Source organism: Pseudomonas sp. S37 (genome assembly GCF_016658545.1).
Taxonomy (GTDB): Bacteria; Pseudomonadota; Gammaproteobacteria; order Pseudomonadales; family Pseudomonadaceae; genus Aquipseudomonas.
Genome location: NZ_JACVZC010000022.1, coordinates 1 through 57,671, shown reverse-complemented (window position 1 = coordinate 57,671; position 57,671 = coordinate 1). Strand labels below are relative to the sequence as shown.

46 protein-coding genes (1 of these 46 running past the window's edge) are annotated in these 57,671 nt (G+C 62.8%); 33 read left to right on the top strand and 13 right to left on the bottom strand.

Features of this window, described 5'->3' with window-relative positions:
- Window positions 1-1,407, bottom strand: the 5' portion of a protein-coding gene (locus IAE39_RS10360) for a penicillin-binding protein 1A (protein ID WP_442968434.1). It extends 1,044 nt beyond the left edge of the window; only the first 1,407 of its 2,451 coding nucleotides appear in the window; it begins with the start codon at window positions 1,405-1,407; its stop codon lies off the left edge, out of view.
- Between the two features lie 181 nt (window positions 1,408-1,588).
- Between IAE39_RS10360 and pilM the strand changes: the two genes are divergently transcribed.
- The 24 genes from pilM to IAE39_RS10240 all read left to right on the top strand — a co-directional run bounded on the left by pilM (window position 1,589) and on the right by IAE39_RS10240 (window position 28,107).
- Complete coding sequence (pilM, locus tag IAE39_RS10355) at window positions 1,589-2,470, top strand: type IV pilus biogenesis protein PilM (protein WP_201201964.1); 882 nt, start codon at window positions 1,589-1,591, stop codon at window positions 2,468-2,470.
- Window positions 2,467-3,003, top strand: coding sequence for a PilN domain-containing protein (locus tag IAE39_RS10350; protein ID WP_201201963.1), 537 nt, complete (start codon window positions 2,467-2,469; stop codon window positions 3,001-3,003). The genes pilM and IAE39_RS10350 overlap by 4 nt, the downstream gene beginning before the upstream one ends.
- 11 nt (window positions 3,004-3,014) lie before the next feature.
- Window positions 3,015-4,016: a pilus assembly protein PilP gene (locus tag IAE39_RS10345; protein WP_201201980.1), complete on the top strand. Its 1,002-nt coding sequence runs from the start codon at window positions 3,015-3,017 to the stop codon at window positions 4,014-4,016.
- Entirely contained in the window at window positions 3,940-5,202 is a 1,263-nt protein-coding gene (locus tag IAE39_RS10340) for a type IV pilus secretin PilQ (RefSeq protein ID WP_201201962.1), read from the top strand. The genes IAE39_RS10345 and IAE39_RS10340 overlap by 77 nt, the downstream gene beginning before the upstream one ends.
- Window positions 5,203-5,206: 4 nt before the next feature.
- On the top strand, window positions 5,207-5,725 hold the full coding sequence (gene aroK / locus IAE39_RS10335; RefSeq protein ID WP_201201961.1) for a shikimate kinase AroK: 519 nt from the start codon (window positions 5,207-5,209) through the stop codon (window positions 5,723-5,725).
- A gap of 97 nt (window positions 5,726-5,822) precedes the next feature.
- Complete coding sequence (gene aroB / locus IAE39_RS10330) at window positions 5,823-6,920, top strand: 3-dehydroquinate synthase (RefSeq protein WP_201201955.1); 1,098 nt, start codon at window positions 5,823-5,825, stop codon at window positions 6,918-6,920.
- A gap of 15 nt (window positions 6,921-6,935) precedes the next feature.
- Window positions 6,936-8,540, top strand: a complete 1,605-nt coding sequence (locus IAE39_RS10325; RefSeq protein WP_201201954.1) for an SPOR domain-containing protein — start codon at window positions 6,936-6,938, stop codon at window positions 8,538-8,540.
- A 375-nt stretch (window positions 8,541-8,915) separates the two neighbouring features.
- Complete coding sequence (gene gltB / locus IAE39_RS10320; protein WP_201201953.1) at window positions 8,916-13,361, top strand: glutamate synthase large subunit; 4,446 nt, start codon at window positions 8,916-8,918, stop codon at window positions 13,359-13,361.
- Window positions 13,362-13,484: 123 nt separating this feature from the next.
- Complete coding sequence (locus tag IAE39_RS10315) at window positions 13,485-14,903, top strand: FAD-dependent oxidoreductase (RefSeq protein ID WP_003249156.1); 1,419 nt, start codon at window positions 13,485-13,487, stop codon at window positions 14,901-14,903.
- Between the two features lie 239 nt (window positions 14,904-15,142).
- Window positions 15,143-16,207, top strand: coding sequence for a uroporphyrinogen decarboxylase (gene hemE, locus IAE39_RS10310; protein WP_201201951.1), 1,065 nt, complete (start codon window positions 15,143-15,145; stop codon window positions 16,205-16,207).
- Window positions 16,208-16,379: 172 nt separating this feature from the next.
- On the top strand, window positions 16,380-17,843 hold the full coding sequence (gene gbpA, locus IAE39_RS10305; RefSeq protein ID WP_236548499.1) for an N-acetylglucosamine-binding protein GbpA: 1,464 nt from the start codon (window positions 16,380-16,382) through the stop codon (window positions 17,841-17,843).
- Window positions 17,844-17,901: 58 nt separating this feature from the next.
- Window positions 17,902-18,414, top strand: coding sequence for a cytochrome b (locus tag IAE39_RS10300; RefSeq protein ID WP_201201938.1), 513 nt, complete (start codon window positions 17,902-17,904; stop codon window positions 18,412-18,414).
- Window positions 18,415-18,419: 5 nt separating this feature from the next.
- Entirely contained in the window at window positions 18,420-18,917 is a 498-nt protein-coding gene (locus IAE39_RS10295) for a hypothetical protein (protein ID WP_201201936.1), read from the top strand.
- Window positions 18,914-20,755, top strand: coding sequence for a type II secretion system secretin GspD (gene gspD / locus IAE39_RS10290; protein WP_201201933.1), 1,842 nt, complete (start codon window positions 18,914-18,916; stop codon window positions 20,753-20,755). Before IAE39_RS10295 ends, gspD begins: the two co-directional genes overlap by 4 nt.
- The gene (gspE, locus tag IAE39_RS10285) at window positions 20,752-22,215 is read left to right on the top strand and encodes a type II secretion system ATPase GspE (protein WP_201201925.1); all 1,464 of its coding nucleotides are present in this window, start codon (window positions 20,752-20,754) and stop codon (window positions 22,213-22,215) included. Before gspD ends, gspE begins: the two co-directional genes overlap by 4 nt.
- A 1-nt stretch (window position 22,216) precedes the next feature.
- On the top strand, window positions 22,217-23,422 hold the full coding sequence (gene gspF / locus IAE39_RS10280) for a type II secretion system inner membrane protein GspF (RefSeq protein WP_201201923.1): 1,206 nt from the start codon (window positions 22,217-22,219) through the stop codon (window positions 23,420-23,422).
- 1 nt (window position 23,423) lies between these two features.
- Entirely contained in the window at window positions 23,424-23,870 is a 447-nt protein-coding gene (gene gspG / locus IAE39_RS10275) for a type II secretion system major pseudopilin GspG (protein WP_201201920.1), read from the top strand.
- Complete coding sequence (gene gspH, locus IAE39_RS10270; protein WP_201201917.1) at window positions 23,867-24,331, top strand: type II secretion system minor pseudopilin GspH; 465 nt, start codon at window positions 23,867-23,869, stop codon at window positions 24,329-24,331. Before gspG ends, gspH begins: the two co-directional genes overlap by 4 nt.
- The gene (gene gspI / locus IAE39_RS10265) at window positions 24,309-24,692 is read left to right on the top strand and encodes a type II secretion system minor pseudopilin GspI (protein ID WP_201201914.1); all 384 of its coding nucleotides are present in this window, start codon (window positions 24,309-24,311) and stop codon (window positions 24,690-24,692) included. The genes gspH and gspI overlap by 23 nt, the downstream gene beginning before the upstream one ends.
- Window positions 24,679-25,266, top strand: a complete 588-nt coding sequence (locus IAE39_RS10260; RefSeq protein ID WP_201201978.1) for a type II secretion system protein GspJ — start codon at window positions 24,679-24,681, stop codon at window positions 25,264-25,266. The genes gspI and IAE39_RS10260 overlap by 14 nt, the downstream gene beginning before the upstream one ends.
- 47 nt (window positions 25,267-25,313) lie before the next feature.
- On the top strand, window positions 25,314-26,120 hold the full coding sequence (locus IAE39_RS10255) for a general secretion pathway protein GspK (protein ID WP_201201906.1): 807 nt from the start codon (window positions 25,314-25,316) through the stop codon (window positions 26,118-26,120).
- Entirely contained in the window at window positions 26,113-27,222 is a 1,110-nt protein-coding gene (gene gspL / locus IAE39_RS10250; protein ID WP_201201903.1) for a type II secretion system protein GspL, read from the top strand. Before IAE39_RS10255 ends, gspL begins: the two co-directional genes overlap by 8 nt.
- A complete protein-coding gene (gene gspM, locus IAE39_RS10245) occupies window positions 27,219-27,689 on the top strand; it encodes a type II secretion system protein GspM (protein ID WP_201201901.1) in 471 nt (156 codons plus the stop codon). The genes gspL and gspM overlap by 4 nt, the downstream gene beginning before the upstream one ends.
- Before the next feature lie 70 nt (window positions 27,690-27,759).
- Entirely contained in the window at window positions 27,760-28,107 is a 348-nt protein-coding gene (locus IAE39_RS10240; RefSeq protein ID WP_201201895.1) for a YgiW/YdeI family stress tolerance OB fold protein, read from the top strand.
- Between the two features lie 100 nt (window positions 28,108-28,207).
- Here the strand turns inward: IAE39_RS10240 and IAE39_RS10235 are convergent, their stop codons facing one another.
- Complete coding sequence (locus IAE39_RS10235) at window positions 28,208-29,452, bottom strand: MFS transporter (RefSeq protein WP_201201885.1); 1,245 nt, start codon at window positions 29,450-29,452, stop codon at window positions 28,208-28,210.
- Window positions 29,453-29,559: 107 nt separating this feature from the next.
- On the opposite strand from IAE39_RS10235, the gene IAE39_RS10230 reads away from it, so the two are divergent.
- The 4 genes from IAE39_RS10230 (at window position 29,560) to IAE39_RS10215 (ending at window position 32,045) form a co-directional block, all read left to right on the top strand.
- Window positions 29,560-30,453 (top strand): LysR family transcriptional regulator, encoded by an 894-nt coding sequence (locus IAE39_RS10230; protein WP_201201883.1) that lies wholly within the window; start codon window positions 29,560-29,562, stop codon window positions 30,451-30,453.
- Between the two features lie 92 nt (window positions 30,454-30,545).
- Window positions 30,546-31,319: a ParA family protein gene (locus IAE39_RS10225; protein ID WP_201201880.1), complete on the top strand. Its 774-nt coding sequence runs from the start codon at window positions 30,546-30,548 to the stop codon at window positions 31,317-31,319.
- A 71-nt stretch (window positions 31,320-31,390) separates the two neighbouring features.
- Window positions 31,391-31,699, top strand: a complete 309-nt coding sequence (locus IAE39_RS10220; protein ID WP_201201878.1) for a type II toxin-antitoxin system HigB family toxin — start codon at window positions 31,391-31,393, stop codon at window positions 31,697-31,699.
- A complete protein-coding gene (locus IAE39_RS10215; protein WP_201201877.1) occupies window positions 31,689-32,045 on the top strand; it encodes a helix-turn-helix domain-containing protein in 357 nt (118 codons plus the stop codon). The genes IAE39_RS10220 and IAE39_RS10215 overlap by 11 nt, the downstream gene beginning before the upstream one ends.
- A gap of 3 nt (window positions 32,046-32,048) precedes the next feature.
- Here IAE39_RS10215 and trxC read toward each other — a convergent pair whose 3' ends face one another.
- From trxC to betI, 7 genes are all read right to left on the bottom strand, one after another.
- Window positions 32,049-32,483 (bottom strand): thioredoxin TrxC, encoded by a 435-nt coding sequence (trxC, locus tag IAE39_RS10210; RefSeq protein ID WP_201201876.1) that lies wholly within the window; start codon window positions 32,481-32,483, stop codon window positions 32,049-32,051.
- A gap of 158 nt (window positions 32,484-32,641) precedes the next feature.
- Window positions 32,642-34,102 carry a protein adenylyltransferase SelO gene (selO, locus tag IAE39_RS10205; RefSeq protein ID WP_201201875.1) on the bottom strand — a complete coding sequence of 487 codons (1,461 nt, stop codon included), beginning with the start codon at window positions 34,100-34,102 and terminating at the stop codon, window positions 32,642-32,644.
- Between the two features lie 181 nt (window positions 34,103-34,283).
- The gene (mscK, locus tag IAE39_RS10200; protein WP_201201874.1) at window positions 34,284-37,592 is read right to left on the bottom strand and encodes a mechanosensitive channel MscK; all 3,309 of its coding nucleotides are present in this window, start codon (window positions 37,590-37,592) and stop codon (window positions 34,284-34,286) included.
- Window positions 37,593-37,627: 35 nt separating this feature from the next.
- Entirely contained in the window at window positions 37,628-39,370 is a 1,743-nt protein-coding gene (locus IAE39_RS10195) for a potassium/proton antiporter (RefSeq protein WP_201201866.1), read from the bottom strand.
- A 265-nt stretch (window positions 39,371-39,635) separates the two neighbouring features.
- The gene (betA, locus tag IAE39_RS10190) at window positions 39,636-41,333 is read right to left on the bottom strand and encodes a choline dehydrogenase (protein ID WP_201201864.1); all 1,698 of its coding nucleotides are present in this window, start codon (window positions 41,331-41,333) and stop codon (window positions 39,636-39,638) included.
- Window positions 41,334-41,411: 78 nt separating this feature from the next.
- Complete coding sequence (gene betB / locus IAE39_RS10185; RefSeq protein ID WP_201201860.1) at window positions 41,412-42,884, bottom strand: betaine-aldehyde dehydrogenase; 1,473 nt, start codon at window positions 42,882-42,884, stop codon at window positions 41,412-41,414.
- A 39-nt stretch (window positions 42,885-42,923) separates the two neighbouring features.
- On the bottom strand, window positions 42,924-43,580 hold the full coding sequence (gene betI / locus IAE39_RS10180) for a transcriptional regulator BetI (RefSeq protein WP_201201858.1): 657 nt from the start codon (window positions 43,578-43,580) through the stop codon (window positions 42,924-42,926).
- Between the two features lie 536 nt (window positions 43,581-44,116).
- Between betI and IAE39_RS10175 the strand changes: the two genes are divergently transcribed.
- Both IAE39_RS10175 and IAE39_RS10170 read left to right on the top strand, forming a co-directional pair.
- Window positions 44,117-46,063: a BCCT family transporter gene (locus tag IAE39_RS10175; protein WP_328825607.1), complete on the top strand. Its 1,947-nt coding sequence runs from the start codon at window positions 44,117-44,119 to the stop codon at window positions 46,061-46,063.
- 128 nt (window positions 46,064-46,191) lie between these two features.
- A complete protein-coding gene (locus IAE39_RS10170; protein ID WP_201201856.1) occupies window positions 46,192-50,865 on the top strand; it encodes a dermonecrotic toxin domain-containing protein in 4,674 nt (1,557 codons plus the stop codon).
- 26 nt (window positions 50,866-50,891) lie between these two features.
- Here the strand turns inward: IAE39_RS10170 and IAE39_RS10165 are convergent, their stop codons facing one another.
- The 4 genes from IAE39_RS10165 to gpmI form a co-directional block, all read right to left on the bottom strand.
- Window positions 50,892-51,659 carry a divergent polysaccharide deacetylase family protein gene (locus IAE39_RS10165; RefSeq protein ID WP_201201855.1) on the bottom strand — a complete coding sequence of 256 codons (768 nt, stop codon included), beginning with the start codon at window positions 51,657-51,659 and terminating at the stop codon, window positions 50,892-50,894.
- An 8-nt stretch (window positions 51,660-51,667) separates the two neighbouring features.
- Entirely contained in the window at window positions 51,668-52,984 is a 1,317-nt protein-coding gene (locus tag IAE39_RS10160) for a S41 family peptidase (protein ID WP_201201854.1), read from the bottom strand.
- Between the two features lie 78 nt (window positions 52,985-53,062).
- Window positions 53,063-54,379, bottom strand: a complete 1,317-nt coding sequence (locus IAE39_RS10155; RefSeq protein ID WP_201201849.1) for a murein hydrolase activator EnvC family protein — start codon at window positions 54,377-54,379, stop codon at window positions 53,063-53,065.
- A 229-nt stretch (window positions 54,380-54,608) separates the two neighbouring features.
- Window positions 54,609-56,144, bottom strand: a complete 1,536-nt coding sequence (gene gpmI / locus IAE39_RS10150; protein WP_201201848.1) for a 2,3-bisphosphoglycerate-independent phosphoglycerate mutase — start codon at window positions 56,142-56,144, stop codon at window positions 54,609-54,611.
- 208 nt (window positions 56,145-56,352) lie between these two features.
- On the opposite strand from gpmI, the gene IAE39_RS10145 reads away from it, so the two are divergent.
- From IAE39_RS10145 to secB, 3 genes are read left to right on the top strand one after another with little or no spacing between them, the layout of a single operon-like run.
- Entirely contained in the window at window positions 56,353-56,766 is a 414-nt protein-coding gene (locus IAE39_RS10145; protein ID WP_201201847.1) for a rhodanese-like domain-containing protein, read from the top strand.
- A gap of 1 nt (window position 56,767) precedes the next feature.
- Window positions 56,768-57,022, top strand: coding sequence for a glutaredoxin 3 (grxC, locus tag IAE39_RS10140; protein ID WP_003249204.1), 255 nt, complete (start codon window positions 56,768-56,770; stop codon window positions 57,020-57,022).
- Window positions 57,023-57,061: 39 nt separating this feature from the next.
- Window positions 57,062-57,547, top strand: coding sequence for a protein-export chaperone SecB (gene secB / locus IAE39_RS10135; RefSeq protein ID WP_012274607.1), 486 nt, complete (start codon window positions 57,062-57,064; stop codon window positions 57,545-57,547).
- Window positions 57,548-57,671 lie beyond the last annotated feature (124 nt).

Below are 57,671 nucleotides of genomic sequence, written 5' to 3'. Positions count from 1 at the left end.
GCTGTAGATGAACGGCTTGAAGCTGGAACCCGGTTGGCGCTTGGCCTGCATGGCACGGTTGTAGTTGCTCTGCTCGAACGAGAAGCCGCCGACCAGGGCGCGGATGGCGCCGTTGTAAGGGTCCAGTGTGACCAGCGCACTTTGCGCACCGGGTACCTGGCTGAACTTGAACGTGCCATCTTCCAGGCGTTGCAGGCGCACCAGGTCGCCGACCTGGGCTACGTCGGCCGGCGATTGCGGTGCGCGACCCATCGAGTTGCTGTTGATGAACGGGCGTGCCCATTTCAGGGTGTCCCAGGCAACCTCGGATTGCTGACCGTCTCGAGTCAGCACCCTTAGGCCGGTTTTTTCGACCTGGCTAACAATGGCCGGCTCCAGGCCGCCAAGAATGCGCTGCTTGCCCAGCTCCTGCAGCCAGGCTGCCTGGGTGCGTCCCGGGAAGCGTGCTTCGGGGCCGCGGTAGCCGTGGCGCTCGTCATAATCGGAGAGGCCGTTGAGGATGGCCTTGTTGGCCATTTCCTGCATGTCGCTGGGCACTGTGGTGGTGACGCGGAAGCCCTCGGTGTAGGCGTCGCTGCCGTAACGGCCGACCATTTCCGCACGGGCCATCTCGGCGATGTACGGCGCATTCACCTCAGGCGTCGGCACGTGGTAGCTGGCATTGAGCGGTTCGGCCAGGGCAGCTTCATAGCTGGCCTGGTCGATCTTGCCCAGCTTGTACATGCGGCCCAGGATCCAGTCGCGGCGTTCTTTGGCGCGTACCGGGTTGGCCAGCGGGTTGAAGCGTGACGGTGCCTTGGGCAGGCCGGCGATCATTGCCATCTGCGCCAGGCTGACGTCACGAATCGACTTGCCGTAGTACACCTGGGCAGCGGCGTCGATGCCGTAGGCGCGGTTGCCGAGGTAGATCTTGTTCACATACAGCTCAAGGATCTCGTCCTTGGTCAGCTCACGCTCGATCTGCAGGGCCAGCAGGATTTCGTTGGTCTTGCGCGAGAAGCTGCGTTCGCTGCTGAGGAAGAAGTTTTTCGCCACCTGCATGGTGATGGTGCTGCCGCCGGTCTGGATATGACCGGTTTTCACCAGCTGGGTTGCCGCGCGCATCAGGCTGCTGGGGTCGACACCGTAGTGGTTGAGGAAATTGTCGTCCTCGGCTGACAGCAGTGCCTGAATGAACTGTGGGGGAATTTCCGCAAAGCGGATCGGCGAACGGCGCATTTCGCCGAACTCGGCAATCAGCTTGCCATCGCTGCTGTACACCCTCAGGGGGATCTGCAACTGGATGCTTCTGAGCGAATCGACCGAGGGCAGGCTGGGGCTAAGATACAGAAACGCACCGCTCACACCGAGTACGAGCGCGCAGATGACTGCGACGGAAGACCACCAGAAGAACTTCAGCAGACGTATCAAGGCTTTTCGGTGTCCAGGTTGAGAGTGGATTGCACGCAGGTCCGGCGGACCCAAAAACGCTGGGCATTATACGCATTTTTTCGCCTCTCCGGGTTACCGGCCAGGCTACCCGTCGCCTTGGCAGGTGGCTCTGGCCCAGTGTCGCCGCGGGGTTGCAACAGACAGCAAGGAAGTCGCGATGCTTGGACGCTTTGGCATGGATGCCAGTTCACTCGTAGGGGTGGAAATTGCCCCTGATGCCATTCGGTTGGTGCAACTGCAACAGCGCAGGCGACGCTGGCGGGTGATGGGCTCGGCGCAGGAACCGCTGCCCCTGGAGGTGGGGAATGACTGGGCAGCGGAGCCTGGCCAGGTAGCGGCGGCGTTGCGGCGTGCACATCGCCACAGTGGCTTCAGGCAGCGACGCGTAGCCATGGCGCTGCCGGCCAGCCAGGTCATCTGCAAGTTGTGCCACATACCCGTCGAGCAGGGCCTGGAGCAGGTGGAGGCGCAGTTGTTGGCCGATGCCGAACGCCTGTTTCCGTTTCCGCTGGAGGACCTGGCCCTGGACTTTCAGGTCATTGGGGCTTCAGGCGTGCAGCCAGGGTGCAGCGAGGTGATAGTCGCAGCCTGTCGACAAAGCGCGTTGGCAGCACTTGAGGCGGTGGTCGAGGACGCGGGACTGCAGCTGGAGGCCGTCGAGATCGACACGATTGCCTTGTGCCGCATGTTGCCAGCGGGCGACCTTGAGGGAGCGGCGTTGCTGCGCATCGAAGCGCACAGCGTGACGCTTCATGACTGGCGGCCGGGCGGGGTATTCCAGCGGCATGAGCTGCAAACGGCAGGCACCGAAATCGCTGCGCAACTGCCGGAGCGCCTGCAGGCACTCCTTGCTGCAGGGCCGTTGCCCGGGCAGCTGTGGGTTGCCGGCAGCCCGGCGACTGACCCTGGCTGGTTGCTGGGGCTTGGCGACCGGTTGAATGTGCCGTGCCGGCACCTGCCTGGCCTGGCGGGGCTTGAGCAGGTCGATGGCAGCATGCTCCTGGCTTGCGCCTTGGCCCAGGGAGGATTACGCCGATGATGCGGCTGAACCTTCTGCCTTGGCGCGAACGCCAGCGTCAGGCGGCGCTGCGGCGTTTTCGTGGCCAGCTGGTTGCCGGTGCATTACTGGCCTTGTGCGCCGTTACGCTGGTAGATCAGTTGGCCCGTCAGCGTGGACTGCAACAGGCGCTGGCCAACGCGGAACACCGGGCAGCCCTTGACCTGCTGGGCGAGCAGTTGCAGCCACTGGCTGATGTGCGTGCTCAGCATGAAGCGCTGCTCGCCGCTGCCGCCGGGCTCGAGGGCTTGCGCGCTGATCAGGGTGTAGTGGCCGGTGTGTTCGCTGACCTTGAAGCGGCGCTGCCTGAGGGTGTGCAGCTGCTCGACTTGAGCCTTGAAAGCGGCCGTTTGCAAATGACTGGGCTGGCTGCGTCGGGCGCTGTGGTGGCGCAGTTCATGCGTGACCTGGGCCGCTCGAACGTATTGCTCGACCTGGAACTCAAGCACATCAAGAGCCTGCCGGGCGGTGACGAATTCCAACTGGCTGCGCGTGTTTCGGCGTTCTGGTCGTGAATGCGGCGCAGCTGTTGGCCTGGTTGGCCGTGGTCGAGCGCTCCGGCCGCTTTCGCCGGTGGGCGCCCGTGTTGGTCGCTGTTGGGCTGTTCGGCGCGGGCTGCGCGGTGCTCCTGCCGGCACGCTTGCAGCAACAGGCGGGGGAGGACGCCAGGCATGCCGAATTGAACCAGCTGCAGGCGAGCCGGGCGTTGCAGTTGGCCGAGCTGCAGAAGCTACGGGCATCTGTGGCAGCTGCCGAGCAGCGCTTGCAGGCGGCGCGCTGGCTGCTGGCTGCCGGGGAGGGCATGAGCGACCTGCTCGAGCGCCTGAGCGTTTCGGGGTATGCGCAGGGTTTGCTTGTGGAGCGTCTCGAGGTCCAGGAAGACGAGCAACAGGATGGCTTCCATAAAGTGCCGCTTGAGTTGCAGGTGGTGGGGCCATACCCGGCCTTGCGGCTATGGCTGGACGAATGGCTAGGCCAGGCGCGGGTGCTGCGCAGCGGCGACATGCGCCTGGCAGCGGTTGATCGCCAGCCTGGGCTGTTGCGCCTGCACTTGCGGGTTGATGCCTACCACGCGCCTGCACCCATGCCAGCGACAGCAGTAATGGCCCATATACCGGCAAGGGCAGCCTTGGCCAGGCCAGCAGTAGACCCGTTTGCGCCCCCGGCAACTCGGGTGGAGGGTAGCGGGCTGCTCGGCGTGCCGGTAGCACAGCTGGAAATGGTCGGCAGCCTGGCGCGCGGTGCTGCGCGCGAAGCGCTGCTGATGGCATCCGGAAGGCTCTATCGCGTGCGTCCCGGCGACCGGGTAGGGCGCGACCAAGGGCTGGTAAAGCACATTGATCACCGCCAGGTCGAGGTGCGTGAGCGGCTGTTCATGGCGGGGGAGTGGCATGAGCGCACGGCGTTCATCACTCTTGTCAAATACCCGGGCAAGGAGGCCTCGGACCTGAATGAAAACGTGGATGAAATACCTGCTGGCAGCCCTGCTGTCGATTCAGCTGGCGTCGGCGACGCCTTACCAGGGTGAACCCCTGTCATTGAACTTTCAGGACGTCGAGGTGCGTGCGGTGTTGCAGGTGCTGGCGGACTACGCCGGAGTAAATCTGGTGGCCAGCGATGCCGTGCAGGGCAGTGTCACCTTGCGCTTGCAGGATGTGCCGTGGGACCAGGCGCTGGATCTGGTGTTGCGCAGCAAAGGCCTGGCCCGGCGCCAGGAGGGCAACGTGCTGTTGGTGGCGCCTGTCGCCGAATTTGCCACGCAATCAGCCGAAGCGCGGGTGGCGCAAACCGTGGACGCGCAGTTGCCGTCAATGCGTCGGGAGCTGCTGCCCATTCATCACGCCAAGGCTGCCGAGCTGGCGCAATTGCTGCTGGCGAGCCTGGCGGGCGATGGCAGCCTGGCCGGTAGCCTCAGCGTTGATGAGCGCACCAATACGCTGGTGGCGTACCTGCCGGCTGAACGCCTGGCCGAGCTGCGGCAACTGGTGGCGCAGTTGGACGTGCCGGTGCGTCAAGTGGCGATCGAGGCGCGTATTGTCGAGGCCAATGTCGATTACGAGAAAAGCCTGGGGGGGCGCTGGGGCGGGCCGCTGTACGGTGAAAAGCTGCGCCCCGGCAAGGAGCTGTTCGTCGACCTCGGCGTGGAGCGCGCCGGCAGCAGCGTCGGCCTCGGGCTGCTGAGCGGGGGCGTGCTGCTCGACCTGGAGCTCAGCGCCATGGAAAAGAGCGGCAACGGCGAGATCATTTCACAGCCCAAGGTGGTCACCGCCGACAAGGAAACCGCGAGGATCCTCAAGGGCACCGAGGTGCCCTACCAGGAAACCAGCCAGAGCGGCGCTACCTCGGTATCGTTTCGCGAAGCTTCATTGTCGCTGGAGGTAACCCCACAGATCACCCCGGACAACAAGGTAATCATGACCGTGAGGGTGACCAAGGACGAGCCGGATTACGTCAATGCCTTGAACAACGTACCGCCGATCCGCAAGAACGAGGTCAATGCCAAGGTTCGTGTGGCGGACGGCGAAACGATCGTGATCGGTGGCGTCTACTCGACTTCGCAAAACAATGTGGTCGACAAGGTGCCATTTTTCGGTGATCTGCCGTATGTTGGGCGGCTGTTTCGACGCGATGCATTACAAGAGAAAAAATCCGAGCTGCTGGTCTTCCTGACTCCGCGTATCATGAGTGACCAGGCGATTGCTGTGAGTCGTTGATTCTGTGCGAAATTTGATACTTGTGGGGCCCATGGGCGCTGGTAAAAGCACCATTGGACGCCTATTGGCCAAAGAGCTGCGCCTGCTGTTCAAGGATTCCGACAAGGAAATCGAACTGCGGTGCGGCGCCAACATCCCGTGGATTTTCGACAAGGAAGGCGAGCCGGGTTTCCGTGATCGCGAGCAGGCGATGATTGCCGAGCTGTGCGCACTCGACGGCGTGGTGCTGGCTACCGGTGGTGGCGCGGTGATGCGCGAAGCCAACCGCCAGGCGCTGCATCAGGGCGGCCGGGTAATTTACCTGCATGCCTCGGTGGAGCAGCAGGTCGGCCGCACCGCGCGCGACCGCAATCGCCCGCTGTTGCGCACCGCCAATCCCGAGGCGACCTTGCGTACCTTGCTGGAAACCCGCGACCCGCTCTACCGCGAGATCGCCGACCTGGTGATTGAAACCGACGAACGGCCGCCACGCATGGTGGTGATCGACATTCTCGAGCGCTTGCAGCAGTTGCCGCCCCGTTAACCCGGGACTATTCTCGGCCACCAGCGCCGAGGCGAGGTTCAACGTTACCGCGCTGGTCGCCCGAATGGCACCGCGCCCAAGTACATTGTGGGGATACATGCAGACACTAAAGGTCGACCTGGGCGAGCGTAGCTACCCGATCTACATTGGCGAAGGCCTGCTGGACCAGCCTGAACTGCTGGCGCCGCACATTGCCGGGCGGCAGGTCGCCATCGTGTCCAACGAGACCGTCGCACCCTTGTATCTCGAACGCCTGGCCAAGACCCTGGGTGCCTACTCGGTGCTGCCAGTGGTCTTGCCCGATGGCGAAGCCCACAAGAACTGGGAAACCCTGCAGCTTATATTCGATGGCCTGCTGACAGCACGGCATGACCGCCGTACCACCGTGGTTGCCCTGGGCGGCGGCGTGATCGGGGACATGGCCGGCTTTGCCGCTGCCTGCTACCAGCGCGGCGTCGACTTCATCCAGGTGCCAACCACCTTGTTGTCCCAGGTCGACTCTTCGGTGGGCGGCAAGACCGGCATCAACCACCCGCTGGGCAAGAACATGGTCGGTGCCTTCTATCAGCCAAACGCGGTGCTGATCGATACCACCAGCCTCAAGACCCTGCCGCCGCGTGAGCTGTCGGCAGGCCTGGCCGAGGTGATCAAGTACGGCCTGATCTGTGACAAGCCGTTCCTCACCTGGCTCGAAGACAATATGCAGGCCCTGCGTGCCCTCGACCCGGCAGCCCTGACCGAGGCCATCCGCCGTTCCTGCGCGGCCAAGGCCGCAGTGGTGGGCGCTGATGAGCGTGAGTCTGGCGTGCGGGCCACGTTGAACCTGGGGCATACCTTCGGGCATGCCATCGAAACCCACATGGGCTATGGCGTGTGGCTGCACGGCGAAGCCGTGGCAGCGGGCACGGTGATGGCCCTGGAAATGTCCATGCGCCTTGGCTGGATCGACCAGGCCGAGCGCGATCGCGGAATCCGCCTGTTGCAGGACGCAGGTTTGCCGGTGGTGCCACCACAGGAAATGACCCCGGCGCATTTCATGGAGCACATGGCGGTCGACAAGAAGGTGCTCGACGGTCGTTTGCGTCTGGTGCTGCTGCGCCAGATGGGCGAGGCCGTGGTGACCGACGACTATCCGAAAGAGATTCTACAGGCCACGCTGTCGGCGGATTACCGCGCGATCGTGGCCCAGCTTTGAGGTTGTGACAGCGCAATGACCAGTTTGCATGCCGATGAGGCCTTTCTCGACCATTACCAGTTGAGCCACGATCCGTTCGCGCCCCGCGTGCCCGGCTTCAAGTTTTTCCCGGCCCAGCGCAAGCCTGTGCTCGGCCAGTTGCACCACCTGGCGCGCTACAGCCAGCTGATGCTGGTAGTCAGCGGCCCGCTGGGCAGCGGCAAGACCCTGCTGCGCCAGGCACTGGTGGCCAGCACCAACAAGCAGGCGGTGCTGAGCGTGGTGGTGTCCGCCCGTGGCGCCAGCGATGCCGCCAGTGTGCTCGGCCAGGTTGCACAAAACCTGGACGTGGCCCAGGCCGAGATGCAGGCGATCCTGTCCAAGGTGGTGCAATTGGCACTGACCGGGCAGGAAGTGTATTTGCTGGTGGACGATGCGGAACAACTCGACGAGTCGGCACTCCAAGCGTTGCTGGAATTGGCGGCGGGGGTACCGGAAGGGCGCCCGCACGTGTTCCTGTTCGGTGAGCCTTCGCTGATTGCCGGGCTGGACGAGCTCAATGTCGAGGAAGAACGCTTCCACATCATCGAGTTGGCCCCCTACAGTGAAGAAGAAACCCGCGAGTACCTGGAGCAGCGCCTGGAAGGGGCTGGCCGGGGCATCGAGGTGTTCAGCCGTGAACAGATCGTCGATATCCATGAAAACTCCGACGGTTGGCCTGGCAACATCAACCAGGTCGCCCGTGACACTTTGATCGAAGCCATGATCGCCAGCCGCTCTACGGCCAAGCGACCATCCATGGGGTTCAAGATGCCTAAAAAACATGTGCTTGCGCTGTCCGCTGTGGTCGTGGTCGCCGTTGCGGCTGCGGTGTTGATGCCCAAGAAAGGCGAAAAGGCCCCCGCCGATGCGCCGGCCGCCCAGGCCCAGTTGCCGCTGGGCGACGGCAAGCAGGGTGCCAATATCGAATTTTCCGGTTCGTCGCAGCCAATGCCGTTGCCGCTGGTTGGTCAGTCGCAGCCGGTGATGCGCGAACCGTTGGCCCAGGCCGCAGGCATGGGTGAGGGTGAAGAAGGCAGCCCCGCCGGCGATACCGCCCTGCAGCCTGGCAACCCGCCACCGACCGTAACCACCATTGCACCGCCACAAGGGGTGCCGGCTGGCCCAGCGCCTGCGCCTGCACGGCCTGTAGCCAGTGCGCCGGTGCAGCCGGTTGCGCCTGCGCCAAAACCTGTCGCAACCCAGCCGGCCAAACCGGTTGCACCGGCCAAGCCTGCGCCAGCACCGACCCAGGTTGCCGTGGCCAAGCCAGCAGCCAAACCGGCTGAAAAACCAGCCGCTGGCGGCGCGGGCAACAGTGGCTGGTACGCCGGCCAGAAACCGGGCAATTACGTGGTGCAGATCCTCGGTACCAGCTCCGAGTCTTCGGCCCAGGCGTACGTAAAAGCCCAGGGTGGCGACTATCGCTACTTCAAGAAAGACCTGCAGGGCAAGCCGTTGTACGTCGTCACTTACGGCAGCTTCGCCAACCGTGACGCAGCGGTTGCGGCAATCAAGAACTTGCCAGCGAAGGTCCAGGCTGGTAAACCTTGGCCACGTACCGTCGGCAGCGTCCAACAAGAGCTGGCCACGGCCCGCTGATACCTGCCGGGCGGCACCACCCCAGCCGCCCAGTTGCTGAGCGACCCTGACTTTTCGTCTAGCCTGCTGCGCCTGAGCGCGGCAGGCTTTTCTGTCCCAGACTGCCGGCCACAAGCCCCTAGTTGCAGTCATGGCTGAAACGCTTCAGACTCTAGCCAAGCCGCTATCACGGCGCATGGCGCAAAAACATTCAAAATTGCGACATAAATTTTCAATGGTGAGACATGAAAATTTGTGGGCATCGCTGTCGCTGTGCAACAATGGTTTTCCATGACCACCGCAAAAAAGCTGGCGTTTGATCGGCGTGGATGGTAAGTGGTTGTTAAAAAAGAGATTTACCTCCGTTAGAGAGGTGAACCTGGTGAGAATGTGTCTATGAAAACAGGTCTGTACCATCCCGAAGAATTCAAGGACAACTGTGGTTTTGGCTTGATCGCCCATATGACGGGCGAACCGAGCCACCACCTTCTGCAAACCGCCATGCAGGCGCTGACGTGCATGACCCACCGCGGCGGTATCAACGCTGACGGCAAGACCGGTGACGGTTGCGGTCTGCTCATGCAGAAGCCCGATCAATTCCTGCGAGCCGTGGCCCAGGAACACTTTGCCGTCGAACTGCCCAAGCAGTACGCCGTCGGCATGGTGTTCTTCAACCAGGACCCGGTCAAAGCCGAAGCCGCCCGCGCCAACATGGACCGCGAAATCCTCGCCGCTGGCCTGAAGCTGGTCGGCTGGCGCAAGGTGCCGATCGACACCAGCGTACTCGGCCGCCTGGCGCTGGAGCGCCTGCCGCAGATCGAGCAGGTGTTCATCGGCGGTGAAGGCCTGAGCGACCAGGAATTCGCCATCAAGCTGTTCAGTGCCCGTCGCCGTTCGTCCGTGGCCAACGCCCACGACGCCGACCACTACATCTGCAGCTTCTCTCACAAGACCATCATCTACAAAGGCCTGATGATGCCGCGCGATCTCGCGGCGTTCTATCCAGATCTGGGTGACGAGCGCCTGCAAACCGCGATCTGCGTGTTCCACCAGCGCTTCTCCACCAACACCCTGCCGAAATGGCCGCTGGCGCAGCCGTTCCGCTTCCTCGCCCACAACGGCGAGATCAACACCATCACTGGCAACCGCAACTGGGCCATGGCCCGTCGCACCAAGTTCGCCAACGATCAGATCCCCGACCTCGAAGAACTCGGCCCGCTGGTCAACCGCGTGGGCTCCGACTCGTCGAGCATGGACAACATGCTGGAGCTGATGGTCACCGGTGGTATCGACCTGTTCCGCGGCGTGCGCATGCTGGTACCGCCAGCCTGGCAGAACGTCGAGACCATGGACGCCGACCTGCGTGCCTTCTACGAATACAACTCCATGCACATGGAGCCGTGGGATGGCCCGGCCGGTATCGTCATGACCGAAGGCCGCCACGCGGTGTGCCTGCTGGACCGTAACGGCCTGCGCCCGGCGCGTTGGGTGACCACCACCAACGGCTATATCACCATTGCCTCGGAAATCGGCGTATGGGGCTACCAGCCTGAGGAAGTACTGGCCAAGGGCCGTGTCGGCCCGGGCCAGATCCTGGCCGTAGACACCGAAACCGGTCAGATCCTCGACACCGACGCCATCGACGACCGCCTGAAGTCGCGCCACCCGTACAAGCGCTGGCTGCGTCAGCACGCCACCCGCATCCAGGCGACGCTGACCGATGACCAGGGCGTGGCCAGCTACGACGCTGACCAGCTCAAGCAATACATGAAGATGTTCCAGGTCACCTTCGAAGAGCGTGACCAGGTGCTGCGCCCGCTGGGTGAGCAGGGCCAGGAAGCCGTTGGGTCGATGGGTGACGACACGCCGATGGCCGTGCTGTCGCAGCGTGTGCGTTCGCCATACGACTTCTTCCGCCAGCAGTTCGCCCAGGTAACCAACCCGCCGATCGACCCGCTGCGCGAAGCGATCGTGATGTCGCTGGAAATCTGCCTGGGTGCCGAGCGCAACATCTTCCAGGAGTCGCCGGAACACGCTTCGCGGGTGATCCTCAGCTCGCCGGTCATCTCGCCCGCCAAGTGGCGTTCGCTGATGAACCTGGAGCGCGAAGGCTTCGACCGCCAGCTGATCGACCTCAACTATGAGCAGTGCGTCGGCCTGGAAGCGGCCATCCGCAACATCGCCGACCAGGCTGAAGAAGCCGTGCGTGCAGGCAAGACCCAACTGGTACTGAGCGACCGTTACATCGCCCCGGGCAAGCTGCCGGTGCATGCTTCGCTGGCCGTGGGTGCCGTGCACCACCGCCTGACCGAGCAGGGCCTGCGTTGCGACAGCAACATCCTGGTGGAAACCGCCACTGCCCGCGACCCGCACCACTTCGCCGTGCTGCTGGGCTTCGGTGCCTCGGCCGTTTACCCGTACCTGGCTTACGAAGTACTGGCTGACCTGATCCGCACCGGCGAAGTGCTGGGCGACCTGGACGAAGTGTTCAAGTACTACCGCAAAGGCATTTCCAAGGGCCTGCTGAAAATCCTGTCGAAGATGGGTATCTCCACCATTGCCTCGTACCGGGGTGCACAGCTGTTCGAAGCCATCGGCCTGGCCGAGGAAGTGGTCGGCCTGAGCTTCAAGGGCGTGTCCAGCCGCATCAAGGGTGCGCGCTTCGAAGACCTGGAAAGCGACCAGAAGCTGCTGGCGGCCGAAGCCTGGAGCGCGCGCAAGCCGATCCAGCAAGGTGGCCTGCTGAAGTTCGTCCACGGTGGCGAATACCACGCCTACAACCCGGACGTGGTCAACACCCTGCAGGCCGCCGTGCAGCAGGGCGACTACGCCAAGTTCAAGGAATACACCACGCTGGTCGACCAGCGCCCGGTGTCGATGATCCGCGACCTGCTGAAGGTGAAAGTGGCCGAGCAGCCGCTGGCGCTGGAGCAGATCGAGCCGCTGGAGGCCATCCTCAAGCGCTTCGACTCCGCCGGTATCTCGCTGGGCGCACTGTCGCCGGAAGCCCACGAAGCGCTGGCCGAGGCCATGAACCGCCTGGGCGCACGCTCCAACTCCGGTGAGGGCGGTGAAGACCCGTCGCGCTACGGCACCATCCGCAGCTCGAAGATCAAGCAGGTGGCCACCGGCCGCTTTGGCGTGACCCCGGAATACCTGGTCAACGCCGAAGTGCTGCAGATCAAGGTTGCCCAGGGCGCCAAGCCCGGCGAGGGCGGCCAGCTGCCAGGCGGCAAGGTCAACGGCCTGATCGCCAAGCTGCGCTATGCGGTACCGGGCGTGACCCTGATCTCGCCACCGCCGCACCATGACATCTACTCGATCGAAGACCTTGCGCAGCTGATCTACGACCTCAAGCAGGTCAACCCGCAGGCGCTGGTATCGGTCAAGCTGGTGGCAGAGGCTGGCGTTGGCACCATCGCCGCTGGCGTTGCCAAGGCCTATGCCGACCTGATCACCATTTCCGGTTACGACGGCGGTACCGGTGCTTCGCCACTGACGTCGATCAAGTACGCCGGCGCCCCATGGGAACTGGGCCTGGCGGAAACCCACCAGACCCTGCGCGGCAACGACCTGCGCGGCAAGGTACGGGTACAGACCGACGGCGGCCTGAAAACCGGCCTGGACGTGATCAAGGCAGCCATCCTCGGCGCCGAGAGCTTCGGCTTCGGCACCGCGCCAATGATCGCCCTGGGCTGCAAGTACCTGCGCATCTGCCACCTGAACAACTGCGCCACCGGCGTGGCCACGCAGAACGACAAGCTGCGCAAGGACCACTACATCGGCACCGTCGACATGGTGATCAACTTCTTCACCTTCGTCGCCGAAGAAACCCGTGAGTGGCTGGCCAAGCTGGGCGTGCGCAGCCTCGGCGAGCTGATCGGCCGTACCGACCTGCTTGACGTGCTGCCAGGTGACACCGAGCGCCAGCAGTACCTGGACCTGACCCCGCTGCTGGGCAGCTCGCACATTCCGGCGGACAAGCCGCAGTTCTGCGAAGTGGACAAGAACCCACCGTTCGACGAAGGCCTGCTGGCCGAGAAAATGGTGGAGATGGCCTTGCCGGCCATTCGCGACCAGGCCGGTGGCGAGTTCAGCCTCGACATCTGCAACTGCGACCGTTCCATCGGTGCGCGCGTGTCGGGCGAAATCGCCCGCCTGTACGGCAACCAGGGTATGGCCGCGGCGCCGATCACCTTCCGCTTCAAAGGCACTGCGGGCCAGAGCTTCGGCGTGTGGAACGCCGGTGGCCTGAACCTGCACCTGGAAGGCGACGCCAACGACTACGTCGGCAAGGGCATGACAGGTGGCAAGGTCACCATCGTGCCGCCAGCCGGCAGCCCGTTCGCCACCCAGCACAGCGCCATCGTCGGCAACACCTGCCTGTACGGTGCCACTGGCGGCAAGCTGTTTGCCGCGGGTACGGCGGGCGAGCGCTTCGCTGTACGCAACTCCGGCGCCCACGCTGTTGTCGAGGGCACTGGCGATCACTGCTGTGAATACATGACCGGCGGCTTTGTCTGCGTGTTGGGCAAGACCGGTTACAACTTCGGTTCTGGCATGACTGGCGGCTTCGCCTACGTGCTCGACATGGACAACAGCTTCGTCGACAAGCTCAACCACGAGCTGGTGGAAATCCAGCGTATCAGTGGTGAGGCGATGGAAGCCTACCGCAGCCATCTGGCGCGGGTCCTTGGCGAGTACGTGGAAGAGACCGGCAGCGAGTGGGGGCGTGAGCTCTCGGAGAACCTGGACGACTACGTGCGGCGCTTCTGGCTGGTCAAGCCGAAGGCAGCCAACCTGAAGCAACTGTTGTCCAGCACCCGTGCCAACCCGCAGTAAAAACAGCTGCAAGTGGCAAGCCTCAAGCTGAAAGTAGAAGCGGTACGAGGTTTGCCCGGCTTAAGTGATCGTCTTGCGGCTTGCAGCGTGTAGCTTGCAGCTGCTGTAAAGAGGTTTTGAAAAATGGCTGAACGTCTGAACAACGACTTCCAGTTCATCGAAGTGGGCCGCAAGGACCCGAAGAAAAAGCTGCTGCGCCAGCGCAAGAAGGAGTTCGTGGAAATCTACGAGCCGTTCAAGCCGCAGCAGTCCGTGGAGCAGGCACACCGCTGCCTGGGCTGCGGTAACCCGTATTGCGAGTGGAAGTGCCCGGTACACAACTTCATCCCCAACTGGTTGAAGCTGGTGTCCGAAGGCAACATCCTGGCGGCGGCGGAGCTTTCGCACCAGACCAACACCCTGCCAGAAGTGTGCGGCCGCGTATGCCCGCAAGACCGTCTGTGCGAGGGCGCCTGCACCCTGAATGACGGCTTCGGCGCGGTGACCATCGGTTCGGTCGAGAAGTACATCACCGACACCGCCTTCGCCATGGGCTGGCGCCCGGACATGTCCAAGGTCAAGCCGACCGGCAAGCGCGTCGCCATCATCGGCGCCGGCCCGGCCGGCCTGGGCTGCGCCGACGTACTAGTGCGTGCTGGCGTGACCCCGGTGGTGTTCGACAAGAACCCTGAGATCGGTGGCCTGCTGACCTTCGGCATCCCTGAGTTCAAGCTGGAAAAGACCGTACTCAGCAACCGCCGCGAAGTGTTTACCGGCATGGGCATCGAGTTCCGCCTGAACACCGAGGTGGGCAAGGACGTGACCATGGAGCAACTGCTCGCCGAGTACGACGCGGTGTTCATGGGCATGGGTACCTACACCTACATGAAGGGCGGCTTCCCGGGCGAGGACCTGCCGGGCGTGCATGACGCGCTGGACTTCCTGATCGCCAACGTCAACCGCAACCTGGGCTTCGAGAAGTCGCCGGAAGACTTCGTCGACATGCAGGGCAAGAAGGTGGTGGTGCTGGGCGGTGGCGACACCGCGATGGACTGCAACCGCACCTCGATCCGCCAGGGCGCCAAGGCCGTGACCTGTGCTTATCGCCGTGACGAAGCCAACATGCCGGGTTCGCGCAAAGAGGTGAAGAACGCCAAGGAAGAGGGCGTGAAGTTCCTCTACAACCGCCAGCCCATCGCCATTGTCGGCGAGGACAAGGTCGAAGGCGTGAAAGTGGTCGAGACCCGCCTGGGTGAGCCGGATGCCCGTGGTCGCCGCAGCCCCGAGCCGATCCCGGGCTCGGAAGAGATCCTGCCGGCCGATGCCGTGGTGATTGCCTTCGGTTTCCGCCCGAGCCCGGCACCGTGGTTCGAACAGCATGGTATCCAGCTGGACAGCCAGGGCCGTGTGGTGGCGCCGGAGAAAGGCAAGTTCAAGCACCAGACCAGCAACCCGAAAGTGTTTGCCGGTGGCGATATGGTGCGCGGTTCGGACCTGGTGGTGACGGCTATCTTCGAAGGGCGTACTGCTGCCGAGGGTATCTTGGACTACCTCGAAGTCTGATCCATGGCATTCGCGGCTAAAGCCGCTCCCACAGGTTCTGCGCTGGCTTCAAACCTGCGTAACCCCTGTGGGAGCGGCTTTAGCCGCGAACACCGGCGAAGCCGGTGCCACCCTTCGCAGCATTTTTGTATACAAAAATGCTTGATCTATGGCATCCAATAGACAAAACGCATGGCCATGGCCGTGCCTTTTGCGCTGGCGTCTGAGAAAATGCCCTCACTATTTTTCCGGATGCCGACATGACTGCCCTGAAGAACGATCGTTTCCTGCGTGCACTGCTCAAGCAACCCGTAGACGTCACCCCGGTGTGGATGATGCGCCAAGCCGGCCGTTACCTGCCGGAGTACCGCGCCAGCCGCGCCAAGGCCGGTGACTTCATGAGCCTGTGCATGAACCCGCAGTTCGCCTGCGAGGTTACCTTGCAGCCGCTGGACCGCTACCCGCTGGACGCAGCGATCCTGTTCTCGGACATCCTCACCATCCCCGATGCCATGGGCCTGGGCCTGTATTTCGAAACCGGCGAAGGCCCGCGTTTCAAGAAAGTCATCAGCACCCCGGCCGATATCGAAGCGCTGCCAATCCCTGACCCGCAGAAAGACCTGGGCTACGTGATGGACGCGGTCAGCACCATCCGCCGCGAGCTGAACGGCCGGGTACCGCTGATCGGCTTCTCCGGCAGCCCGTGGACATTGGCCACCTACATGGTCGAAGGCGGCTCGTCGAAGGACTTCCGCAAGACCAAGGCCATGGCCTACGACAACCCACAAGCCCTGCACCTGCTGCTGGACAAGCTGGCCCAATCGGTTACCAGCTACCTCAATGGCCAGATCCTGGCCGGCGCCCAGGCTGTACAGATCTTCGACACCTGGGGCGGCAACCTGTCGGCGGCGGCCTACCAGGAATTCTCCCTGGCCTACATGCGCAAGATCGTCAGCGGCCTGATCCGCGAGCACGAAGGGCGCAAGGTGCCGGTGATCCTGTTTACCAAGAACGGCGGCCTGTGGCTGGAAAGCATCGCCGAAGCCGGTGCCGACGCACTGGGCCTGGACTGGACCTGCGAGATCGGCGATGCCCGCCGTCGCGTCGGTGACAAAGTAGCCCTGCAAGGCAACATGGACCCGACCGTGCTGTACGCCAAGCCCGAAGCTATCCGCCAGGAAGTGGCACGCATCCTGGCCAGCTACGGTCACGGCACTGGCCATGTGTTCAACCTCGGCCACGGCATTACCCCGGAAGTCGACCCGGAGCATGCTGGTGTGTTCATCAACGCCGTGCATGAGCTTTCTGCGCAGTATCACGCCTGAACCGTGGCTCCCCGAGCGCAGAGGTTGCGAATCGGGGAGCTAGACCGGTTTATTCCTACATATAGGCAAACCGGTTTTCTCTACAGTCCGAACTCCCCTTGCGCAAAAGGCGCATTCGCTTCGAGTAAATGCGCCTTTGCGCATTTCACCAGCAATGCGTTCGGAGTTCGTGATGAATACAACAAAGACCCTGCAAAAAAGCGTTGTCGCCACAGGTGTGTGGCTGGCAATCGCAGGTGCAGGTTTACACGTTCAAATTGCCAATGCCCATGGCAACCTGGCCGATCCACCTTCGCGTGCGGCACTCTGCCATGCGAATCAAAAAAACCAGAACACTGGCTGTGGTGGCGCTCAATACGAGCCGTGGTCGGTCGGTGAGGCGGTAGGGCGCTTCCCGGGCGCAGGTCCGGTCGATGGAAAAATTGCCAGTGGTGGTGTTCGGGGCGACTTTGGCGCCCTCGATGAGCAAGCGGCCAACCGCTGGCACCTGACCCCTGTCATGGACCGTAACATTCAGTTCGATTGGCATTATGAGGCACCGCATGTGGCGACCTCGTGGGAATACTTCATCACCAAGGCGAACTGGAACCCCAACACGGCGTTGTCCCGTGCTTCCTTCGACTCCACGCCGTTCTGTACGGTAGATGGCAACAATCAGCTACCGGCCAAAGGAACAGGCACCAACCCGAAGCACAGTTGCACATTGCCGGCTGACCGTTCGGGTCAGCACGTGATTCTCGGCGTCTGGAAAGTGGGCGATACCGACAAGGCCTTCCATAGCGTTGCCGACGTTGATATCCAGCTTGATGGTGGCCCTGCCCCTGAGTGGCCGCGCCTGGCTGAAATCAGCGCCAATCGTGACCTTGAAGTCGGCGATAAAGTAACGGCCCGTGCATTCGATGCCAACGGTGAGCGCACCTCGTACCATGTAAGCATCACGGTCGCTAACGCCGAAGAAGGCATCGCTGCCAACTGGGCCTACAAGCTCGCCAGGCAGATCAACGAAACCCACACGCTGGTGCGTGCCGGGCAAATGGATGCGGACGGCAATATCGAGCCTGTGCAGGGTTCCAACAGCATCTTTGCCAAAGCCGAAAGTGGCCTGACCAACTACATTCTGGACTTTGAAGCCGCCGCTGGCGAGCCGACCACGATGCACCTGCATGATGTGAAACCCGAGTACCCGATCAAGGAAACCAAGGCTGGCGTGGACTTCAGCGTCATGACCAACAAGGCCCTGACCGTAACGGCGCGGTTGTTCGACAGCAACAACAAGCAGGTCTCTTACTCGCGTCAGAACGTTAACGGTACCGACCCGTTCTCGCTGAATGTCGTGAGTGCCGAAGGCGAGCACACCCTCAAGGTGGTGGGTGTGGACAAGCGCGAGCGGGTGCTGTTGCAACAGGAACGTACCGTTCAGCTGAAGGCGGCCGGGGATGGTTCGCACGACTTCAAGTACCCGCAGTCGCTCCAGGACTATGTGGCAGGCACCAAGGTGCTGCAAGAGGAGACCGGTGAGGTCTTCCAATGCAAGGAAGGCGGCGTCGCGGGCTGGTGCAGGATCTATTCGCCAAGCGCCAATCACTACGAGCCTGGCGTAGGCAGCCACTGGCAAGACGCCTGGAACAAGCTCTAAAAAGCGATAGAGCCAGGCATCTCTCTGCGAGATGCCTGGCCTCTTACCGGTACCTTCGATGCAAACTCAAAAATACTGCTGGCAGCAGATCCTCCTGCACTGGGTCTCTGCCATGGTCATCATTTGGACGTTGGTCAGCGGCTTCTACGTGGCGCACGTGAATGTCACAGCTGCCACGCTCGAGCAGGTCGCCTTTATCAATGTGGCCATGACTACGCTGTTCATCCCGCTATTCCTGCTGCGCTGGTTCTTTCGCCTGACCAGGCTCAAGCCCCGTAGCCTGCACGACGACCCCAGGGGCCAGCGCATCGCGCATGCGGTGCATGAAGGCTTGTACTGGACCACGGCCATTGTCTTGCTGTCCGGTGTGCTGATGATGGACAGGGCCATCGATGTGTTCGGTTGGTTCACCATTGCGCCCGTGCTGAGTGACCCGTACTGGCATAGCGTCTGGTTCAGGATTCATATTGTTGCCTGCCTGCTGCTGGCCCTGGGCGTAGCGATGCACATCGCTGCCGTGGTGCTGCACGAGCTGTGCGGGCGACGCGTGCTGCGGCGCATGCTGCCCTGATTCGCATGAAGCGCTCTTCGCATCTGATCTGGCTGGCGTTCGTGCTGAAGGCGCTTGCCTGGCTGGCATGGCGTGAAAGCGTTTATCCCGTCGGTTTGCCACCGCAGGTTCTGCCCCCGCCGCTGGCGACAGCGGCCGTGCCGGAAAAACCTTTGCCGGCGGCCACCCTGGCCCTGGCGTTCGGCTTCCAGGCAACCGGCCCGCAGCAGTCAGGCCAAGCGGATATCGCTCTCAAAGCCAGCTTCGTTTCCAGCCAGGGCGAGGCCCGTGCGTTGGTGAAAAGCCGAAGCGGCGAGGCCATCTATCGCGTCGGAGACCGCATACCTGGCCGCGGCGTGCTGCGCCGTATCGATGTGCGTTCCATCGTGTTGTGGTTTGAAGGCCGTGAGGAAGTCGTGTCGATGTCCGCGCCCACTGCAAACGTGTTTCTGCCTACAGGTGCGGCCGCTCGCTTGCACCCCATTCCTGACCCTTCACCCCGCCTGTTGCGGGAGGTGCAATGACTCTCAAGCGATATCTGCGCGCCGCCTCGTTTGGCGCCTGTCTTACCCTGAACTGTTCGCTGGCGCTGGCCGAAGCGCCCACCTGGCAGTTGGCGATGAGCGATGCCGATGTGCGCGAGGTAGTACGCGAGGTGGGGGCGATCCTCGACCAGACGATCATCCTCGACCCGCGTGTGCAAGGCCGTATCACTGTCCTTTCCAGCGAAGCGCTCGATCGCGAGGGGATTCGGCGGCTGTTCTACTCGGTGCTCAATGCCCAAGGCTTTGCTGCCGTGAACGACGGCGACCGTCTGCTGGTGCTGCCGGCGAGCGAGGCCAAGGCCTGGGCCAACCACCAGGTGGAGGCGATACCGGCAGCGTTCACCACGCGGGTGTTCAACCTGTCGGGCAGTGTCGCTGCCGACCTGGCCGGCCTGTTACGGCCTTTGGTTTCCAGCAGTGGCTACATTGGGCCGTCCAGTTCGGCCAATGCCTTGGTGGTGACCGACTCCGCCGCCAACCTTGACCGCCTGGAGCAACTGGTCCTGCAACTCGACAGCGGCCAGCGGCATGACTATGAGCTGGTGACCTTGCGCAAAGCACAGGCCGAGGCGGTGTTCCCGGTGGTTGAAGCCGCCGCCGGTGGCCCCGACAGTGGTGTGCGAGTGCTGGCCGATGCCGGTGGTAACCGCCTGCTGATCCTTGGCCCGGCCAAGTCCCGGCAGCGCCTGGCGCAGCTGACCCGCTCGCTGGATGTACCCGCACCGGCCACCTCGCAGAACTGGCGTGTGGTGCGCCTGCAACACGGCAATGCCGAGCAGCTTGCCGAAGTGCTGGGTGAGGTGGGTAAGCGACTGGGCGGTACCCCGGGGAAAAATAGCCTGGGCGTCGACCTTGCCGGCGAGGCCATGGTGAAGGCCGATGCCAGCCAGAACGCATTGGTGCTACTGGGCGAGCCGCAGACGTTGGGCAGTGTGGAACAGATCATTCGGCAACTGGACCAGCCGCGGGCGCAAGTGCTGATTCATGCAGCAATCGTTGAAGTCAGCGGCAGCATCGATGAAGCGCTGGGCGTGCAGTGGGGCATGGACAAAGGTGGCCTCAAGGGGGGCGTGACTTTCAACGAAAGCGGCGCCACTTTGGTCGACCTGCTGGGCAAAGAGACCACGCTGCCGGGCGGCGCCGCCCTGGCCATCGGCTCTGACCGTTTTGCCGCGCTGGTTTCGGCATTGGCCAGCAACAGCCGCAGCAACCTGTTGTCAACGCCTAGCCTGCTGACCCTGGACAACCAGGAGGCGCAGATCCTGGTAGGCCAGAACGTGCCATTCAAGACAGGGTCTTACGTTACCCCCGGCAGTGGTTCAGAGAACCCCTTTACCACGGTCGAACGCAAGGACATCGGCATCAGCCTGAAAGTGCGCCCGCACATCAACGAAGGTAACAGCCTGCGCCTTGAGGTCGAGCAGGAGAGCTCGGAAATTGCGCCCAGCACCGCCGAGAATGACCTGATCACCAACAAGCGCACGCTCAAGAGCACCATCCTGGCCGCCGATGGCGAGATCATCGTGATTGGTGGCCTGATCAAGGACAGCGTTCGCCAGGTACAGCGCGGTGTACCGTTGCTCAGCCGTATCCCGTGGCTGGGTGGCCTGTTCCGCTGGCGCAGCGACACCCAGGAAAAAACCAACCTCATGGTGTTCCTGCGCCCGACCATCTTGCGTAGCCAGGCCGAACTGATCGAGGCAGGGCGACGTGCCTACGAGGGGGTGCGCACTGCGGATGAGTCGGTCCTGCCGGAAGATGCCCAGCGGATGTTTGAAACGCGGCGTCTGCCTGACGCGCGCGGGCCACGGCCATGAGCATCGCCCTGCCGTTCAGCTTCGCCCGACGTCACGGCATCCTGCTCGACCAGCAGGCGGCCGAGCCTGCCTTGCTGATGCGTGAAGGCGCGTCACTGGCCGCCATGGCCGAGGCCTGTCGGCTGGTGGGCAGTACCTGGCCTTTGCGCTACGTGAGCGATGCCCACTTTGCCGAGCGCCTGGCCCAGTGCTATGGCCCGGGCCAGGATGCCGCGCAGGCGGTGGTCCAGGGCCTGGACCAGGAAATTGACCTGTCGCGGCTGGCCGAAGCCTTGCCACAAACGTGCGACCTGCTTGAGCAACAAGATGACGCACCGATCATCCGCCTGCTCAATGCCTTGTTCAGTGAGGCGGTGAGAGCGCGGGCCTCGGACATTCACCTGGAAACGTTCGAGCACCAGTTGCGCGTGCGCATGCGGGTCGACGGCGTCATGCGCGAAGTACTGACGCCACCGCGCGAGCTGTCTGCCCTGCTGGTTTCACGTATCAAGGTCATGGCGCGCCTGGACATCGCCGAAAAGCGCGTGCCCCAGGATGGCCGGATCAGCCTGCGTCTTGCCGGCCATGAAGTGGACGTGCGGGTGTCGACGTTGCCCGCTGCCCATGGCGAGCGGGTGGTGCTGCGCTTGCTGGACAAGCAGGCTGTGCGCCTGGACATCGACCACATGCAGATGCAAGGCTCGGTGCGGGCTGGCTTCATGCGCATGCTGGAAAAACCCCACGGTATTTTCCTGGTCACCGGGCCCACCGGTTCCGGCAAGACCACGACGCTGTACACCGCGCTTTCGTACCTCAACCAGGAATCGCGCAATATCCTCACCGTCGAGGACCCGATCGAATACCACCTGCCCGGCATCGGCCAGACCCAGGTCAACACCAAGGTCGACATGACCTTTGCCCGTGGCCTGCGGGCCATTCTGCGACAGGACCCCGACGTGGTCATGGTCGGCGAGATCCGTGACCGGGAGACTGCCGACATCGCCGTGCAGGCCTCGCTGACGGGCCACCTGGTGCTGTCCACCTTGCATACCAACAGCGCTCTGGGCGCTATCACGCGCCTTGCCGACATGGGCATCGATACCTGTCTGCTTGCCACCTCGCTGGCGGGGGTGATGGCCCAGCGGCTGGTGCGGCGGCTCTGCGACCACTGCAAAGTCGCTTATGCAGTGGAGGAGGCCACGGCCAGCGCCCTGGGCTACCCCGCCGGGCTGCCGTTGCAGCTCTATGAAGCGCAGGGCTGTAGCGAATGCCAGCTGGGCTACAGCGGGCGCCTGGCCTTGCACGAGATGGTGGAGGTGACGCCAGCGCTGGCCCAGGCGATCCATGCCCGGGCGTCGCAGGCGGGCATGCTCGAATTGATCCGCCGGGACACCCCAAGCCTGTTCCAGCATGGCGTCCAGCGTGTCTGCCAGGGTCAGACCAGCGTGACAGAGCTGCTGCGCGTGACGGGGCAGGACTGACATGCCGCTGTTCCGCTACCAGGCCCAGGATGCAAAGGGGGCGCGCCAGCGCGGCACCCTGGAGGCACAGGGGGCGCGCCAGGCCCGGCAAACCTTGCGCGAGCAAGGCTTGCAGGTACTGAAGCTGGCCCCCGTACGCGTGTCGGCCATGGGCGGCTGGGGCATACGTAACAGCCTGAACCTGGCCCAGCGCTCGCTGCTGACGCGCCAGCTGGCGACCCTGCTGCATGCCGGGGTGCCGTTGACCGAGGCCCTGCAGGCCGTGGCTGAGCAGAGTACCCAGCGCCAGGTACGTCAGGTGTTGCGTGGCGTGGCTGAGCGGGTTGCCGAGGGCCATGCCCTGGCCCAGGCCCTGGCGCATTACCCGCAGGCGTTCCCCGTGGTTTACCGGGCCACCGTAGCCGCCGCCGAGCGCTCTGGCCACATGGCGGACGTACTCGAGCGCTTGGCCGAGCATGGCGAAAACCAGCAGGCCCTGCGCCAGAAAGTACAGCTGGCCATGGTTTACCCGGTGATCCTGCTGGTTGTTTCGTTGCTGGTGGTGGGGTTTCTGCTGGGTTACGTGGTGCCGGATGTGGTGCAGGCCTTTTCGCGTGACCAGGCGCAGCTGCCGCTGGCAACGCAAGTGCTGATCGCCCTGAGCGATGCCACCCGGCATTTCGGCCTGGCAGCGCTGGCGCTAGTGGCGGTAACCCTTGCACTGGTTGCCTGGGCCCTTCGCCAACCGGCACGGCGCAGGCAATGGCATGGCTTATCACTGCGCCTGCCGGGCTACGGCGAGTTTGTCCGCGCCAGTGAAGCGGCCCGCTTCATCAGTACCTTGGCGATCCTTGGGCGCAGCGGCGTGGCCCTGGTCGAGGCGATGAACATTGGTGCGGCGGTGATCGGCAACCTGATCCTGCGCGAGCGTTTGCTGCAGGCGGCTCGCGAGCTGGGCGAGGGCAGCTCGCTGGCCAATTGCCTGGCACGCAGCCAAACCTTGCCGCCACTGATGCTGCACATGATCGCCAGCGGCGAACGTGCCGGTGAGCTGGACACCATGCTGGAGCGGGCCGCAGACCTTCAGGCCAGGCAACTGGCAGGGCGTATCTCGTTGCTGGTGAGCCTCTGCGAGCCGCTGATGCTGCTGGTGATGGGCGCCATCGTGCTGATCATCGTGCTCGCCATCCTGCTGCCGATTCTCAACCTCAACCAACTGGTCAACTGATATGTCCCTACGTTCAGCACGCCGCGCCCAACGCGGCTTCACCCTCATCGAAATCATGGTGGTGGTCATCATCCTGGGCGTGCTTGGCGCGCTGGTGCTGCCCAATGTGATGAGCCGTCCTGACCATGCCAAGCTGACCGCAGCCCGCACCGATATCCAGTCGATTTCCACCGCGCTGGAAATATACCGTCTGGATAATGGCCGCTACCCGACCACTGCCCAAGGCCTGGAAGCCTTGGTGAAGCGACCCACCGTGGCGCCACTGCCGCGTCAGTGGAGTGCCCAGGGCTACCTCAAAAGCACACCTACCGACCCTTGGGGCTCGCATTACCAGTACGCGAACCCGGGCACCCGCTCGACCCAAGGTTATGACCTTTACTCGTTGGGGGCCGATGGGCAACCGGGTGGCGAGGAAATGGATGCCGATATCGGTAACTGGCCTGAATGAACCCGCGCCGTTCTCAAGGCTTTACGCTGCTGGAGCTGCTGCTGGTCATGCTGCTGCTGGGCATCGTGATGGGCATGGCAGGGTTCATCTTCGGGCGTGATCCGCAACGTATGGCCAATCAGGAAGCCAACCTGTTCTACCAGTTGGTGCAGCACGCGCGGCAACAGGCGGTGCTGGAGGGCTTGGCGCTGGGTATTCGCATTGATGCCCAGGGCTATCAGCTGCTTGAAGCCGCTGACGATGGCTGGGTGGCAGCGGGTAAGCATCGAGATGTAGAGCTGGATTTGCGTGTGGAGGTCGATGGGGTTGCGGTGCCTCACGCCCTGCCTGGCAGTGCACCGCAACTTATGATGTACGGCAATGACGAGCACACACCGTTTTCCCTTCATTTCGAGGCGGGTAACGTGCGCCTTGTCTCTGTGTCGAGTGATGGCATCAATGACCCCAGCTTTGTGCGCTGAGCGCGGCTTCACCTTGTTGGAGGTGCTGGTGGCGTTGGCGATCTTCGCGGTACTGGCCGTAGCGGTAACCTCCGCCAGCCAGCACGTACTGCTGCAGTCGCAGGGGCTTGAGGAACGCTTGCTCGCCAGCTGGGTCGCCGACAACCACTTGATGGATATGCGCCTGCAACCTGCGCCGGCGCCTGGCCAGCGCAGCCTGGATGTCATGTTCGGCCAGCGTCGCTGGACCCTGCAGGAAACCCGCCGTCGCCTGGGCGGGAGTGCGTTGCTGGAGGTGCACGTGCGGGTGGGCCTTGCCTCGGATCGCCAAGTACTGCATCAAGCCACGGGCTGGCTGGGGCTGGTCGATGCGCCACGCTAGAGGCAGGTTGGCCCGTCAACGCGGCTTCACCTTGATCGAACTGTTGCTGGCGATCGCCATCTTTGCCTTGCTGGCGGTGGGCAGCGCGCGCGTGCTCGATGTGTTCATGCGCGCCGAAAGCGCACGCGAGGTGCAGGCTGATGAGCTGCGTGCGTTGGGCAGGGCCATGAGCCTGATGCAGCGCGATGCCTTGCTGGGTTACCAGCCCGCTAGCCTGGGCAAGGAAGGTTTTGGTGTGCTGCTGCACGGCGCACGGGTTCACTGGCTGGCCAGGGAGCAAGACAACCAGGCGCTCAAGCGCAGCGAGTTGAGGGTTGTCGAGTACTGGCTGGAGGAGGGCGTGCTGTGGCGCCAACGGCGCACACTAGGGCCAGACCAGCCTCGACCGCAGCGCTTGCTTGACGGTGTACGTGAACTGCACTGGCGTGTGCATGTGCCCGGAAGCGGCTGGCAGGCACGCTGGCCAATGGCGCAACGGCGGCCGGTGCCACCACAAGCGCTGGAGGTGACGCTGTCGACCAGGCGCTTTGAGCAGCTGCGGCGGGTACTGCCGCTGGGGGGCGCCAGCCAATGAGGTGGCAACGGCAAAAAGGGCTCGCGCTGGTTACCGTGCTGTTGATCATGGCGCTGCTCACAATGCTGGTAGCCGGCATGTTGCACAGCCATCAACTGCTGCTTGGCGGGGTCACCCAGCAGATCGAGAGTACGCGTTTGCTGCGCCTGGCCCATGCTGGCGAGCAGCAAGCCCTGGCCAGCTTGCGCCGCGAAGTGGGCGAGGTACTGCAGGTTACCCATGACCGGCAAGCCTGGGCCCGGCCGCGAGAGTTAAGCCTCGGTGAAGGGCAGGTACATCTGCAGCTTGAGGACCTTGCGGGGCGCTTGAACCTGGGCGCCCTGATGGCGGGGAAGGTGCCTGACCCACTGCTGCTAAAGCGCTGGGAGCGCCTGTGCCATTCGTTGCAACTGGAGCCACCGGTATTGGACGGGCTGATGGGCCAGCCGATGCTTGACCCCACCCAGTTGCGCGCATTGCCAGGTGTTACCGCCGAGGTGATGACGCGTTTGCAGCCATGGGTGGTGGTATTGCCCAAGGAGGCGCGGCTGAACATCAATACGGCCCCGGCGCGCTTGCTGGCGGCGCTCGCCGAGCTGTCACCCACGGTGGCTGCAGCGTTGGCCAGTGAGCGCCCGGAGTCGGGCTACCCCTCGGTGGAACGCTTTCTGGCCCAGCCGCGACTGGAGGGCCTGGGCCTGGACCGCCGTGGGCTGGCAGTGACCAGCCGCTGGTTTCGCCTTGAGGTACAGGCGCAGCTGGCAGGTAAGCGCATGTACCTGTACAGCGACATGGAAATCGATTTGAACACGCACCAGGTCCGTGTGGTGCGCCGTGTGTTTACTGCAAGGCGGGAGCGTAGTGCAGATGAGTGAGAACTGGCTGTACCTGTTACCTGAAGGCGTTGCGGCGGCTGATGCGCACTGGCCGGTGTGGTTGCGGGCGAAGGATGGCAGCTTGAACAAGGCACGCCTGGGTGAGCTGGCCTCGACCGTGACCGGCCCTGTGATCGTGGTGGTGCCCATGGAAATGCTGGGCAGCTGTGAAATCGGCCCTGTACCGGGTAAACGGCCGACAGCAGAAACACTGGCCTATGCCGCCGAGGATCAGTTGGCAGCGCCGCTGGAAACGTTGCACCTGGTGTTCGGTTCGCCGGGTACGCAAGGGCATCGTCGTGCCCTGGTAATAGAACTTCAGGTCATGACCAACCTGATGGCCCTGCTGCAAGCCCAAGGTATCGACCCGCTGGGCCTGTACGCCGATGCCGACCTGCTGGGTGCCGGGCCGCCCTGCGCCTTGTGGGTCGGGGGCCGCTGGTTGCTGGGCGGTCAAAATGGGCCATGGCTGGCCGCCAGCCCCCAAGTGGCTGAGGTTCTGGCGCAGCAGTTGCCGCCGATGCCCTGGCAGGCCGAGGCTGTTCATGCAGGGCAGGTACTCTGCAACCAGACAGTCGACAGCGCTTTCAACGTCCTGGTGCAAGGGCGGGCCACGGCCCTTGACCTGCGCCAGGGAGCATTCCGGCGGCGCGGCTCGGCCGTGCCCTGGCCGGCCTTGGCGGGCGGGGTGCTGCTGGCATTGGTGATGGTGTGCCTGGCGGATCATCTGCGCGCCACGTGGTTGTCGCAACGCACGGCGCAGCTGGATGCCGAAAACGTTCAGGCATTTCAGCGGTGGGCGCCTGGGCAGCCTGTCGCGGGTGACCTGGTTGCGCAGGTCAGGGCGCTGGAGTTCCGCCCCCGGGCAATGACCGCTGTCGAGGAACTGGCAACGTTTACCGAGCAGTTGGTGGAGGCCGGGAACATCACGGTTGAACAGGCGGTGGCCAGCCCTACCGAAGGCTGGCGCCTGGAAGTGGTTGCGCAAGGGTTTGAAGACCTTGAGCGCTTGCGTCAGCGGGCCCCTGCGGTGCTGATGGACCAGGCCCGCCAGGCCGAGCAAGGCGTGCGCGCGACCCTCACTTGGCGGGAGGCTCGATGATGCGGTGGTTCAAGCAGGCCTGGCTACGCCAGTGGCAATCGCTGCCTGGCGCGCGGCGCAGCGTGATTGGGGCCGCACTCTGGAGCCTGGCCTTGGTCGTACTCTGGCAAGTTGCCTGGGAACCCGGCAAGCAGCGCTTGCAGCAGGCCGAGCTTGATCATGCACGCGCGCTGGCGCTGGCCGGGCACCTGCAGAGGGTTTCGGCAGGCCCGGCCATGGCTCGGGACGCGGTGCGGAGGTTGACCCCCGCAGGGCTGAACGAGCGAGCGCAGGCGGCTGGACTGCGAGTCACCGGGCTGCAGGCCCGCGCCGCTCAAGTGGACGTCAGCCTTGAAGGCGAGCCTGCGAAACTGCTGGTCTGGCTGCACGCGCTGGAGCGCGATGGCGCGCAGGTCCGCAGTTTGCAATTGCAGGTGGTCGGTGAGCAGTTGCAAACGCAGCTGGTGCTGGAACTGGACGAAGCCTGAGCACATTAAGATTCGCTTCAGCCAGCTTCGGTAGGCTGTTCCCATCGAAAACGAAAAAGGACCTGCCACCATGAAAGCTCGCTACCTCGCCCTGATCCTCGCCCCGCTGTTCAGCACTGCTGCTTTGGCGGCTGGCTACACCGGCCCTGGTGCGCAGTCGGTCACCACCGTTGCTGCTGCCAACGATGCCGCCGATGACACCCCGGTGGTGCTGCAGGGCTTCGTGACCAAGAAGATCAACAACGACGACAAGTACGAGTTCAAGGACAACACCGGCACCATTACCGTTGAAATCGACGATGAAGACCTGCCGTCGACGCCGTTCAATGACAAGACCAAGGTCAAGCTGACCGGTGAGGTGGAGAAGCACCTGATGAGCCGGGAAGTGGATGTGGATATTGTCGAGATCATCAACTGATCCGGCGGCCCTTTCGCGGGTAAACCCGCTCCTACAGGTATGGCGCTTGCCTCAGGTGTGGCGCGGTCCCTGTGGGAGCGGGTTTACCCGCGAAAGGGCCTCAAGCGGTTTTCGGTGGTAACTTGCTCAAGTGCAATGCCACCAGCAACGCCACCGCCAGCAAGCTGCCAATGAACAATCCGATGCCGTTCCAGCCCCACTGGTGCCAGAACACCCCGCCCGCCGTACCGGCCACACTGGACCCTGCGTAATAGCTGAACAGGTACAACGACGACGCCTGCCCCTTGGCCCTAAGCGCCCGCCGGCCGATCCAGCTGCTGGCCACCGAGTGCGCGCCAAAGAAGCCGAAGGTGAACACCAGCATGCCGATGATCACCATCGCCAACGGGCTCGCCAGGGTCATCAGCAAGCCGCCCGCCATTACCACGATACTGGCCCAGAACACCTTGCGCCGGCCCAGCTTGTCGGCCAAAGCGCCGACTTGCGCCGAGCTGTAGATACCTGACAGGTAAACCACCGACAGCAACCCGACCAGTGCCTGGTTCATATGATAGGGCTCGGCCAGCAGGCGGTAGCCGATGTAGTTGAACAGGGTGACGAAGGCGCCCATCAGCAAGAAGGCTTCGAGGAACAGCCACGGTAAGCCGGCATCCTTGAAGTGCATGAAAAAGCCATCCACCAGGCTGCGCGGGTTCATCTGCTGCGGGCGGAAGTTGCGCGATTCCGGCAGTACTTTCCAGAACACCAGTGCGGCCACCAGGGCCAGGCCGCCGATGGTCAGCATCGCCGTGTGCCAGCTGACGAAGTCGATCAATACGCCGGTAATGAGGCGCCCGCTCATGCCGCCGATGGCATTGCCGCCAATGTACAGGCCCATGGCCAGGCCGATGTGTTGCGGGTGGATTTCTTCGCTCAGGTAGGTCATTGCCACTGCCGCGAGGCCACTCAGCGACAGGCCGACCAGGGCGCGGGTGGCCAGTACCAGCTCCCAGCTTGGCATTACCGCACTGGCCAAGGTGGAAAGGGCGGCGCAGACCAAGGCAAACACCATCACCGGCTTGCGCCCGATGCGGTCCGAGATGGGGCCGGTGATCAGCAGGCCGAACGCCAGCATGGCGGTGGCCACCGATAGCACCAGGCTGCTCTGCGCCGCATTGATGGCAAATTCCCTGGACAGCAGCGGCATCATCGGCTGCACGCAGTAAAGCAGGGCGAAGGTGGCAAAGCCGCCGCTGAACAGGGCCAGCACGGTCTTCATGAAGGCGGGGGTGCCTTTTTCGATCCACATGTCGTTCAGGGGGGCAGCTTCTGGCTCGACAGGAAGGGGGGCTACAGCAGTTTTCACGGCGGGTACCTCTGTTGCAATGAAAAAAGCATATAGCTGGCTAATGATTAGATCCAATATATTGTTCGACCTATTTAAGACGTTTAGCGACCTGTTCGGAGCCGATCATGGAACTGCGCCACCTGCGTTACTTCATTGCCGTGGCCGAGGAGCTGCACTTTGGCCGTGCCGCCCAGCAGCTGGGCATTTCCCAGCCACCGTTGAGCCAGCAGATCCAGGCACTGGAACAGGAGCTGGGCGCGCGCTTGTTCGAGCGTACCAATCGTCGGGTCGAGCTGAGCGAGGCGGGGCGACTGTTTCTTGAAGAGGCCCGGCAGGTGCTGGCGCAAGTGGAAAAAGCCGCTGACGTGGCCCGGCGCGCGCAATTGGGTGAGCTGGGTGAGATGAAAATCGGCTTCACTTCTTCGGCGCCGTTCACCTCGAAGATCCCCAAGGCCATCCATGCCTTTCGTCAGCGCTTTCCGGCGGTGCACCTGAACCTTAAGGAAATGAGCAGCCGGGATGTTGCCGAAGGGGTGTTCGACGAATCCATCGAAGTGGGGTTGATGCGGCCGATGCCGCTGCCGGAGGGGTTGTTGGCCACCGAGTTGTTTCGTGAGCCGCTGGTGGCGGTGATCAACGCTTCGCATCCGTTGGCGGAGGGCACTGAGCAGGGCGTGCACATGGCGGCGCTGGCCCATGAACCGTTCGTGTTCTTTCCGCGCAGTTACGGCAGCGGCTTGCATGCGCAGTTGCTGAGCCTGGCGCGGCAGGCGGGGTTCAGCCCGCATTTTGCCCAGGAGGCGGGGGAGGCGATGACCATCATCGGCCTGGTGTCGGCGGGGTTGGGGGTATCGGTGTTGCCGGCTTCGTTCCAGCGCATGCGCATTGAAGGGGTGGTGTACCGTACCTTGCTCGATGAAGGAGCGATGTCGGCGGTGTGGCTGGTGCAGCGCGAGCGTGGTGGCTCGGCCATGGCCAAAGCGTTTGCCGAGTTGGTCACTGGCCAGACCTATGGCTGAAGGCTCGATGTATTCATACCCGGCAAATGGCACTGGCCATTGCTGCGGCGGCGCCACATACTCGGGCATTCGTAGAAACACGGAGGTCAATCATGCGGCGCGTGGTGTTCAATCAGAAAGGTGGCGTGGGCAAGTCGAGCATCGCCTGCAACCTGGCGGCGGTCAGTGCCAATGAAGGCTACCGGACCCTGTTGATCGACCTGGATGCCCAGGCCAACTCGACCCAGTACCTTACCGGCCTGACCGGTGAGGACATACCCATGGGCATTGCCGACTTCTTCAAGCAAAGCCTGTCCAGCGGGCCGTTCAGCAAGAAGAACAAGGTTGATATCTACGAAACCCCGTTCGATAACCTGCACGTGGTCACCGCTACGGCAGAGCTGGCCGACCTGCAGCCCAAGCTTGAGGCCAAGCACAAGATCAACAAGCTGCGTAAGCTGCTCGACGAACTGGACGAGGACTACGAGCGCATCTACATCGACACCCCGCCAGCGCTTAACTTCTATGCGGTTTCGGCGCTGATCGCGGCTGACCGTGTGCTTATCCCCTTCGACTGCGACAGCTTCTCGCGCCAGGCTCTGTATGGCCTGCTGGCCGAAATTGAAGACCTCAAGGAAGATCACAACGAAGATCTGATGGTCGAAGGTATCGTGGTCAACCAGTTCCAGTCGCGTGCCAGCCTGCCGCAACAGATGCTTGACGAGCTGCTGGCAGAAGGGTTGCCAGTGCTACCGGTGTATCTGGGGAGCTCGGTGAAGATGCGTGAATCGCACCACGCCAGCCTGCCGCTGATTCACCTGGAGCCCAAGCACAAGCTGACCCAGCAGTTTGTCGAGTTGCATGATTTGCTTGAGCGCAGCGAATAGGCGCTGCGCTGTAGCCCTTGCGCGATGTTCAAGTCCCGAGCATAATCTCCCAAAACGGGAGATATGCTTGGATGCGCGTCATTGCCAAAAGCACCTTGGTGAAATTCTGGGAATTACCTGGGCATGAAGATGCCAAGGCGGCCTTGGAAAGCTGGCATGACATGGCACTCAAGGCCATCTGGAGAACGCCGCAGGATGTAAAAGATCAGATTGGCAACGCCAGCATTTGTGGCAAGAACCGCGTGGTCTTCAACATCGGAGGTAACAAGTACCGGCTTGTGGTTGAAATACAGTATCGAGCCGGTATTGCCTGGGTGAAGTTCGTCGGTACGCACAAGCGATATGACGAGATTGACGTGGAGACAATCTGTGAATATTAAGCCGATCCGCAGTGATGATGATCTTCGAGCAGCATTCCAGCGGCTCGAAGCCATTTTTCAGGCTGAAGCAGGAACGCCTGAAGCCGATGAAATGGAAGTGCTCGTGACACTAATCGAGGTATACGAGAACAAGCACTATCCTATTCATCCGGCCAACCCAATCGAGGCCATCAAGTTCTGCATGGATCAGCAGGGCCTTACGCCCCGCGATCTAGAGCCATTCATTGGTCCAAGCGGGAGAGTCTCGGAAGTCTTGAATGGAAAGCGTGGATTGAGCCTTTCAATGATCAAGCGCCTGCATGATGGCCTACGCATTCCTTATGAGTCGCTGCTGGCGAGCGCTTGAAAACTAAACCCCTTGGCTGCGCAGCCACTCCAGCAACGACTGGAGTGGAAACGCCCCCGCCTGGCGGCTGACTTCGCGGCTGTTCTTGAACAGCAGCAGGCTGGGGATCGAGCGGATGCCCAGTTGCCCGGCCAGGTTGCGGTTGGCTTCGCTGTCGAGCTTGGCCAGGCGGCAGCGGCCGGTCAACTGGCGGGCGGCTTGTTCGAAGGTGGGGGCGAAGGATTTGCAGGGGCCGCACCAGTCGGCCCAGATGTCGACCAGCAGCGGCAGGTCGCCCTTGATCTGGCTGGCGTAGCTGGCTTCGGTGAGTTCGAAGGGGGTGTTCAGCAGCACGTCCTGTTTGCAACGGCCGCATTTTGGGGCGTCGCCCAGGCGCTCGGCGGGCAGGCGGTTGAGGCCGTTGCAGTGGGGGCAGGGGACTACCAGGGGTTCGGACATTTCATCTCCAGTAAGGTCATCACGGATCTCCTGTGGGAGCGGGTTTACCCGCGAACACCGGCGAAGCCGGTGCCATGTACGGCGTCGCACTCTTCGCGGGTAAACCCGCTCCCACAGGGATCGCGCCAGCTTTCAGAAATTGAGCAAGGCAGTTGTTCTCAGGAAGAGCAACTGATTTCCAGGTGCTTGCCCCACTCCGGCGGGCGCTCGGCATAGGCCTGCATGCCGGGCTGCTCTTCGAAGGGCTTGGCCAGCACTTGATGCAGCCGCCGCACCTCACTGTAATCCCCCGCTTCAGCCGCTTCGATGGCTTTTTGCGCCAGATAATTACGCAGTACATACAGCGGGTTCACCGCATGCATCCGTTCCCGCCGACCTTCGGCATTGCCGGCTTCGCGTTCGCAGCGGGCCAGGTAATCGACGCCCCAGGCATCGAAACCGGCCAGGTCGATGAAGTCATCACGCACCACCTTCAACGCTTCGGCCACCGGCTGCTCACCCATCCTGCGGAAGAACAGGTTGTAGTCCACGCCACCGCTCTGCATGCGTTGCAGCAGGCGCTCGACCAGCGTCATGTCGTCATCCTCGGCAGTGGTCAGGCCCAGGCGCCTGCGCATCAAGTCCAGGTAATGGGCCTGGTACAACGGCAGGAACAGCCCAAGCGCTTCCTTCAATGCTTCAACCTCGATCACTGTGGTCAGCGCCTGGGCCAGCGCGCTGAGGTTCCAGTGGGCGATGGGCACCTGGTTGGCGTAGCTGTAGCGGCCGCGGTCGTCGGAATGGTTGCAGATGAAGTTGGCGTCGAAGTCGTCGAGGAAGGCGTACGGGCCGAAATCGAAAGTGATGCCCAGGATCGACATGTTGTCGGTGTTCATCACCCCGTGGCAGAAGCCATAGGCCTGCCAGCGGGCGATCAGTTCGGCGTTGCGCTCGACGATGGTGCGGAACATGGCCAGGTAGGGTTGCTCGGCATCGCGGCATTCGGGGTAGTGCTGCTGCAGCACATGGTCGATCAGCACCCGCTGCTGTTCCGGCTGCTTGGTGTAGTAGAAGTATTCGAAATGGCCGAAGCGCACGTGGCTCTGCGCCAGGCGCGTGAGCATGGCCGCGCTTTCGCGGGTTTCACGCCATACCGGGGTGCTGGAGCCGATTACACACAGCGCCCGGCTGCTGGGGATGTTCAGGGCGTGCAAGGCTTCGGAGGCGAGGAACTCACGGATCGATGAGCGCAGCACGGCGCGGCCGTCGCCCATGCGCGAGTACGGGGTCTGGCCGGCGCCCTTGAGGTGCAGGTCCCAGTGCTCGCCGGCGTCGTTCAGCACTTCGGCCAGCAACAGGCCACGGCCATCGCCCAGCCGCGGGTTATACGAGCCGAACTGGTGGCCGGAATAGACCATGGCGCGAGGGTCGGCCTCTTCCCAGAGTTTGTGGCCGCTGAACAGTTCGGCGAATACCGGCAGCTCGGCCTGGGCCGGGTCGAGGTCGAGCAGGGCCATGGCCGACTCGCTCGCTACCACCAGGCGTGGGTCTGCGATGGGTTCGGGCAGCACCTGGGTGGAGAACGCGTCGCCCAGGCGGGCGAAGCGGTTGTCGAAGGTGAGTTGGTCGAGGGCTTTCACGGGCTGCTCCTGGAAGTCGGTGCCATTGGGGCCGCTTTGCGGCCCTTCGCGGGTGAACCCGCTCCTACACAGGCAGGGGTGAGCCGGAGAGCGGCGCGGTCCCTTGTAGGAGCGGGTTTACCCGCGAACGAGGGCAAAGCCCTCGCAGCAATCCTGCACAGAATAAAGCATTCGAGCCCACTCAGGCCGAAGCAGTGCCATCCGATTTCGGCTGTTCCATTGGTATCAGTTGCTGCTTGCCGCCTTTGGGGTCCATTAGGAACACCTCCACCTGGCGTACCGAGATCTTGATGTCGTGCGCCTTGAACTCGCGGCTGATGTAGCGGTTGAGTTCGTCCAGCGTCGGGTTGCGGTCGCCCAGGTCGCGAACGTGCATGCGCAGTTCGTGGTCCAGCGAGCTTTCGCCGAAATTGAGGAAGTACACGATCGGTTCCGGGTCCTTGAGCACCCGCGGGTTTTCATGCGCGCCCTTGAGCAGCAGGTCGCGCACTAGATCGAGGTCGGAGCCGTAGTCGATGCCCAGCTTCAGCGTCACCCGGGTGACCGTGTCGGTCAGCGACCAGTTGATCAGCTGGCCGGTGATGAAGGTCTTGTTGGGGACGATGATGTCCTTGCGGTCGAAGTCGGTGATGGTGGTGGCGCGGATACGGATCTTGCTCACCGTGCCCGACAGGTTGCCGATGGTGATGGTGTCGCCGATGCGCACCGGGCGCTCGAACAGGATCATGATGCCGGAGATGAAGTTGGCAAAGATTTCCTGCATGCCGAAGCCCAGGCCCAACGACAGCGCCGCCACCAGCCATTGCAGCTTGTCCCAGCTGACCCCGAGGGTGGCCAGGGTACTGACGATACCCACGCCTACAATCACATAGGACAGCAACGTGGTGATCGCATAGGCGCTGCCTTGGGCCAGGCTCAGGCGCGAAAGCACCAGCACCTCCAGCAGGCCCGGCAGGTTTCCGGCCAAAGCGAAGGTGATGCCGACGATCACCAGCGCGCCCAGCAGGTCGCCGAGGCTGATCGGTACCATGCTGGCGGCGGCGCCGGTGCCGCTGGCGTATTCGTAAAGCACGAAGTTGTTGAGGTAGGCGAATACCGAGATCAGATCGGACCACACCCAGTACAGCCCAGCGATGAAGCCGCCGAGCAGGGCCAGGCGGATCAGGCGCAGAGACTGCTGGTTGACCTGTTCGATGTCCAGCGTGGGTTCTTCGGTAATGACTTCGCCGTCCAGCCCTTCCTTGGCAGCCGCGCGCTTGCTGAGCGCGCGCTGGTAGGCCAGGCGCCGCGCCGCTACCGACAGGCCGCGCACGAACGCGGCCTCGATCACCAGCCAGAACAGCAGCAGGTACAGGGTGTAGATCAGCCGGTCGGTGAGCTTCAGGGCGGTGTAGTAGTAGCCGAAGCACACCGCGACGAACAGGGCGATGGGCAGGGCGGTGAACGCCACACCCACAGCCTTGCGGAACAACGAGGTGTCGCGGTGCGCCGGGCTGCTGAGCAGCAGGCGGCTGAGCAGCCAGGCCATCAGTGCATAGCAGGTCAGCACCACGCCGATGCCCAGCACGTCGTCGGCCAGCGCCGAAGGCTGGTGTTCGGCCACCGCCACCACGCCGACCAGGGCCAGCACCACGGTGCCCAGGCGCCTTACCCAGCCGCGCAGGAACTCGACCTGCGGCTTGTGCCAGCGGAAGTGGACTTCGGCCACCCCGCCAGGGGCGAGGATGCGGTAGGCGGTGTAGAACACCAGCCAGGCCTGGGCCAGTTGCCAGAGTGCGGCGCCGAGGTTGGCGTTCTGCCCACGGGCGTCGATCTGCAGTGCATAACTGCACAGGGCAAGGCCGAGGCTGACCGGCATTGCCAGCAGGATGTTGATGAGGATCGCCTGCGGTGTGTGCCACTGGCTGTCACGGCGGAAATGGCCGATGTCCTGGTGCACCTTGCCCAGCCGTTGGTACAGGTACTTGCGCCGCCATAGCAGGGCGCCAATCACCAGCAGCAGTGGCAGGAACAGCAGCGGGCGCTGGCTGAGGCCGTCTGCCAGTTCCTTGAGGCCCGAGCCCCACGGCAGGTTGGCGACCTGGTCGGCCAGGCGCTGTGGCACGTAGCTCAACCAGTCCCAGTCCAGCGGCTTGTTGCTGGGGATCCAGAACATCTGCTCGTCGAGGGTGGTGCGCAGGCTCTGGGCGGTGCCCAGCAGCTGCTTCTGGTTGAGCTGCAGGGTGATCGATTCGTTGAGCAACGCAGACAGCTCACGGTTCAGCCGTTCCAGCAGGTCGCCGCGGGTGATCGCCACTTCCAGCAGGGCCTTGCGCAGCTGCGGAGTAACCTGTTCCTGTGGCTGGCCGGCCAGCAGCTTGTCGACGTAAGTCACCGGGCTGCTCATCTGCTCGCGTTGCTGGTTGATCTCGAACTGGTACAGGCGGGTATCGGCGATCTGGTCGGCGAGGTCGCGGTCGAGCTTGAGGTGCGGCAGGGTCTGCTTCTGCTTGTAGAGAATTTTCGACAGCAGCAGGCTGCCCTTGAGCACGTTGATCTGCTCGTCCAGCGCCTGGTCGGCCTGGGTCAGGCTGTCCAGTTGTTGCTTGGTGCGCAGGTTCTGCTGGGTCAGTTCGTTAAGGCGGTCGGTGCTTTTCAGCAAGTAGTCGGAAAGCTTGAGGTTGGCCGCGCTCTCGGTGGCCAGCACGCTGCTGCCGCCGGCCTTTTGCGCTTCGATCGACTGCTGGGTGACCGCTTCCTGGGATTGGGCCAGGCGTTTGTCGTTGATCAGCGTCTGCAGGTCCTGAATTTCCTGCTCCAGGCGCGCGGCGCGTTCGATCAGCAAGTCGTGACGGGCATTGCCGAGGTCTTGCAGCAAGCTATTGCCGGCCAGCTCCTGGCGGCGCAACAGCGTCAGCGCGTTGAGCGAGGCCAGTTCGGCGTTCAGCTGGTTGCGCTGGTCGGCGTTGATCGACTTGCCGCCGTCCTTGCCGGTCTTGAGGATGTTGTTGATCTGCTGGGTACGGCTCTGGCTGCTGCTGATCTCGGCCTGGGCGCGCTCGGGGCGGGTTTGCGAGTTGATGATCAGGCTATTGGCTTCGGACAGCGCTTTCTGCAGCTCACCCTGTTGGGTGTTGCGCTCGCTGAGCATCTGCTCCAGCTGCGGCACGTTGAGGCTGGCGTAGCGTTGGGCTACCGGCTGCGCTTTGGTTTCCTTGAGGCGGGCCAGTTCTTTCTGGCTGTCGCTGGTTTCCTTCGGGGCGCTGGTCAGCTGCTGCTTGAGCGCGGCCAGCTTCTTCTCGTTGTCTTCCTTGCTGGCCAGCAGGCTCAAGGTCTGTTCCAGCACCTGCTGCAGGGCCTTCTGGTCGGCTTCGGGCAGCTTGCGCTCGGCGATCTTGTCGAGGCTGTTCTGGATGCTGGCGGTGGTCGGGGCTTCCGCCGCGGTGGCAGCAACGGAAAGGGACAGGCACAGCCCGAGCAGGGCTGTGCGAAGGTACACGCGCAGGGACATAGGCAGACTACTTGTGGATCCGGCAGAAACGAAGTTTAGAGGAACAATCCTGGTCCGGGTCGCGTTCCTTCGGGGAATCTGACGCCTACTTTCTGGATCTTGTTCCCGTCCATGGTCGCCACGGTCCAGATCGTGCCATGCCAATCGACCTGGTCGCCTACTACTGGAGCGCCTCCGACCTTCTGTCGGATGAACTGCGCCAGCGGCATTTTCGCGTCCAGGCCATCCAGTTTCAGGCCATACAACGCTGCCACCGCGCCCAGTTCGGCATCGCCTTCGAGCACGAAGTCGCCAAAGAAGCGCAGGTCCAGGCCACGCTGCGGTGCCTGGCTGAACAGTTTGCCCAGCGCCGGCAGGTTGTGCTCGTGGCCGATCACGCAGAGCATGTCGTCGACTTCCAGCACGGTACTGCCCGAGGGGTGCAGCAGCTGCTCGCCCCGGAACAGCGCGGCAATCCGCGTGCCTTCGGGCATTTTCAGCTCGCGCAGGGCGGCGCCGATGCACCATTTTTCCTTGCCCAGGCGGTAGACGAACATTTCCCACTCGCTGGTGATGTGCACTTCCAGGGCGGAGCGGGAGATAGGTGCAGGGTCTGGCGGTACCGTCACTTTCAGCAGCTTGGCCATCCACGGCAGGCTGGTGCCTTGCACCAGCAGTGACACCAGCACGATGAAGAAGGCCAGGTTGAAGAACAGCTGCGCATCCGGCAGGCCGGCCATCAGCGGGAACACCGCGAGGATGATCGGTACCGCGCCGCGCAGGCCGACCCAGGAGATAAAGCCCTTTTCGCGGCCGTGGAAGGCCTTGAACGGCAGCAGTGCCGCGACCACCGACAGTGGCCGCGCCACCAGGATCATCCACAGCGCCAGGCCCAGCGCCGGCAAGGCGATAGGCAGCAGGTCGTGCGGTGTGACCAGCAACCCCAGTACCAGGAACATGCCAATCTGCGCCAGCCAGGCCATGCCGTCGAGCATATGCAGGATGCCGTGGCGGCTGCGGATCGGTTTGTTGCCCAGCACCAGGCCGCACAGGTACACGGCGAGGAAGCCGCTGCCGTGCAGGGCGTTGGTCAGCGAGAACACCACCAGGCCGCCGGCCACTACCAGAATCGGGTACAGGCCGCCGGCCAGGTTGATTCGGTTGACCAGTTGCAGCATCAGCCAGCCGCCGCCCAGGCCCAGCAGGCCGCCGATGCCGAACTCGCGCAGCAGGTGGGTAAGCAGGCTCCAGTGCAGGCCGGTCTGGCCGCTGGCGATCATGTCGATCAGGGTGACGGTGAGGAACACCGCCATCGGGTCGTTGCTGCCCGATTCGATTTCCAGGGTGGCCGTCACCCGCTCGTTCAGGCCCTTGCCGCCGAGCAGCGAGAATACGGCTGCAGCGTCAGTGGAGCCGACGATGGCGCCGATCAGCAGGCCCTGGATCAGGCTCAGGTTGAACAGCCAGGCGGCGACCAGGCCGGTGAGGGCGGTGGTGATCATGACCCCGACAGTGGCTAGCGACAGTGCCGGCCACAGCGCCACGCGGAAGCTTGCCACCCGCGTGCGCAGGCCGCCGTCGAGCAGGATCACGGCCAGGGCCAGGTTGCCCACCAGGTAGGCGGTCGGGTAGTTGTTGAAGATGATGCCGCCACCATCGACGCCGGCGACCATGCCGACCGCGAGGATGATGACCAGGATAGGGATGCCCAGGCGCGACGACAGCGAACTGACCAGGATACTTGCGCCCACCAGCAATGCGCCGATCAGGAACAGGCTGTTGATGGTGCTTGCATCCAAAGGCAGGTACTCCGGGACAGCGGGGGAAAGGAACTCGATAGCATCTCGCTAGCAGGTCGCGTGCCAATCGATTCTAACCTGATGAATTGGCAGCATGTAAAGCGTTTCTGCAGATGTGCAAAAGGCACCGCGGTGGGTGCCTTCTGTTGTGTTGCCTATGCGGGCCTCTTCGCGGGTGAACCCGCTCCCACAGGTACAGCACAGGTTTCAAAACCTGCGCGAACCCTGTGGGAGCGGCTTTAGCCGCGAAAGGGCCGGTGCAGGCTTACGCCTGCTTCACCTCACGCATCGGCTTGCCTTTCACCGGTGCACCGTTGGCCTTGTAGTACTTGGCGGTGCTGCGCGCCAGAGGCTTGCGGTTGCGGATCTTGTCCGAGATTTTTTCGGCGATCATGATGGTGGTGGCGTTGAGGTTGCCGGTGATGATGATCGGCATGATCGACGCATCGACCACGCGCAGCCCCTTCATACCGTGCACGCGGCCTTCGCCATCGACCACGGCCATGTCGTCGGTGCCCATCTTGCACGAGCAGGACGGGTGGAAGGCGGTTTCGGCGTGCTCGCGGATGAACTTGTCCAGTTCTTCGTCGGTTTGCACGTGGGCGCCTGGGCTGATCTCGCGACCGCGGTACGGGTCCAGCGCCGGCTGGGCCATGATTTCGCGGGTCAGGCGGATGCCGTCACGGAACTCCTGCCAGTCCTGCTCGGTGGCCATGTAGTTGAACAGGATGCTTGGGTGCTGGCGCGGGTTCTTCGACTTGGCCTGGATGCGGCCACGGCTTGGCGAACGCATCGAGCCCATGTGCGCCTGGAAGCCGTGTTCCTTCACGCCATTGGAGCCGTTGTAGTTAATTGCCACCGGCAGGAAGTGGTACTGGATGTTCGGCCACTCGAATTCAGGGCGGGTACGGATGAAACCACCGGCCTCGAACTGGTTGCTGGCGCCGATGCCGGTGCCGTTGAACATCCACTCGGCACCGATGGCCGGCTGGTTCCACCACAGCAGCGATGGGTACAGCGAGACCGGCTGGGTGCAGGCGTACTGCAGGTACAGCTCCAGGTGGTCCTGCAGGTTTTCGCCAACGCCCGGCAGGTCGTGCACCACCGGGATGTCGAGGCTTTCCAGCAGGGCGCGCGGGCCGACGCCGGAGCGCTGCAGCAGCTGTGGCGAAGCGATGGCGCCGGAGCTGACGATCACTTCCTTGCGCGCACGGGCTTCAACACGCTCTTCGCTGTCGCCGACCAGGTAGGTCACACCAACGGCACGCTTGCCGTCGAACAGCACGCGGTCGCTGAGGGCGTGGGTGACGATGGTCAGGTTCGGGCGCTTCTTGGCCTGGTCCAGGTAGCCACGGGCGGTGCTGGAACGGCGGCCGTTCTTGGTCACCGAACGGTCCATCGGGCCGAAGCCTTCCTGCTGGTAGCCGTTGAGGTCTTCGGTGCGCGGGTAGCCAGCTTGCACGCCGGCTTCGACCATGGCGTGGAACAGCGGGTTGTTGCCGGCTTTAGGCGTGGCAACGCTGACCGGGCCTTCGCCACCGTGGTAGTCGTTCGGGCCGATGTCGCGGGTTTCGGCTTTACGGAAGTACGGCAGGCAGTCCAGGTAAGTCCAGTCTTCCAGGCCTGGCAGTTCTGCCCAGCCGTCGAAGTCCATGGCGTTGCCGCGGATGTAGCACATGCCGTTGATCAGCGACGAGCCACCCAGGCCCTTGCCGCGGCCACATTCCATGCGGCGGCCGTCCATGTACGGCTCCGGGTCGGTCTCGTAGGCCCAGTTGTAGCGGCGGCCCTGCAACGGGAAGGCCAGCGCGGCTGGCATCTGGGTGCGGAAGTCGAAGCGGTAGTCGGGGCCACCGGCTTCCAGCAGCAATACGGTGACGCCGGCATCTTCGGTCAGGCGGGTTGCCAGGGTGTTACCGGCAGAGCCGGCACCGACGATGATGTAATCGAATTCTTGGGACATGAAAGTACCCTCGTGTTGGCGGTGATCAGGGAGCGGGAACGCCCGTGCGCAGCGGCACGGGCGGGGCTTTACAAGGCCTTAGAAGACCGAGTTGTAGCCGCCCAGCTCGACCTGGACCGACTTGATGCGAGTGTATTGAGCCAGCGAGCTGACGCCGTTCTCACGGCCGACGCCCGACTGCTTGTAGCCACCGACCGGCATTTCGGCCGGGGATTCACCCCAGGCGTTGATCCAGCAGATACCGGCTTCCAGCTTGTGGATGATGCGGTGGGCGCGGGTGATGTCGTTGGTGCAGACACCGGCGGCCAGGCCGTAGTCGGTGTCGTTGGCACGGCGGATCACTTCTTCTTCGGATTCGTAGGTGAGGATGCTCATCACCGGGCCGAAGATTTCTTCCTTGACGATGGTCATGTCGTCGCTGCAGTCGGTGAACACGGTCGGGGCCACGAAGGCGCCGTTGGCGAAGTCACCGGCGGTCAGGCGCTCGCCGCCGCACAGTACGCGGGCACCTTCTTCCTTGCCCTTGGCGATGTAGCCCAGCACGCTTTCCATGTGCTGGAAGCTGACCAGCGGGCCGAAGTTGGTATTTTCGTCTTCCGGGTTGCCAACGCGGATGCGGGCAACGCGTTCGGCGATCTTGGCTTCGAAGGCAGCTTTCATTTCAGCCGGGATGAACACGCGGGTGCCGTTGGTGCACACCTGGCCCGAGCTGTAGAAGTTGGCCATCATGGCGATGTCGGCGGCCTTGTCCAGGTCGGCGTCGGCACAGATGATCAGGGGCGACTTGCCGCCCAGTTCCATGGTCACTTCCTTCAGCGACGAGCTGGAGGCGCTGGCCATGACCTTCTTGCCGGTGGTGGTGCCGCCGGTGAAGGAAACCTTTTCGATGCGTGGGTGCTCGGTCAGCCAGGTGCCGACTTCGCGGCCGCTGCCGGTCAGGACGTTGAACACGCCGTTCGGCAGGCCGGCTTCGGTGTAGATCTCGGCCAGTTTCAGGGTGGTCAGCGAGGTGACTTCCGACGGCTTGAAGATCATCGCGTTGCCAGCGGCCAGGGCCGGGGCGGATTTCCACAGGGCGATCTGGATCGGGTAGTTCCACGCGCCGATACCCACGGTCACGCCCAGCGGCTCGCGGCGGGTGTAGACGAAGGACGATTCGCGCAGCGGGATCTGCTCGCCTTCGATGGCCGGTACCAGACCAGCGTAGTACTCCAGCACGTCGGCGCCGGTGACGATGTCGACGTAGCGGGTTTCCGAGTACGACTTGCCGGTGTCCAGGGTTTCCAGCATGGCCAGCTCATCGTTGCGCTCGCGCAGGATGTCGACGGCGCGGCGCAGGATGCGCGAACGCTGCATGGCAGTCATCGCAGCCCAGACTTTCTGGCCACGCTCGGCGCTTTCGACGGCTTTCTCGACGTCAGCCTCGGTCGCACGTTGCACGTGGGCGAGGACTTCGCCGGTAGCCGGGTTGATGGCTTCGAAAGTGGCATCGCTGCCAGCGTCGACGTAAGCGCCATCAATGTAGAGTTTTTGCGTTCCGAAACGGGCCATAGTGTCCTCGCAAGTGCAGTGTGTGGTTAGGCCTGCGCGTCACGCTCCTGCCGGGTTGGCAAGGGCCGTGCGCGCTTGTTCAGCAGCCTGGTCGTTGGTGCCCAGGGTGTGCTGCTTGGCCAGTTGTAGATCCATGTATTCGTAAGCAATCCGTATTGCCTGGTCGGTGTCGAATGCATCACCCGACAGCGCCCCGCGCAGCCACAGGCCATCGATCAGGGCTGCCAGGCCGCGGGCTGCCTTGCGCGCATGGTAAAGCGGCAGGGCGCGGCGGAACTGGCAGCACAGGTTGGAATACAAGCGGTGGTCGTTGATCCGCTGCAACCTGTGCAAATCGGGCTGGTGCATGCTGGAAGCCCAGAAGGCCAACCAGGTTTTCATTGCCGGGCCGTTCACCTGGCTGGCATCGAAGTTGCCCTCGATGATCACTTTCAGGTGAGCGCGCGGGCTGTCGTCCGTCAGGGCCTGGCGGCGTGCTCGAACGCCTTCGTTGAGCATGCTCATGATGTAACCCATCGTCGCTGCGATCAGGCCGTTCTTGTCCCGAAAGTAGTGACTGATGATGCCGTTCGACACACCGGCCAAACGGGCAATCAGCGCAATGCTGGCGTCCCCCAGACCGACCTGATCGACCGCCTGCAACGTGGCTTCGATCAACTGCTGGCGGCGGATGGGTTGCATACCGACCTTGGGCATCTTGCTATCTCCTCAGGCCTCTTCGAGCAGACGACAGGCGGCTGACTCGGCGAAGGCCAGTCTATTTTGTTTTGATTGAACGTTCAATCAATAAAGAATAAGCTCTGCGACAATTTGTGCCATTGACAGTTTTTCAGGCTGTCGAGCAGGCATGGATTGACACCCCAGGAAATCGCGTAACCCCCGGAATACAAGGCGTTGACGGGCATGAGCGATGCGAAATGCAGATTCTGCCGTGTGGCCGCTGGCCCTGCGACAGGCCCTTGGAGCGGGCGGGGTGATCTGTGACGAATGCGCGCACCTCGGCATGAGGCGTGGCATTTTCAGCAGGCCACCTGTCTGTTTTTTTGCAACGTATCGATTCGGGATCACGGTTTCCAGGGTGCTTTTATAACACCTGACGCAGTGGGGATATTCCACCAATTGCTCGGGAAAGACTGATTAGCCTCCACAGCCGTACTGCCCGGAGCATTCGTGCAATGAGTTCTGCCTCACTTACCAAGCCCCCCGCCGAGAGGGTACGGGTCAACCGCGTGGTGTTCTTCACCTCCGCGCTGATGATCCTTGTTCTGACTGCCTTGCTGATCGCTGTACCCGAAACCGCCGGCCAGGTGCTGGGCGTGGCCCAGAAGTGGCTGACGCGTACCTTTGGCTGGTACTACATGCTGGTCATCTGCGGCTACCTGGTGTTTGTCGTCTACCTGGCCTTCTCCGACTTCGGCAGCCTCAAGCTGGGCGGCAAGGACGACCAGCCGGACTTCAGCTACGGCGCCTGGGCCGGCATGCTGTTCTCCTCCGGTATCGGTATCTCGCTGCTGTACTTCGGCGCTTCCGAGCCGCTGGACCACTACTTCAACCCACCGGAAGGCACCCCGGCCAGCCTCGAAGCTGCGCGCCAGGGCTTGCAACTTACCTTCCTGCACTGGGGCCTGCATGGCTGGGCGATCTACGCCCTGGTCGGCCTGGCCGTGGGTTACTTCGCCTACCGCCACAACCAGCCGCTGGCACTGCGCTCGGCGCTGTACCCGCTGGTCGGCGAGCGTTGGGTCAAAGGTGCCGCGGGCAATGCCGTGGACATCTTCGGCATGTTCGTCACCCTGCTGGGCCTGGTGACCAACCTGGGCATCGGCTCGATGCAGGTGTCGTCCGGCCTGGAATACCTGTTCGGCATGGACCACAGCAAGACCAACCTGCTGGTGGTGATTCTGGTCATGGCCGGCGTGGCTACGGTGGCGGCGGTTTCGGGTGTGGAAAACGGCATCCGCCGCCTGTCCAACCTGAACATCATGCTGTTCAGCGGCCTGCTGATCTTCGTGCTGCTGGGTGGCGAAACCCTGCACCTGCTGAACGGCTTCGTGCAGAACGTCGGCGACTACCTGAACGGTATCGTGCTGAAAACCTTCGACCTGTACGTGTACGAAGGCGAAGCCGGCAAGTCCGAGCGCTGGCTGGGCCTGTGGACCGTGTTCTACTGGGCCTGGTGGATTTCCTGGGGCCCGTTCGTCGGCATGTTCATTGCCCGTATATCCAAGGGCCGCACCGTGCGCCAGCTGGTCATGGGCGTGCTGCTGATCCCGCTGGGCTTCACCCTGGCCTGGCTGTCGATCTTCGGCAACACCGCGCTGGACCTGGTGATCAACCAGGGCGCCGTGGAGCTGGGCAAGACCGCGCTGGAACAACCGTCGATGTCGATCTACCAGCTGCTGGAATACTTCCCGGCGGCCAAGATCGTGATCGGTGTGGCGGTGTTCGTCGGCTTCGTGCTGTTCCTTACCCCGGCCGACTCCGGCGCGGTGATGATGGCCAACCTGTCGTGCAAAGGCGGCAAGGTCGACGAAGACGCCCCGCACTGGATGGTGGTGTTCTGGTCGGTGGTCATTACCCTGGTCACCATTGGCCTGCTGTTTGCCGGTAACTTCGAAGCCATGCAGACCATGGTGGTGCTGGCAGGCCTGCCGTTCTCGGTGGTGCTGGTGCTGTTCATGTTCGGCCTGTACAAGGCCATGAAGCAGGACGTGGCGGTCGAGCAGGAGCGTGCCGAGCTGGCTGCCCGTGGCCGCCGCGGCTTCAGCGAGCGCCTGACCCAGCTGGAACTGCAGCCGACCCAGGCCGTGGTGCAGCGCTTCATGGACAAGCAGGTCACTCCAGCCCTGAAAGAAGCCGCTGCGCAGCTGCAGACCCTGGGCTTCGAGGTGGAAACCCGGGTTGGCCAGTCGCGCAACATGATGGGCCTGCGGGTGATGATGGAAGAGGGCAATCCGTTCGTCTATGAAGTAAGCCTGGACGGCTACATGGCCGCACCGAGCGAAGCACCGGTGGAAGGCGAGCCGGAAGTGCGCCAGCGTTTCTACCGTGCCGAGGTGTACCTGCACGATGGCAGCCAGGAGTACGACCTGATGGGCTTTGCCCCAGAACAGATCGTACGCGATGTGCTGGACCAGTTCGAAAGCCACCGCCAGTTGCTGGGGCGTGTGTACAGCTGATAGCTGAGCTGTAATGCCGAAGGCCTTGCTTGAGAGAGCAAGGCCTTTTTCATGGGCGAGCATTATGTAGCGCGGGCCCAGTGATTGCTTGCAGCAGCCTACCGGCTTCCCCATTGGAGGCCTGCTGCATGATCGCTCCCGACATTCCTACCTTCGACTTCAAATACGCTGCAGCGCAGCAGTTTGCTGACCGGCCGACGCTGCGGCAGGTTGCCAGTGAACAGTTGCTGAAGCTGCTGCTGGCTGAGCTGCCCTGGCTGGCGTATGTAACCCCAGCCCTGACCAATGCTGACCCGCTTATGCTGGACAGCCCCGACCCGGCTACGGCCTATTGGACGCCCCAACCGTTGGTCGACCGTGTGCTGCAAGCACTGCTCGACTCCCAGCCCCTGGACATCGAACCTCTCGAGGGGCGTCACCATAACCTGGGCTTGTTGGCCACGCATCGCTTCGCGGGTTCAAGCAGTGAGTTCGATACGCGGCAGTTGAGCGGTTTGTCGGGTGCGCTCAACCAGCTTGTACAGCAGTTGCCCCAGTACTTCTGTGAGGCGCAACTGGCCTACTGGAACAGCCAGGGCAGTGCCGGGGTAAGCCGCGACCGCTGGTTACAGCTGCTGCTCAAGGCTGCGCTGCTGCGCGGTTTGCCGTTGCAGGCGCTGGATAAAAACGCGCAGGCCTGTATTCGCGGGCTGATTCGTGGCGGGGCAGACCAGCCCTTGGTGTGGTTGGTGAAGACCACATTGACCAGTGCTACGGTGGCTTACGAGGAAACGTCGTGCCATTTGCTGGTGACCGGCGAGTGGGACGAGCAGCAGGTGCTGCTTTGGTGCGCGCCGTCAGGCGTGGTGCGAAGCTTCGACTCGTTGAGCGCATTCGGCCTGGCCCTGCGTGACGAGCTCGCGCAACGCTACAGCTTTGAGCAGATGAGCTGGCAGCACTACCCGGCCGAAGGCAATGTTTTTGCCCAACAGGTTTCACTGTTGCTCGAAGCCTTGTTTCACAAGGTTGAGCGATTAGCCTATCGGCGCGTTACCGATCTCGCGGAACTTGAGCAGCGCTTTGCCCGGTTGAGCGACCCGTCTTCCTGGTTTATCAGCTATGCCGATGATACCTCTACGGTACAGCCTCCCCCCGGCTGGCGCAGAAGCACGGCTCAAAACAGCTTTGCCTGCCAGGCTGCCTTGTTGCAACTTGCGCTGGACCAGCTCGACTCGGATGGCACTTCTGCACTGGATGGCGTGCAGGCGCTGAACGAATATGCCCGCGAGCAACTGGGTCAGCAGATACGTGCCGACCATGGTGATGACAGCTCGCCTGATGATTTGCTACTGGACCTGTACCTGGCGCGTGGTGAGCCCGGCGGCTCGGCAGTTGGCGCAGGTGGCGGCGAGCCTCTGGTATTTGTGGGCAGCAAGAGCCTTACCGAGTTCGCCATTGGCAACCTTGCCTCCCTCAAGGGTGCGGCTATCGAAGGGGTCCGCCGACGGGATGGCAGTGACGCGCCGCGCTGGCTGACCGCTGAGGTTGCCAGGCAACTTGTTACCCAGGTAGACATCGGTGGCCGCTATCCCGCCTATGTCGCAGGCCAGCTTGATGACAATGCCCAAAAGCCTGACCGGATACGGCGTTTTGCGAGAGAGTGGCGCAGCGCGCTGCTGCACAGCGCTGTCGCTGGCAAGCTTGACGGCAAGGTGTCGGAGCGCGGGCTGCAATGCGTCGTCGATTATTGCGCAGGGCATGTGGACCCGGATATCCCGCGGATGATGCTCATCCCCTTGGCCTTCAAGCGTAGCCCGGCATCCCGCCAGCGTGACTCCGTGCATTGCATGTACCTGCTGTTTTGCGCTGAGCCTTCGCTGGTGCTTCTTTACCGCCCGTTGTTCAGCCAGGAAACGCTGCGTGAGTATGCAGGTCTGCCAGCCTTGCTGGAGCATGTACGTGAATCTGCGCTGTTGCAGGGCAGCATTCTGGACTGGATGGACCCGGCCGTGCGAAGCATCTATGACAACGGCGGCTTCAGTGAGCCGCACATCAGTGCTATTGGCATCGACCCCTATGCGTTGCCCCAACGCCCGCAACCCGCAGTGCTGGATATCAAGTTCTGGCGCAACAATGTAGATGAAAGGCTCTACGAGGCCAGCCGCGACGTCTTGGTGATGCTGGCCGACCAGCAATCGGTATCCAATGCCGAAAGCCGCTGGCAAACCCTGTGCGAGGGCGCGTGGCTGTTGTTCAATGTGGCGACCTTGGCTGTTCGCGGCCCGGTGGCCAGCGTGGCCTGGCTGGTGCAACTGCTGAGCACCTTGCAATCTGACCTTCAGGCGCTTGAGCAGGGCGATGAATTCGAGCGCTCTGCTGCAATTGCCGACCTATTGCTGAACATGGGCATGACACTGCTGCATGCGCGCCAGCCCAAACGGGATGCTACCCCTTCAGCCCGGTTCCCTGATGCCTCGGCATTCGAATACCCGCTGCCGCAGAGCGGGGCATTTTCGGAACTGGCGGTAAAACCACTGCATAGCACCGAAAGCACTGGCGAGGTATTGCCTAGCTATTCCGGTACATGGACAGATTTTTCCTGGCGGGGCCGTCAAGGGTTCAACTGGTTGCCCCCGCAGCAGAGGCAAGCGCTGCGATCCATGCGTTCAAACGTGTCGCTCAACAACGTCAGCCCTCACACCGTGGGTAATGCTGTAGGCCTCTATCAGATTGGTGATCGCTACTATGCTAGCTTTGCCGGGGAGGTCTATTGCGTGGAGCTGTCGAGCGACGGCGTGCGCGTGGTTGATCCGCAAGGCAACCATGGGCCACGGCTGCTTTATTCCGAGGGCGCCTGGCGGGTGGATGCAGGCCTTGACCTGTCGGGTGGCATGGAGGCCAGCAGCCGGAGTGCAAATATCAGCAAGCGCTTCCAAAAACTGCGTTCAGCTGCAAACGCGCTTGAGGTGCAAGCCCGCAGTTTGCGAGATGAGTTTGGCGCACGAGGTAAACGCATCATTGAGCTGCGCGATAAGCTTGAAAAGCTTATAGAACTTAGGGATAGCGCGCAGACGCAAGTGAATGAGCAAGGGGAGGGGGGGGATGCTAACAGGCAGGTACTCATTACCCGCTACAACGAGCGCATTGCCGAATGGAAAGCGGACCTTCTAACGCTGCGCAAAGAAACCATCGCCAAGCTGGAGGAGGTACTTGTCAAGGAAGAGCAACTGTTCCCGTTGCTGGCCGCCATGCAAGAGGGAAAGTACAGCACTGAGCGCGCGGCAGGGAATTGGGGGGAGATCGTTCCGGAGACAGAGGAGGTACTCAGGTACAGGTTGATCCGCGACAGCCAGTTTGTACTCCAGGAACTAAAGATTTTGGCTGAGCCGCAGGAGTTTACTCAATTGCAGCAACGCCTCAAGGTCTGCCCTGTGGAGGCGTTCCCCAAAACCTATTTGGCGTGGCGTACCAAGCTTGAGGAGCTCTCTGGGTTCAAGGACCGTATGCTTTTGGCGCACGTTCGTCTGGATAGTCTGTTGGCTGATGCTCCTGAGGATCTCCGGGTTATCGGGGTAATGGGCGACGCTGGGGTTACGGTCAGGCAAATGATCTCCTGGCGCAGAGTCACGACTGTTCAGATGCGTTTCAATCAGGCTATGTCCCTGGCTGAACTGTCGTTGCAGGGTGATACCCCTGGCGTAAGTGCCACGCTTGATGCCTACAGAAGCGAAATCAAGGGGCTGTCACTGCGCAACGCCGCAGGTGCGCATGGCGTGCTCGATTTCGTCAACCTTTCGGCTGAGGACCGCATTGTCATCTTGCAGGAGGCGTGGGACGAGTACTCGGCAGCATTACTCAACAGTGGCAGCATCCTGAAACACGGAGGCAAACTGATAGAACCCGCCATGCTAGGGCGATATCGAGAGCATATCGAGAAGCTCAAGCTGGATGCTGGCCGTCGTCTGGTCGAAGCCGTTCAGGAGCAGGACGGCTCTGCGGCATCAGGCAAGCGCATCCCTTACCTCGCCTCCAGCGAGCTGCATCGGGTGGTACGCAACAACGAAGGGCAGTTACTGATCGGAAGTGAGGTTGAGCAAGATGGGCAGCGTATCGTTGAGATCCGCGAGTCTGATTCTAACGAAGTGCTGGCCATATTTGACTGGCTGGACGGCCAATGGCGACAACGACAAGCCGAGCCCGCGCCATCGACTGAACCTGCCCCGACCACAGATCTGGCCATGCGTGTACAAGCGCTGCTGGACGAAAATGCCGTGATCGACATCAAGGCCAAAGACTATGTCGCGAACGACATTAAGGCAGGCTTGCTCGCCCAGCTGTTCGACGGGCAGCTCGGGAAGCTCGACAGGGTGGTGGCCGACCTGCGTGAACAGGGCTCTGGCGAAGCCCTGATCAGGCAACTGGAAAGTGCCGCGGACCGGCTACGGTCGGAAAAGAACCTGCAACTGACGGCTCTCTATACCGGCACACACTACCCCTCTGCCCAGGCGCTGCAGTTCCTGCACCAGCAGGGCCTGATCAAGGTCGAATACGTCGCCAGAAAAACGATGAAGGACGGCAGTGCGTTCGACGAGTACAAAATCATGCGCTTGACCAAACCCGGTGATGCTCAGGGTCGGAACCTGTGGGTGGCGCATTTCCACTTCCCGGCGGCTGATGCCTATTCCACGGAGTTCACACGCGGTCACCTGAAGACGTGGCGCCAGCGCAGCATGAGCAACCGCGCGGAATCTGCTGCGGGAGAGCGGGTACACCGTGGCAGGCTGACCTTGGAGCAGGCCAGGGGGATCATTCCTTTCGGTTGAGCGTTTCGTTTGAGCAGGCAGGCCGTTCAGCGGTTGCTGTAGCGGCCATGCTTACCATGTGCAGGCATGGCCTGATTGCTTCGCTCGGCGATCATCTGTGGCAGTTTGACCAACGTGATCCCTTGGCTTTTCAAGCGTGGCAGCTCGCGTGCCAGCACTTCGAGCGTCTGTGGGTAAGGGTGCCCGATCAGCACCGCCGAACCTTGCTTGAGCGCCAAGGCAATGCCTTGCTGCAACTGCCCGGTAATTGCCTCGGGGGTGCGTACGTCGTCCAGGAACACATCGCGTGAAACATGCGCTACCCCCTGTGCCTGTGCTTCGGCTGCCGCCACAGTGGCGGCACTGGTGCGGCTGTCGACGAAGAACAGGTGACGCCGCTGCAACTCGCCCATCAACCAGGCCATCGGCTCGCGCTGGGCGGTCATGCGGCTGCCCATGTGGTTGTTGATGCCGGCAGCGTAGGGCACCTTGAGCAGCGCGGCGTCCAGGCGCCGGGCCAGCTCTTCGACGGGCAGGCCGGGGTGCCAGGCATAAGGCCCGGTGGCCGGGTCCATGGGCATGTGCAGGATTACTGTCTTGCCAGCCTTGTGCGCCTGGCGTGCGAAGTCGGTAGCGTGCAGTGTGTCGGGCATGATCGCCATGGTCACCGGCCCGGGCAGGGCCAGGGTGCGGCTGTCACGCTCGGTGCTTTGGCCCAGGTCGTCGATAATGATGCTCAGGTAGGCCTTGCCGGCCGGCGCCGCTTGCGCGACCCCGGCCAATAGGCAGAACAACAGACACAGCAGGTAACGCATCGTGAGGATCATTTGCCCGAGGTGATGTTCAGCCCTTTGAGCAGGCTCAGGGCCTGGCTCAGCTGGAAGTCGTCATCCTGCGGGCGCTCCTTGCGCTTGCTGCTGCCGGTTGGGCGGTCGGCGCCGCCATTGCCGTTGCCCAGGTGACCCTGCAGGTCGGCTTCCTTGAAGTTGTCGGTATCGACTTCAGCGGTAAGCTTGGCCGGGCGCACTTCGATGTCAGGGACAATGCCCTGGGCCTGGATCGAGCGGCCGTTGGGGGTGAAGTACAGTGCGGTGGTCAGCTTCAGGGCACGGTCGTTGGCCAGTGGCAGCACGGTTTGCACCGAGCCTTTGCCGAAGCTGTCGGTGCCCATCAGCACGGCACGCTTCTGGTCTTGCAGGGCACCGGCGACAATTTCCGAAGCCGAGGCGCTGCCGCCGTTGATCAGCACCACCAGTGGCACGCCTTCGCTGGCGTCGGCCGGGTCGGCCGAGAAGCGCAGCTCGGAGTTGGCGATACGGCCTTTGGTGTAGACGATCAGGCCCTTGGTCAGGAAGTGGTCGGCCACTTCCACCGCCGATTGCAGCACGCCGCCGGGGTTGTTGCGCAGGTCCAGCACCACGCCGCGCAGCTTCTTGCCGTTGTCCTTGCGCAGCTTGGCCAGGGCCTTGCCCACTTCGTCGCCGGTCTTCACCTGGAACTGGGTGATGCGGATGTAGCCGTAGTCGTTTTCCAGCAACTGGCTCTTCACGCTCTTGACCTGGATGACTGCGCGAGCCAGGGTCACGTCAAACGGGTTGCCGCCGTCGCGCACCAGGGTCAGGGTGATTTTCTCGCCGACCTTGCCGCGCATCTTGTCGACCGCTTCGGTCATGGTCTGGCCGCGGGTCGGGGCACCGTTGATCTTGACGATCAGGTCACCGGCCTGCACGCCGGCACGCGAGGCCGGGGTGTCGTCGATGGGCGAGACCACCTTGATGAAGCCGTCTTCCTGGCCCACTTCGATGCCCAGCCCGCCGAACTCGCCGCTGGTGCTTTCCTGCAGCTCCTGGAAGTCCTCGGGGCCGAGGTAGGCCGAGTGCGGGTCAAGGTTGCTGAGCATGCCCTTGATGGCGTTTTCCAGCAGGGTCTTGTCGTCCACCGGTTCGACGTAGGCCGCCTTGATGCGGTCCATGACCTCGGCGAAGGTGCGCAGTTCTTCCAGCGGCAAGGGCGCCTTGGCTGTCACCTCTGTGGCGGGTACGGCAGCAGTTTTGGCCGGCTCCGCAGCCGTGGCCAGGGGCGCACCGACCGCCAGGGCGATGGACAGGGCCAGCTGGGTGAGACGAGGCGAGTGCAGCATGTCGAACGAACTCCTGATCCTGTAAGCGCTCCCAGGGGAGCATCGGCGCAGCATTCAGGCTACGCCGTAGAAATTTGACTAGCCCCGGCACCACTGCGAAGGGTCGGTAGGCCGGCCCTGCTGGCGGATGGCGAAGTACAAGCCTGCTGCGTCCTGGCCACCGCTGTCGCCAACGGTGGAAATGGCTTCACCGGCCTTGACGATGTCACCGGCACTCTTGAGCAGGCTCTGGTTGTGGCCGTACAGGCTCAGGTAACCGTTGCCATGGTCGAGAATGACCAGAAGCCCTGCGCCGCGCAACCAGTCGGCGAATACCACGCGCCCGCCGTGTACCGCACGCACCTGGGTGCCCGGGTTGGCGCTGATCATCACCCCGTCCCACTTGGCACGGGCGTCGCTGCCGCGGGCATCACCGAAGCGTGCCAGCAATCGACCATTGACTGGCCACGGAAGTTTGCCCCGAGCTGCAGAAAATGCGCCGCCGTAGTTGGCGCCATCGCTGGAAACCATCGGGCCGAGGGTAGTCCTGGCCTTTTTCGGCGGTTCTACCGGTTCAGCGGGTTCGCGTGCCCGGTCGCGGGCAGCGGCGGCCGCCAGGGCTTCCTGCTGGCGGCGCTTTTCCGCTTCCTGCTGGGCCAGCAAGGCTTTCTTGCGTGCCTCTTCAGCTTCGCGGGCCTGCCGGGCCAGGGTTTCCTCGATGGTTTTGAGTACTTTGGCCAGGTCGGCCTGGTCCTGCTCGCGGGCCTGCAACTTCTGGTCGCGGTCTTTCACGTCGCTGTTGAGCTTGGCCAGTACCTGCTGGCGCTTGCCGCGTTCGGCCTCCAGGGCCTGGCGTCGGCTGTCGAGGTCGGCACGCTGGGCCAGCAGTTGTTGCTGCTGACTGGAAATTTCCTGTTCGACGTTGGCCAGCTGGCGCAAGGTCTCGTTGAAGGTGCGCAGTTGCTCCAGGCGCGCCTTGCTCATGTAGTCGTAGTAGGTGAGGGTGCGGGCGAACTTCTCAGGGTTCTGCTGGTTGAGCAGCAGCTTGAGGTATTCCTCGCGGCCATTGTTCTGGTAGGCCGAACGGGCCTGGATGGCGATCAGCCGTTGTTGTTCAACGCGGGCGCTCTGGAGTTTTTTTTTCTCGGTATCAAGGCGCTCCAGCTCGCCCTCGGTCTTTTTTAGTTCTTGCTGCAGCCCCTCTACCTGCTTTTCGAGGTTGCCGATGTCGGTCTCGGTGGCTTTGAGGTCCTTTTGCACACCGGCCTTTTCTTCCTGGAGCTTGCCCAGCGTTTTCTTGAGCTCGGCAATGTCCTGGCGGGTGGCGTCCAGTTGCTGCTGGGTCTGTGCGCGCTCATCGGCGAATGCCGGGCTGAGCAGGCAAGACAGGGCTAGGAGAATCAGGGCGCGAAGCATGGGGTTTGGCGTACCAAGGATGGAGACTGGCCTAGTATGCCCGCCTGGGCAGGCAAAAAAAACGCCTCGCTGCGGGTGCAGGGGGGCGTTTGTCTGGAATTCATGTGTTATCGGGGGCTGCTGCGCAGCCCGATCGCGACACAAGGCCGCTCCTACAGTGATCACGCGGTCCCCTGTAGGAGCGGCCTTGCGTCGCGATGGGCCGCAAAGCGGCCCCCTTTAACAGAGATCAGCCGTCAACCAGGATCGAAGTCCCGGTCATTTCCACCGGCTTCTCCAGCCCCAGCAGCTTCAGCATGGTCGGTGCCACATCAGCCAGCACGCCGCCATCACGCACTTTCACGTTGCGCTTGCCCACATAAATGAACGGTACCGGTTCGGTGGTGTGCGCGGTGTGCGCCTGGCCGGTGCATTCGTCCTCCATCTGCTCGACGTTGCCATGGTCGGCGGTGATCAGCGCTTCGCCGCCAACCTTGTCCAGGGCCTCGACAATGCGACCGACGCAGGTATCCAGGGCTTCGACGGCCTTCACCGCGGCTTCGAACACGCCCGTGTGGCCGACCATGTCGCCGTTGGCATAGTTGACCACGATCACGTCAAAACGCTGCTGCGCGATGGCTTCGACAATGCGGTCAGTCACTTGCGGTGCGTTCATTTCCGGCTGCAGGTCATAGGTGGCGACCTTCGGCGATGGGATCAGAATGCGCTCTTCGCCTTCGAATGGCTCTTCGCGGCCGCCGGAGAAGAAGAAGGTAACGTGGGCGTATTTCTCGGTTTCGGCGATGCGCAGCTGGGTCTTGCCGTTCTTTGCCAGGTATTCGCCCAGCACGTTGTTCAGGCTGGAAGGCGCAAAGGCAGCCGGTGCGGCAATTTTCGCCGAGTACTGGGTCAGGCCGATGTAAGCCGCCATCTTTGGCAGGCGCGCACGGGCAAACTCGGTGAAGTCCGGCTCGACAAAGGCACGCGACAGCTCGCGGGCGCGGTCGGCACGGAAGTTCATGAAGATCACGGCATCGCCGTCTTCGACCTTGACCGCTTCGCCAATCCGCGTGGCCTTGACGAACTCGTCGCTCTCGTCGCGGGCGTAGGCGGCTTCCAGGCCGGCCTGGGCGGTATCCGCGGTGTATTCGGCGGCGCTGTCGACGATCAGGTTGTAGGCGGCGCTGACGCGGTCCCAACGGTTGTCGCGGTCCATCGCGTAGTAGCGGCCGATCAGGCTGGCGATGCGGCCCTTGCCCAGCTTGGCGAAGGTGGCGTCGAGCAGTTCGATCGACGACTGCGCACTGCGTGGCGGGGTGTCGCGGCCATCGAGGAAGGCGTGCAGGTAGATTTTCTCGGCGCCACGTTGTGCGGCCAGTTCGGCCATTGCCACCAGGTGGTCCTGATGGCTGTGTACGCCGCCGTCGGACAGCAGGCCGAGGATATGCACGGCCTTGCCGGCACCCGCTGCCTTGTCTACCGCGCCGGTCAGTACCGGGTTCTGGAAGAATTCGCCGTCGCGGATGGCCTTGGTCACCCGGGTGAAGTCCTGGTACACGACGCGACCGGCGCCGAGGTTCATGTGACCGACTTCGGAGTTGCCCATCTGCCCGTCCGGCAGGCCGACATCCATGCCCGAGCCGGAAATGAGGCCATGCGGCAGGGTGGCGCGCAGGCGATCATAAACCGGGGTATTGGCGGCAAAGATGGCGTTGTGTTCGGGGGTTTCGCTGTGGCCGAAGCCATCCAGGATGATCAGGACCAGGGGTTTGGGCGTACTCGTCATCAATCAAACTCACGGTTGTTCAAAGATGATAAAGAAACGCATTTTAGGGCAAATACGCCACCCACGGCGAATATTCGTCCCATTCCCCCGACCGGCGCACCCGTGATAGCCACATGAGGGTTGCTTTTGCCGCCGGCCCGTCGGGCTTTGGTGGCACCATGGGGCTGTGTATACTGGCCGGCATTTTCAATCGCCTGGAACACCGCTGATGGTTGCTCACCTGATTCAATTCGCGACAGATCACTACATCCTGGTTGCGATCTTCCTCATTCTGCTGGTCCTGCTGCTCATCAATGAAATCCGCCGTGGCGGCCAGAGCCTGAGCAATGGCCAGCTGACCGCCCTGGTCAACGCCGACAAGGCGCTGGTAATCGACATTCGCCCGGCCAAGGAATACTCCGCCGGCCATATCGTCGGTGCGGTCAACATCCCGCAGGACAAGCTGGCTACCCGCATGGGCGAGCTGGAAAAGCACAAAGAGAAGACCCTGATCATCGTCGATGCGATGGGCCAGCAGTCCGGCACGCACTGCCGCGAGTTGCTTAAAGCCGGTTACAACGCCGCCAAACTGAGCGGTGGCGTTTCCAGCTGGAAAGCCGATAACCTGCCCCTGGTGAAGTGATATGAAGCCCGTCATCGTCTATTCCAGCGACTACTGCCCGTACTGCATGCGCGCCAAGTACCTGCTCGAGAGCAAGGGCGTGGCCTTCGAGGAAATCAAGGTCGACGGCAAGCCGCAGGTTCGTGCCGAGATGAGCCAGAAGGCCGGCCGTACGTCGGTGCCGCAGATCTGGATCGGCAGCACCCATGTCGGTGGATGCGATGACCTCTATGCCCTGGAGCGCGCCGGCAAGCTCGACGCGCTGCTGGCGGCCTGATTTGCACTGCATTCAAAAACATTAGGATAAGGATCTGCCATGACTGACCAACAGACCAACGGCGCTGCTGCAGAAGACAACAGCCCTCAGTTCTCCCTGCAGCGCATTTATGTGCGCGACCTGTCGTTCGAGGCCCCGAAAAGCCCGCAGATCTTCCGTCAGACCTGGGAGCCGAGCGTTGCCCTGGACCTGAACACCAAGCAAAAAGCCCTGGAAGGTGACTTCCACGAGGTGGTACTGACCCTGTCGGTTACCGTCAAGAACGGTGACGAAGTAGCCTTCATCGCTGAAGTGCAGCAGGCGGGTATCTTCCTGATCGCCAACCTCGATGCGCCTTCGATGAGCCATACCCTGGGTGCGTTCTGCCCGAACATCCTGTTCCCGTACGCCCGTGAGACCCTGGACAGCCTGGTGACCCGCGGTTCGTTCCCGGCGCTGATGCTGTCGCCGGTCAACTTCGACGCCCTGTACGCGCAAGAAATGCAGCGCATGCAGGAAGCTGGCGAAGTGCCGACCGTGCAGTAAGGTTTGCTGCTATCAAAAAAGCGCCTCTCGGGGCGCTTTTTTGTTGCCTGTGCGGGCCTCTTCGCGGGTAAACTGTTCTGGTCAAGTTTTTCCGGACACCGATTACGGTGATCAAGCCGCCTGC

Bases quoted from the DNA above. Each gene is read 5' to 3' on its own strand.
- pilM (WP_201201964.1), top strand. From the start codon at position 1,589: ATGCTTGGACGCTTTGGCATGGATGCCAGTTCACTCGTAGGGGTGGAA.
- IAE39_RS10350 (WP_201201963.1), top strand. From the start codon at position 2,467: ATGATGCGGCTGAACCTTCTGCCTTGGCGCGAACGCCAGCGTCAGGCG.
- IAE39_RS10340 (WP_201201962.1), top strand. From the start codon at position 3,940: ATGAAAACGTGGATGAAATACCTGCTGGCAGCCCTGCTGTCGATTCAG.
- aroB (WP_201201955.1), top strand. From the start codon at position 5,823: ATGCAGACACTAAAGGTCGACCTGGGCGAGCGTAGCTACCCGATCTAC.
- IAE39_RS10325 (WP_201201954.1), top strand. From the start codon at position 6,936: ATGACCAGTTTGCATGCCGATGAGGCCTTTCTCGACCATTACCAGTTG.
- gltB (WP_201201953.1), top strand. From the start codon at position 8,916: ATGAAAACAGGTCTGTACCATCCCGAAGAATTCAAGGACAACTGTGGT.
- IAE39_RS10315 (WP_003249156.1), top strand. From the start codon at position 13,485: ATGGCTGAACGTCTGAACAACGACTTCCAGTTCATCGAAGTGGGCCGC.
- hemE (WP_201201951.1), top strand. From the start codon at position 15,143: ATGACTGCCCTGAAGAACGATCGTTTCCTGCGTGCACTGCTCAAGCAA.
- gbpA (WP_236548499.1), top strand. From the start codon at position 16,380: ATGAATACAACAAAGACCCTGCAAAAAAGCGTTGTCGCCACAGGTGTG.
- IAE39_RS10300 (WP_201201938.1), top strand. From the start codon at position 17,902: ATGCAAACTCAAAAATACTGCTGGCAGCAGATCCTCCTGCACTGGGTC.
- IAE39_RS10295 (WP_201201936.1), top strand. From the start codon at position 18,420: ATGAAGCGCTCTTCGCATCTGATCTGGCTGGCGTTCGTGCTGAAGGCG.
- gspD (WP_201201933.1), top strand. From the start codon at position 18,914: ATGACTCTCAAGCGATATCTGCGCGCCGCCTCGTTTGGCGCCTGTCTT.
- gspE (WP_201201925.1), top strand. From the start codon at position 20,752: ATGAGCATCGCCCTGCCGTTCAGCTTCGCCCGACGTCACGGCATCCTG.
- gspF (WP_201201923.1), top strand. From the start codon at position 22,217: ATGCCGCTGTTCCGCTACCAGGCCCAGGATGCAAAGGGGGCGCGCCAG.
- gspG (WP_201201920.1), top strand. From the start codon at position 23,424: ATGTCCCTACGTTCAGCACGCCGCGCCCAACGCGGCTTCACCCTCATC.
- gspH (WP_201201917.1), top strand. From the start codon at position 23,867: ATGAACCCGCGCCGTTCTCAAGGCTTTACGCTGCTGGAGCTGCTGCTG.
- gspI (WP_201201914.1), top strand. From the start codon at position 24,309: ATGACCCCAGCTTTGTGCGCTGAGCGCGGCTTCACCTTGTTGGAGGTG.
- IAE39_RS10260 (WP_201201978.1), top strand. From the start codon at position 24,679: ATGCGCCACGCTAGAGGCAGGTTGGCCCGTCAACGCGGCTTCACCTTG.
- IAE39_RS10255 (WP_201201906.1), top strand. From the start codon at position 25,314: ATGGCGCTGCTCACAATGCTGGTAGCCGGCATGTTGCACAGCCATCAA.
- gspL (WP_201201903.1), top strand. From the start codon at position 26,113: ATGAGTGAGAACTGGCTGTACCTGTTACCTGAAGGCGTTGCGGCGGCT.
- gspM (WP_201201901.1), top strand. From the start codon at position 27,219: ATGATGCGGTGGTTCAAGCAGGCCTGGCTACGCCAGTGGCAATCGCTG.
- IAE39_RS10240 (WP_201201895.1), top strand. From the start codon at position 27,760: ATGAAAGCTCGCTACCTCGCCCTGATCCTCGCCCCGCTGTTCAGCACT.
- IAE39_RS10230 (WP_201201883.1), top strand. From the start codon at position 29,560: ATGGAACTGCGCCACCTGCGTTACTTCATTGCCGTGGCCGAGGAGCTG.
- IAE39_RS10225 (WP_201201880.1), top strand. From the start codon at position 30,546: ATGCGGCGCGTGGTGTTCAATCAGAAAGGTGGCGTGGGCAAGTCGAGC.
- IAE39_RS10220 (WP_201201878.1), top strand. From the start codon at position 31,391: ATGCGCGTCATTGCCAAAAGCACCTTGGTGAAATTCTGGGAATTACCT.
- trxC (WP_201201876.1), bottom strand. From the start codon at position 32,483: ATGTCCGAACCCCTGGTAGTCCCCTGCCCCCACTGCAACGGCCTCAAC.
- mscK (WP_201201874.1), bottom strand. From the start codon at position 37,592: ATGTCCCTGCGCGTGTACCTTCGCACAGCCCTGCTCGGGCTGTGCCTG.
- betA (WP_201201864.1), bottom strand. From the start codon at position 41,333: ATGTCCCAAGAATTCGATTACATCATCGTCGGTGCCGGCTCTGCCGGT.
- betB (WP_201201860.1), bottom strand. From the start codon at position 42,884: ATGGCCCGTTTCGGAACGCAAAAACTCTACATTGATGGCGCTTACGTC.
- betI (WP_201201858.1), bottom strand. From the start codon at position 43,580: ATGCCCAAGGTCGGTATGCAACCCATCCGCCGCCAGCAGTTGATCGAA.
- IAE39_RS10170 (WP_201201856.1), top strand. From the start codon at position 46,192: ATGATCGCTCCCGACATTCCTACCTTCGACTTCAAATACGCTGCAGCG.
- IAE39_RS10165 (WP_201201855.1), bottom strand. From the start codon at position 51,659: ATGCGTTACCTGCTGTGTCTGTTGTTCTGCCTATTGGCCGGGGTCGCG.
- IAE39_RS10160 (WP_201201854.1), bottom strand. From the start codon at position 52,984: ATGCTGCACTCGCCTCGTCTCACCCAGCTGGCCCTGTCCATCGCCCTG.
- IAE39_RS10155 (WP_201201849.1), bottom strand. From the start codon at position 54,379: ATGCTTCGCGCCCTGATTCTCCTAGCCCTGTCTTGCCTGCTCAGCCCG.
- gpmI (WP_201201848.1), bottom strand. From the start codon at position 56,144: ATGACGAGTACGCCCAAACCCCTGGTCCTGATCATCCTGGATGGCTTC.
- IAE39_RS10145 (WP_201201847.1), top strand. From the start codon at position 56,353: ATGGTTGCTCACCTGATTCAATTCGCGACAGATCACTACATCCTGGTT.
- grxC (WP_003249204.1), top strand. From the start codon at position 56,768: ATGAAGCCCGTCATCGTCTATTCCAGCGACTACTGCCCGTACTGCATG.
- secB (WP_012274607.1), top strand. From the start codon at position 57,062: ATGACTGACCAACAGACCAACGGCGCTGCTGCAGAAGACAACAGCCCT.